Source organism: Bradyrhizobium sp. UFLA06-24 (genome assembly GCF_054967145.1).
In genome coordinates this window covers 1-56847 of the sequence record NZ_JADFUE010000031.1, presented here as the reverse complement: position 1 = coordinate 56847, position 56847 = coordinate 1, and the positions used below count along the sequence as shown (strand labels likewise).

The window sequence follows — 56847 nt, the reverse complement described above, 5'->3', positions numbered from 1 at the left end:
TTCCGTGCCGATCGGGCTGACGAGAACGATGATCGACAGCAGCATCGAAATCCAGGGCCAGCGCGTTCGCATTCGACGTGGTCCTATCAGCGACGGCTTCAGACCATCATCATGACGGGGTTTTCGATCAGCTGCTTGAATGCGCCGATCAGCTCGGCGCCGAGCGCCCCGTCGATGGCGCGGTGATCGCAGGACAAGGTCACGCTCATCATTGTTGCGATCTCGATCTTGCCGTTCCGCACCACTGGCCGCTCCTCGCTGGTGCCCACAGCAAGGATCGTGGCATGCGGCGGATTGATCACCGCCGTGAAGTCCTTGATGCCGAACATGCCGAGGTTAGAGACGGCCGTGGTGCCGCCCTGGTATTCCTCGGGCTTCAGCTTGCGGGAACGCGCGCGCGCGGCAAAATCCTTCATCTCGTTGGAGATGGTCGAAAGCGTCTTTGTCTCCGCCTTGCGGATGATCGGCGTGATCAAGCCGCCGGGCATCGCCACGGCGACGCCGACGTCGGAATGATGATGCTTGACCATGCCGCTTTCGGTCCAGCTGACGTTGCAGTTCGGAATTTTTTGCAGCGCCACCGCCATCGCCTTGATGACGAAGTCGTTGACCGAGATCTTGTAGAGCGGCTTCTTCTCCTTGTCCTTCGGCGCGGCGGCATTGATCTCCTCGCGCGCGGCGAGCAGCTTGCCGATGTCGCAATCGATGGTGAGATAGAAATGCGGGACGTTCTGGATCGACGCGGTCAGGCGCTGCGCGATGGTGCGGCGCATGCCGTCATGCGGGACGATGTCGTAGGAGCCCGGCTCGAACAGCGACAGGATCTGCTTGTCCGACATGGTCGGCGCGATCGAGGGTGCGCCACCGGCAGGTGCTGCGGCGGGTGCCTTGAGGCCCTTGCCCGACTTGGCCTGCTCGACGTCGCGCGCGACGACGCGGCCGTGCGGACCGGTGCCCGACACCATCGAGACATCGATGCCGGCTTCCTTGGCGAGACGCCGCGCCAACGGCGAGGAGAACACGCGGCCGCCATGACCGTTGCTCTGCGCAGCCGGTGCAGCTGCCTGTGGTGCAGGAGCGGCGGCGGGTGCCGCCTTGGGCGCAGGGGCGGCAGCGGGTGCAGCGGCGGGAGCTTCCGCGGCTTTTTCAGCGGCCTTCGGCGGCGCGGCCGAAGCGCTGGGCTTGGCGCTGCCCGCGGCCTTGACGTCTTCGCCCTCGCCGGCGAGCACCGCGATCACGTCGTTGACCGGCACGTCCTGCGTTCCCTCGGGCACCAGGATCTTGGCGATCGTGCCCTCATCGATGGCCTCGACCTCCATGGTGGCCTTGTCGGTCTCGATCTCGGCGATGACATCGCCTGATTTGACCTTGTCGCCTTCCTTCTTCAGCCACTTGGCGAGGTTGCCCTTCTCCATCGTCGGCGAAAGAGCTGGCATCAGGATGTTGATGGGCATGCTGACCTCACGAAGAACTTCTCAAAACGTCGCCTTCGAAAGTGAAGACGAACAGACCAGGTTTAGTTGCCGATGTCGCCTTGCCAGAGGCGCTCATTGGCAGGGATGGAACGCCAATTCTTCATCATGGTGATGGAGCGATCGTCGGCAAGGTCGATCCAGGGAATCCCGAACTTGTCGAGAATGTCCTTGGATCCCTCGAAGGTGACGGACTCGCCGATCACCACGAGCTTGACCTTGAACAGAGCGAGCGCGCCGGCACACATCGAGCATGGCGAGAGCGTGGTGTACATGACGGTGTCGTGGAACGAGATCGCACCGGCTTGGCGCAGGCAGCTCATCTCGCCGTGCAGGATCGGATTGTTCTCCTGCACGCGGTTGTTGTGGCCGCGGGCGATGATCTTGTTGTCGCGCGTCAGCACCGCGCCGATCGGCAGGCCGCCCTGCGCGATCGAGGCCTCCGCCTCGCGGATCGCCTCCAGCATGAGATCGTAATGGTGGGCTTCGATCGCCACGGTCAGTGTCCCTTCCCGCGCGGCGTCGTGGTGCCGGTGTCGGTCGGACGCTCGATCTCCGCCTGGAACATGTCGAGGATCCGGTTCAGCGCGTCTTCCTCGGTGTATTCGCTCTCGCGCGCATAGGCGCGCGCGGCGTGGCGGGCGAGATCGACCAGCAGCAGGCCCCACATGTCGGGCTCCTCGAAGGCCCGCTGGAACGCCATCGACAGCCCGCCATCCAGCACGAACACGCGCAGGATCTCGACCGCGTCGTCGCGGGTCATGACGTCGGGCGGTAATGGCTGCTCCTTCGGGCCCGCCATGGCCTACCTGTAGCAGACGGCTTTGGCGGCCTCGACCACTTCGGCCGCCGACGGCAGCGCGAGCTTCTCCAGGTTCGCCGCATAAGGCATCGGCACGTCCTTGCCGGCGACGCGCGCAACCGGCGCGTCCAGATAGTCGAAGGCGTTCTCCATGATGCGCGCGGCGATCTCGGCGCCGACACCGCTCTGCGCCCAGCCCTCTTCCACCGTGACGGCACGGCCGGTCTTCTTGACCGAGTTGACGATGGTTTCGGTGTCCATCGGCCGCAGCGTGCGCAGGTCGATCACCTCGGCTTCGATGCCGTCCTTGGCAAGCTCGTCGGCCGCTTTCAACGCGTAGGTCATGCCGTTCGACCACGAGATGATGGTGACGTGAGAGCCCGTTCGCACGATGCGCGCCTTGCCGATCGGGATGACGAAATCGTCGAGCTTCGGCACCTCGCCGGTGTGACCGTAGAGCACCTCGTTCTCGAGGAAGATCACCGGATTGGGATCGCGGATCGCGGCCTTGAGCAGGCCCTTGTAATCGGCCGCCGAGAACGGCGCGACGACCTTGAGGCCGGGGACGTTCGAGTACCAGGCCGAATAATCCTGGCTGTGCTGGGCGGCGACACGCGCCGCTGCGCCGTTGGGCCCGCGGAACACGATCGAGCAACCCATCTGGCCGCCGGACATGTAGAGCGTCTTGGCCGCGGAGTTGATGATCTGGTCGATCGCCTGCATGGCGAAGTTGAAGGTCATGAACTCGACGACAGGCTTGAGCCCGGTCATGGCGGCGCCGACGCCGACGCCGGCAAAGCCGTGCTCGGTAATCGGGGTGTCGATCACGCGGCGCGCGCCGAACTCCTGCAGCAGGCCCTGGGTCACCTTGTAGGCGCCCTGATATTCGGCGACCTCTTCGCCCATCACGAACACGTCGGGGTCGCGGCGCATCTCTTCGGCCATGGCATCGCGCAGCGCTTCGCGGATGGTCTGGGTGATCATCTCGGTGCCGGCGGGCACTTCCGGATCCGGTTCGGCGACGGCCTGCGGCGCGGGTGCGGCCTTGGGCGCAGGCGCTTCGGCCTTGGCGGCGGCGGGCGGCGCAGACTCCGCAGCCTTGGCGGCCGGTGCAGGCGCCTTGGCGAGATCGGCGGCGCTCTCGCCATCGGCGAGGATCGTCGCGATCGGCGTGTTCACCGCGACGTCGGCGGTCCCTTCGGGGATCAGGATCTTGCCGAGCGTGCCCTCATCGGTCGCCTCGACCTCCATGGTGGCCTTGTCGGTCTCGATCTCGGCGATCACGTCGCCCGACTTGATCGCCTCGCCCTCTTTTTTAAGCCATTTGGCGAGGTTGCCCTTTTCCATCGTGGGCGACAACGCGGGCATCAGCACTTGAATTGGCATATCGACTCCAAGAAAAAGCTTGCGCGCGTTTAGCGGTAAACGTCGGTCCAGAGCTCGGCAGCATCCGGCTCAGGATCGTGCTGGGCAAAATCGGCGGAGGCGTTGACGATGTCACGCACCTCGGCATCGATCGCCTTGAGGTCGGCCTCGCTGACCTTGGCCGCGAGCAGGCGGTTGCGCACCTGCTCGATCGGATCCTGGTCGTGGCGAACCTTCTCGACCTCCTCACGCGTGCGGTATTTTGCCGGGTCGGACATCGAGTGGCCGCGGTAACGGTAGGTCTGCATTTCAAGGATGTAGGGGCCCTTGCCGGCGCGGCACCAGGCCGCCGCCTCCTCGCCCGCAGCCTTGACGGCGCGGACGTCCATGCCATCGACCTGCTTGCCGGGGATGTTGAAGGACACGCCGCGCTTGGAGAAATCCTGCTGCGCCGACGCGCGCGAGACCGACGTGCCCATGGCGTAGCGGTTGTTCTCGATGACGTAGATCACCGGCAGCTTCCAGAGCTCGGCCATGTTGAAGCTCTCGTAGACCTGGCCCTGGTTGGCCGCGCCGTCGCCGAAATAGGTGACGCTGACATTGCCGTTGCTGCGATAATTGTTGGCAAAGGCGAGGCCCGTGCCGAGCGAGACCTGCGCCCCGACGATGCCATGGCCGCCGTAGAAGTGCTTCTCCTTGCTGAACATATGCATGGAGCCGCCCTTGCCCTTGGAATAGCCGCCGCGGCGTCCCGTGAGCTCGGCCATGACGCCGTTGGCGTCCATGCCGGTAGCGAGCATGTGGCCGTGATCGCGATAGCCGGTGATGACCTGATCGCCCTCTTTCAGGGCCATCTGCATGCCGACCACCACGGCCTCCTGGCCGATATAGAGATGGCAGAAGCCGCCGATCGCACCCATGCCGTAGAGCTGGCCGGCTTTTTCCTCGAATCGGCGGATGAGGAGCATGTCGCGGAGCGCCTTCAGCTCCTGCTCGCGCGTGAATTCCGGGGGCGAAGCGCCGTCGGTTTTGTCGTGTGGGCTGCTTGCGGCGGCTTTCTTGGGTGCGGCCATGAGAATTCCGGGTCAGAGAAAACTAAGCCCTCTCTAACCCAAGTCAAACGCCCTTGGAAAGCACCGCAGCGCCGCGGCACAATTTTCATTATGCCGCACTGCAACCTGCCTGGAAATATTGCAAAATCTTTCGCGCCGATCGGGCAACAACCTAACCGGCGCTGACCTTGTCGTTCATGGCTGCCATCTCACCGGCACAGGGCAGCGCAAAGGGAGGATTGCGCTGCCCTGCCCGGACTGCCCGATCAGAAGAAGCCGAGCTTCTTCGGGCTGTAGCTGACCAGGAGGTTCTTGGTCTGCTGATAGTGATCGAGCATCATCTTGTGGGTCTCGCGGCCGATGCCCGACTGCTTGTAGCCGCCGAACGCCGCATGCGCGGGATAGGCGTGATAGCAGTTGGTCCACACGCGGCCCGCCTGGATGGCCCGGCCGAAGCGGTAGCAGCGGTTGGCGTCACGGCTCCAGATGCCGGCACCGAGACCGTAGAGCGTGTCGTTGGCGATCGACAGCGCCTCCTCGTCGGTCTTGAAGGTCGTGACCGACACGACGGGTCCGAAGATCTCCTCCTGGAAGATCCTCATCTTGTTGTTGCCGTGGAACACCGTCGGCTGGATGTAGAAGCCGCCGGCGAGATCGCCGGACAGGTTCGCACGCGCGCCGCCGGCCAGAACCTTGGCACCTTCTTGCTTTCCGATGTCGATATAGGAAAGAATTTTCTCCAACTGCTCGCTGGAGGCCTGTGCACCGATCATGGTCGCGGCATCGCGCGGGTCGCCCTGGACGATCGCGGCGACACGCTTGAGCGCACGCTCCATGAAGCGGTCGTAGATGGACTCGTGCACCAGCGCCCGGCTCGGACAGGTGCAGACCTCGCCCTGGTTGAGGGCGAACATGACGAAGCCTTCGATCGCCTTGTCCAGGAAATCGTCGTCCTCGGCCATCACGTCCTTGAAGAAGATGTTCGGCGACTTGCCGCCGAGTTCGAGGGTGACCGGGATCAGATTCTGGCTGGCATATTGCATGATCAGCCGGCCGGTCGTGGTCTCGCCGGTGAAGGCGATCTTGGAAATGCGGGGGCTGGAGGCGAGCGGCTTGCCGGCCTCGAGGCCAAAGCCGTTGACGATGTTGATCACGCCCGGCGGCAAGAGGTCGCCGACCAGCTCGGCCCAGACCAGGATCGAAGCCGGCGTCTGCTCGGCGGGCTTGAGCACAACGCAATTGCCGGCGGCGATCGCGGGCGCAAGCTTCCAACAGGCCATCAACAGCGGGAAGTTCCAGGGGATGATCTGACCCACGACGCCGAGCGGCTCATGGAAATGATAGGCGACGGTGTCCTGATCGATCTCGGAGAGATTGCCTTCCTGCCCGCGAATGGCGCCGGCGAAATAGCGGAAATGGTCGATCGCCAGCGGCAGGTCGGCGGCGCGGGTCTCACGGATGGGCTTGCCGTTGTCCCAGGTCTCGGCGATGGCGAGCTGCTCGAGATTCTCTTCCATGCGATCGGCGATCCTGTTGAGGATGATCGCGCGTTCGACGACGCTGGTGCGTCCCCAGGCGTCCTTGGCCGCATGCGCAGCGTCGAGCGCAGCTTCGACGTCCTGCGCGTCGGAGCGGGCGATCTTGCAGACGACCTGCCCGGTCACGGGCGATGCGTTGTCGAAGTACTTGCCCGCGCGCGGCGCCACCCATTTGCCGCCAATGAAGTTGTCATAGCTTGCGGCGAACGGATTCTTCGTGAGATTGAGGAATTCAACCTTGTTCATGTTCACTCCCGATGTTGCTGTTTGCGCAAATTCGTCGCGTGGTCGCGACTTGCGGCAACGATCTCGCGGGAGGTGATTTCTGTCAGCCCGGGCGGACGCGATGGCGGAGCGGACCTGTCGCAGAACTGCGACAGTCGTGAGTGACAGACTCCACTTTCCAAGCCGTCATTGCGAGCCACCGGGCCCGCGCAAAGCGCGGCCCGAAGACAGGCTCCGCGAAGCAATCCAGAATCCCTCCTCGGGGACAGTCTGGATTGCTTCGTCGCCAGTGCAAAATTGCTTCGCAATTTTGTCACGGGCTCCTCGCAATGACGGATGAAGGTCAGTGCTTCAGCTCGAACCGTTTCAGCTTCCGGTGCAGCGTGGCCCGGCTGACGCCGAGAGCCTTGGCGGCGGCCGACACGTTGCCGCCGGCGCGCAGCAGCGCACGCTGCAACACCGCGCGCTGACCGCCATCGAGATGGTCATGCCCGGGTTCGCCGCCAAGCAGGTCGGCTGCGGGCACCGGCTGCATCGGCCGGCCCGGCGCAATCCCGAGACTTGCCCTCGCGGACCGGGTGGCGCCGATCACGAGATCATCCGCATCGACCGCGACGAGACCGATGGACTGGCCGTCCGGCCCTGGCGTGAGCACGATGCGGGCATGAGCATAGGCGCGGCGAAACAGGTCGGCCTCGATGCGCCTGGCGGCTTCTCCGGCCGCCAGCGCGATCAGGCTGGAGAAGGCATCGGTGCGATCGGCGCGGCAGGAGGAGACGTCGAGCACGCCGGCAAAGGCCGCCTCATGGTCGTAGATCGGAACGGCCGTGCAGCTCAGCAGCGTATTACGGGTGAAGAAATGCTGGTCGCGATCAATCGTTAGCGGCCGCTGCTCGACGACGCAGGTGCCGATGCCGTTGGTGCCCTCGTGCTCCTCGCTCCAGAGCGCGCCGGTCCACAGGCCCCAGGACCGAAATGTCGTGTCGTCGGCCGGCGTGCCGCGGCGGTCGACGGGAACCCCCTCGCCGTCGGCAAGCAGCACGCAGCAACCGCTCGCGCCGACCGCCTGATACAGCCGGTCCATCGCACCTTGCGCGGCGGCCAGCAGCGGCGCGATGCGCTCGCGCGCCTGTCGCAGTTCGATGTCGCTCAGCCGCAGCGGCTCGCTGCGGCCGGCGGGATCGAGATGGTGCAGTCGGGAGGAACGGCGCCACGAGGCCACGAGCGCGGACCGAGCCGCCTGGCCTGATGCAATAGCGGCCTCGACACGAGCCGCGTGATGCCGGGGCATTGACCCATCCATCACCGTTTCCTCCGGGAAGCAGTGTAGTTGGCGCTCGCACAACCCGATTGATCCCCGTCAACCTTCGGCGGCATCGCGCTGGGAAAAGCAATGCTCCCCGCGCCGCATAGCCGTCAAGGCGGGATCCGGCCGCGGACCTACGACCTTCGGAATAGGTGGCGGCCTGATCGGGATTGCAACGGCGCGGACGCGCTAGTTCTGCGGGATCATCCGGACGAGATCGTGCGGGTTGACGTAGTCGAGCTGGAACCGGGCCCGCTCGTCGAGCATGTCGGGGTCGATTTTTTCGGTGCGCAGCAGCGAGACGCGCTGCTCACTGCGGGCGCGCTCGCGCTTGAGCTGGGCGAGCTCGCTGGTGAGCGCGATGATCTCCTGGTCGAGCTCCTGGCGGGCGTTGAGGCCGTATTTGCCGGTATAGGCGTTGACGCCGAAATAGCCGACGATGGCGGCCGCCATCGCATAGAGGGCAAGGCCGGTCAGGATCGATTTGAGGCGGGCGCGGGAGACCATTTTGGCAAGATGGGCCAGCTTGGTTAAGGGAGTGCTAACCGCCCATCCAACTCGCTGTCGTTCCGGGGCGCGCGTAGCGCGAACCCGGAATCCATCAGACCACAACCTCCGTCGGGAAATGGATTCCGGGCTCGATGCTTCGCATCGCCCCGGAGTGAGCGGCTCAGCCGTGATGCTTGGCGACGTGCGCCGCAAAGGCGTCAATGTACTGCTGAAGCACCGTCTTCAGCGAGTCCTTGGTCAGGTTGCCCTCGGCATCGAAGGCATCGCCGACCCCGTTCAGGTAGATTTCCGGCTGCTGGAGAAGAGGGCCGGAAATGCCGGGCAGGATATTCTGGAGATGCTTGGCCGCGCTGACGCCGCCGAGCGGCCCCGGCGAGTTGGAGATGATGCCGACCGGTTTGCCCAGAAAAGAGCTCTTGCCGTAAGGGCGCGAAGCGACGTCGATCGCATTCTTAAGGACACCCGGAATCGAGCGGTTGTATTCGGGCGTGACGAACAGGACCCCGTTCGACGCCTGCAGCTTCTCGCGGAACGCCAGCCAGTCGGCGGGCGGCGCACCCTCGAGATCCTGGTTGAAGAAGGAGATCCCCGCCGGTGTGATGACCTCGAGCTTGAGAGAGCTGGGCGCCAGCTTGGCAAGCGCGTTGGCGATCTTCAGTGAGAAGCTGTCCTTGCGCAGGCTGCCGGCGATCACGACGATATTGTAGGCCATGAGATGTCCTTGAAACCTTGAGGGAGAAGTGCCGACGGCACTTAAGCCATCCGGGGCAATGGATGCAAGTGCATGAACCGGCGCGATTTGGAAACGCTGAGTTTCTCCAAAGCAGATGGTCGCCCCAATTAATCAGGCCGCCAAGCGGCGGCCTGATTTTTCACGCAAATCTGCAAACGGATCAGATCGTCGGATTCCAGGCCGACGGGATCAGACGATATTTGGCGCCGTCCTTCTCGACATGGCCGACCGAGGGGAAGGTGAAATGGAAGCCGACCACGGTCGCCTTCTCGGCCGCCGCCATGTCGTAGAATTTGTGGCGGGTCTGCTGCGCGAGCGCGCCATCGGTGTCGAAGGCCACGTGCCAGTCCGGATTGCGCAGGAACAGCTCCGGAATGTTGGTGACGTCGGACTGGATCAGCACCTTCTTGTCGCCCGAGGCGACTGCGAAGGAGGTGTGACCGGGCGTATGGCCTGGTGTCGCGATCGAGGTGATGCCTGACACGACCTCCTTGCCCCATTCGTACTTCGTCACCTTGGACTCGATGCCGGCGAAGGTCTTCTTCACGTTGGCGAAGTAGTTCTTCATCATGTCGCTGGAGGCCTTGCCCGCGTTCTCCTCGCTGGCCCAGAACTCCCAATCCTTCACCGGCACCATGATTTCGGCATTCGGGAACGCCATCGAGCCGTCCGCCAGACGGATGCCGTTGGTGTGGTCCGGATGCAGATGCGACAGCAGCACGACGTCGATGCTCTTCGGGTCGACGCCGGCGGCCTGCAGGTTTTGCAGGGTGCGGCCCACCGCGCCCTTGCTGGGCTCAAGGTTGGCGACGCCGTTGCCGGCGTCGATCAGCACGAGCTTGGAGCCGGTGTTGATCAGCTGCGGATTGAACGGCACCGTGACCATGCCCTTGGGCATGTAGGCGGCGTCAGCGGCGGCGAGCGCCTCCTCTTTCGGAACGTTGACGACGAACTTGTCCGGCATCGGGAAGCTGCGCGCACCGTCATTGATCGAGGTGCACTCGAAGCTGCCGACCTTGTAGCGATAGAAGCCAGGCGCCTGCGCGCCGGCTTGCGGCACTGCGGCATTGATTGCGCTTGGTCGCAATCCGGTAACGGCGGCGGCACCGATGGCGGCGGCGCCTGCAAGCAGGTGACGACGATTGAGATCGGTCATGGAGAGGTCCCCTTCTGAGCGCGTTGCGGTTTTCCGCTTTCGACGGCGGCGGAATAATCGGCCGCTTTGCTCAGAAGGCAAGACCTGTTTTGGCTGACCTGCGCTAGCTGATCACGACAATTTATTTGGATTGATGAGGAATTTTTCGCCGGTGGCACGTTTGGCGTACACCGCGATGTTGGCGGGATCGAGTGCCTCCTGGAGCGATACCACCTTGGTGTAGTGGCTGGCGAAGGTGGTCTTCAATTCGCTCACGACACGCTGACGCAGCCGCCCGATATCGGCAGGTCCGATCTTCTGCAGGAAGGGAGTGAGCAGCCAGCCGCCGACGCCCCAGGCCATGCCGAAGCCGCGTGGCAGTTCGATGGGACGGATATCGAGCGCGCCGTAGACATAGACCTGCTTGTGCACGCTGGAGCCGTAGCGGCTGTATTCCTTCGCGGTCTTGTTGATCGCGATCTCCATGCAGTTGAGGATGTCGCCGGCGAGCTTGCCGCCGCCGATGGCATCGAAGGCGATGGTGGCGCCGGTCTCGACCAGCGCATTGGTGAGATCCTCGAGGAAGCCAGGCGCGCTGGAATCGACGACGTATTTCGCGCCGATCTTCTTCAGGATCTCCGCCTGGTCCTTGCTGCGCACGATGTTGACGAGCGGGATGCCGTCCTTGATGCAGATCTTGTTGAGCATCTGGCCGAGATTGGACGCCGCGGCGGTGTGCACCAGCGCCTTGTGGCCTTCGCGCCGCATCGTCTCGGTCATGCCGAGCGCAGTGAGCGGATTGACGAACCAGGATGCGCCTTCGGCCGCCGTGGTGCCCTCGGGCAAGGGCTGGCAGTCCCGCGCCTTGAGCGTGCGGTACTGCGCATACATGGCACCGCCGATCATCGCGACGGTCTTGCCCATCAGCGCCTTCGCCGCCTCGGACGAGCCGGTCCGGATGACGACGCCCGCGCCCTCGTTACCGACAGGCAGGGACTGGTCGAGCCGCGCCGCCATCGCGCGCATCGCCCCCTCGGGCACCTTCGCGGTGATGACGGGCGCCTCCTTGGTGCCGGATGCCTTGGCCGTGCTCATGTCGGCCGCGCCGACCAGAAGGCCGAGGTCGGACGGGTTGATCGGCGCCGCCTCGATGCGGACGACGACCTCGTCCTCCGCGGGCTCGGGGGTCGGCACGTCGACAAGCGAGATCTCCAGCTCTCCGCTCGTCTTGATCCGCGAACGCAATTGCAGTCCGGTCTTGCCGTCGCTCATGTCGATCCTCCCCTGTGGTCGCGAGGCGCCGGCTTATGCCAGCGCCTTCAGGGCCGCCTTGCCGCCGTAGAGCGCCTGCTTGCCGAGCTGCTGCTCGATGCGCAGGAGCTGGTTGTATTTGGCGGTGCGATCGGACCGCGCAAGGGAGCCGGTCTTGATCTGACCGCAGTTCGTCGCGACCGCAAGGTCGGCGATGGTGGAATCCTCGGTCTCGCCCGAGCGATGCGACATGACGGAAGTGTAGCCGGCCTTGTGGGCCATCTCGACGGCGGCCAGCGTCTCGGTCAGCGTACCGATCTGGTTGACCTTGATCAGGATCGAGTTGGCGCGGCCGGCCTTGATGCCTTCGGCGAGACGCTTGACGTTGGTGACGAAGAGGTCGTCCCCGACCAGCTGACACTTCCTGCCGATCAGGTCGGTGAGCTCCTTCCAGCCGTCCATGTCGTCCTCCGACATGCCGTCTTCGATGGTGACGATCGGATAGCGCGAGACGAGGTCGGCGAGATACTTGGCCTGCTCGGAGATCGAGCGGGTCTTGCCTTCACCTTCATAGACGTACTTGCCGTCTTTGAAGAACTCGGTCGAGGCGCAGTCGAGGCCGAGCACGATGTCGGTCCCGGCCTTGAAGCCGGCCTTGCCGATCGCATTCATGACGAATTCGAGCGCCGCATCCGCCGACGGCAGGTTCGGGGCGAAACCGCCCTCGTCGCCGACATTGGTGTTGTGGCCGGCCTTCTTCAGCTCCGATTTCAGCGTGTGGAACACTTCCGCGCCATAGCGCAGGCCCTCGGCGAAGGACGACGCGCCGACGGGAAGGATCATGAACTCCTGGAAGTCGATCGGATTGTCGGCATGCACGCCGCCATTGATGATGTTCATCATCGGCACCGGCAACAGCCGCGCCGAAGTGCCGCCGACATAGCGATAGAGCGGCATGTCGAGCGAGTTCGCGGCCGCCTTGGCGCAGGCCAGCGACACGCCGAGAATGGCGTTGGCGCCGAGACGGCTCTTGTTCGGCGTGCCGTCGAGGTCGATCATGATCTGGTCGATCTGGGCCTGCTGCTCGACATCGAGGCCGCTCAGCGCCTCGAAGATCTCGCCGTTGACGGCGCCGACCGCCTTGGTGACGCCCTTGCCGAGATAACGGGCCTTGTCGCCGTCGCGCAGCTCGACCGCCTCATGGGCACCGGTGGAGGCGCCAGACGGCACCGCGGCACGGCCAAGCGCACCATCTTCCAGCACGACATCGACCTCGACCGTGGGGTTGCCGCGGCTATCGAGAATTTCGCGTCCGATGATGTCGATGATGGCGGTCATTGGGGGCCTCTTTTCGGAGAACATAAGGTGGGGCAGTTGGCGGTGCTTCTACCGCAATGCATCGAAGCGGAAAAGGCCGGGTGACGGCCGTGACTTGATTGGCTAAGAGGGCCATTCGGAGGCGGCCTCATGTCGAAAAAGTCCAGCAAATCGAATAACTCACCTGCCAACCCGGCGTCCTTGCAGCTCGGCCGTGCCGTGGAATGGCCCGATGCGCCCGAGAAGGCGAAGCTCGACCGGGTGCCGAATCCGCAAGCGGGAACCGATTATCTGGTGCGTTTCACCGTGCCGGAATTCACCTCGCTGTGCCCGGTGACGGGACAACCCGATTTCGCCCATCTGATGATCGACTACGCGCCCGGAGAATGGCTGCTGGAGTCGAAATCGCTCAAGCTTTACATCGCGAGCTTCCGCAACCACGGCGCCTTCCATGAGGACTGCACCGTGATGATCGGCAAGCGCATTGCAGGCGAGATCAAGCCGAAATGGTTGCGCATCGGCGGCTACTGGTATCCACGCGGCGGCATCCCGATCGACGTGTTCTGGCAGACCGGCCGCGTGCCGAAGGGCCTGTGGGTGCCCGAGCAAGCCGTCGCGCCGTATCGCGGGCGCGGGTAGCTAGCTCACGCGCGGTGACGCATCCGCCGGCGCACGCGACCTGAGGAATTGGGCGCAGACGAGGCCCAGCACCGTCATGATCGCCGCGCTCGCGAGCATCGTCGGCACCTTGCCGCCATGCTGGAGGCCAAGGCCATAGGCCAGCGGTCCGACCGTTTGCCCCATGAAGAAGAAGAACGAGTGCAGCGACATCGCCGTCGCCCGCGCCCCGATCGACAGCTCGCTGGCGAACACCTGCAAGCAGCCATGGATCATGTAGAAGCCCCAGCCCATCGCCAGCAGGCTGAGGAATTGCAGCTTCCAGCCCGGACCGAAGGCCAGCAGCGCGAGCTGCAGCGCCACGACGCCGCCGCCGGCGATCATCATGCCCTTGACGCCGAGCCGCGGCAGCATGCGCGACACGGTGAAGGTGTAGAGCAAGCCCCCGACCGCAAAGCCCGCGATCACGATGCCCGCGATCGACAGCGATTTCTCGCCGAGATCGAACAGGAAAGCCGCGATGAAGGGAAACAGGCCGAACACGCAGCAGCCTTCGACGAAGACGGCCGAGTAGCAATAGCGTGTGTTGGGATTGGCGAAGATGGTGCGGTAGCCCTGCCGCAGCGTCTTCAGGTCGGTCTTCGGTGGCGGCGTCAGCGCGGCGCCGCGAAAGCCCGCAGCGACCGCGATCGCCGCGATCAGGCCGAGCGCGCCAAGGATCACGAGCACGCCGCGCCAGCCGATGAAATCGCCGATGATGCCGCTCGCGGACGCGCCAAGCAGATTACCGGTCATCGACCCCGCCATGGTACGGCCGATCGCGACCTGTCGCTTGGCCGGCGCAACGAGGTCAGCGGTGAGACCGAGCGCGACCGGAAACACGCCGCCGGAGGCAATGCCGGCCAGGATGCGGGTCGCGAACAGCCCTGAGAACGTGGTCGCAAGCGCGCCGGTGATGCTGGCGACGCCGAGCAGCGCCAGGCACAGGGTCATCAACCGCGCCTTGCCGAACAGATCGGCGGCCGCGCCGATCGCGGGCTGCACCAGTGCATAGATCAGGGCAAAACCGGCCGCGATGCTCGCAGCTGTAGTGATGCTGATCGAAAAATCCTCGGCGACATGCGGCAGCACGGGATCGAGCGCCCGCGTCGACAACGCCGCCGAGAATCCGGCGAGCGCGATGATGTTGATCGCCGGCGGAAACTTCTGCTCTTGGGACGGTCTGGTCACAGGCTGGTGCATCAGCGCGTGATGCTCTTGGTCACTGTGTCGAACGCCATCAGCGTGCGGATCAGCTCTTCGAATTCGCGCAGCGGCACCATGTTGGGCCCGTCGGACGGCGCGCGATCCGGATCGGGGTGCGTCTCGATGAACACGCCGGCAACGCCGACGGCGACGGCCGCGCGGGCCAGCACCGGCACGAATTCGCGCTCGCCACCGGAGGAAGCGCCCTGCCCGCCCGGCTGCTGCACCGAATGGGTGGCATCGAAGATCACGGGCGCGCCTGTCGTGCGCGCCATGATCGGCAGCGCGCGCATGTCGGAAACCAGCGTGTTGTAGCCGAACGAGACGCCGCGCTCGGTGACGAGCACGTTCGGATTGCCCGCGCTGGTGATCTTGGCAGCGACATTCGCCATGTCCCAGGGGGCGAGGAACTGACCCTTCTTGACGTTGACGACCTTGCCGGTTGCGGCCGCGGCCAGCAGCAGATCGGTCTGCCGGCACAGGAAAGCCGGGATCTGCAGGACGTCGACGGCTTGCGCCACCTCGGCGCATTGCGCGGCATCGTGAACGTCGGTCAGAACAGGCAGGCCCAGCGAGGACCGGATCTCGGCGAAGATCGGCAGCGACTGCGCGAGCCCGAGACCGCGCGCCGCCGACGCGCTGGTGCGGTTGGCCTTGTCGAACGAGGTCTTGTAGACGAGGCCGATCTTCAGCCGCGCGGCGATCTCCTTCAGCGCGGAGGCCACCTCCAGCGCGTGCTGGCGGCTCTCGAGCTGGCATGGCCCGGCGATGATCGAGATCGGCAGATCATTGCCGAACTTGACCGAACCGACCGTGACGATTGGGGCTGCGGATGATGAAGAGCTCAAAGGCCAATTCCCTCGTTTCGCCGCGACCATAGCGGTGATGAGGGGCCGATCAACCCTATTCGGCCTTGACGGCCAGAATATCAGGGTTGCCCGAGATATCCCCGCCGCAACCCATACCGGAATGCTGCTACTTGACCGACGAGAAAGCCGTCGGAGCCAGAATCTGGCTGACGATGTTGGCGACGATCTGGCCGTCGGCCTCACTCTCGGTGCGTGCTTTCGCCCAGTCCGGGTCGGTCACGAACTTGCCCCACTTCGCCTCGCGCTCGGCAAGCGACTCCCAGGCCAGAAAATAGGTCAGCTCCTGGTTCGATTCACCGATCAGCGTGGTGAAGAATCCGGCCTGCTTGATGCCGTGCTTCTCCCAGATCTTCAGCGTGGCGGTCTCGAAGCGCTTCAGCAGCGCCGGCAGACGGCCGGGCACGCAACGATACTGGCGCATTTCGTAGATCATTCTTGTTTCCTCCCTGAACAGGTTCGGCCGTTATAGCGATACCGCCATGATGCTGTCTTGAGCCCTGCCGGCCGCCCCCGGTGGCGTTTCGCGCATGGCTGGAGGGCCCCGGCAACGCGCCGCATCCAGGTTCCCGCAATGCTGCCGCAATGATCGGGCCGCTAGAAAGGTTCAGTTGCGGCTTAGGTGCTGGATCATGCGGATTTTGCTCGTCGAGGATGAAGCGGAGATGGCCGGTGCGCTGGCCTCGGCGCTCAAGCGCTACGACATGGTGGTGGATCACGCCCCCACGCTTGTCGACGCGGAAGAAGCAATCTCCGCCGACGTCCATTCCGCCGTGCTGCTCGACCGTCAGCTTCCCGACGGGGACGGCCTCACGCTGATCCCGAAGTTGCGGGCCCGCGCCGACGGCGTGCCGATCATCGTTCTGACCGCGCGCGGCGAGCTCGCCGACCGTATTGCCGGACTCGATGGCGGCGCCGACGACTATCTGGCCAAGCCTTTCGCGGTCGAGGAGCTGCTGGCACGGCTGCGTGCGGTACTGCGGCGGCCCGCGGGCCTGTCCCCAGACATCGTCCGCGCCGGCCGCATTGCGTTCGACCTCAGTCACCGCGAGGCCAGCATCGATGGCCAGCCGTTCGAGCTGCCGCGTCGCGAACTGCTGGTGCTCGAAGCCCTGATCCGGCGCATGGGCCGTACGGTGCTGCGTTCGGCGCTGGAAGAGGCCGTCTACAATTTCGATGACGAGATCCAGTCCAACGCACTGGACACGCACGTGTCTCGGCTGCGCCGCAAGCTCGCTGATGCCGATGCAGGCGTCGAGATCCACGGTATTCGCGGCGTCGGCTATCTCCTGAAGAAGCTGACATGAGCAAGCACGACGATCCCTATTGCCTGCGCTCGCGATTGAGCTGGCGTCTGCTCGCGCTGCAGGCCGCGCTGCTGGTCGCGCTGGTCGTCGTGGTCGTCGGTGCACTATGCGCCTCAGGCTTCGTGCTGGCGGAGCGGGACGAGGACCGCGTGATCGATGTCGTGCAGCACGCGCTTGCGCGCGACGCAAGAGGCGACCTGACCTTGCGGTCGACGCCCGACCTGAAGCAATTGCGTACCGAGACGCCGGACCTGTGGTTCCTGGTCCGGGACCGCCAAGGGCAGTCGCTCAAAGAGGGCGCCGTGCCGGCCGAATTCGCCGCGATCGGCGGCGGCCTCGACCAGATCAGCCAGGCGCGGCTCGGCTGGCAAATGTTCGAGGACGACCCGCGCAAGCCGCCGGCGCGGCTGAAGCGCGTCGACACCGATGCCGGCAATGTGCAGATCATCACGGCGACGCAGGGGCGGCTCACCGGCGGCAAGGCGCTGCTCATGACCTCGCTGGCGTTTCTCGGCATCGCCCTGCCCGGCCTGCTCGTGATGGCAACGGCGACCTTCATCGCGACGCCGATGATCGTGCGGCGTGCCTTCCGGGGGGTGGATGCGACTGCGGATGAGGCGCGGCGCATCGACATCCATCAGCGCGGCGCGCGGTTGTCCGTAGAGCAAGTTCCGCTGGAAGTCGCGCCGCTGGTCACCGCCGTCAACGACGCGCTGGCGCGGCTCGACCAGGGCTATCTCAGGCACAAGCGTTTCGTCGCGGATGCCGCGCACGAATTGCGCACGCCGATCGCGATCCTGAACACGCGGCTGGAATCACTCGGTCCAGGACCGGACAAGACCCGGCTGCTGGAGGATGCCGCACGGCTGGCGACGCTCGCCGAGCAATTGCTAGACATCCAGCGGCTAGACCGCTGCGGCTCTCCCTTTGCGCGCGTCGACCTCGTCGCGATCGCTCAGAGCGCGGCCGCCGATCTCGCGCCGCTGGCGATTGCCGCCGGTTACGAGCTGGCGCTCGATGCGCCGGCAACGCCGGTCGAGACGAGCGGCGATGCAGCGGCGCTGGAACGCGCGCTGACCAATCTCGTGCAGAACGCGATCCAGCATGGCCCTCGCCGCGGCACGATCGGAATTCGCGTGAGCAAGCCCGCCTGCATCGAGGTCACCGACGAAGGTGCCGGCATTCCCGCCGATCAACGCGAGCAAATCTTCGAGCCGTTCTATCGGCTGTCGCCACTCGATCGCGGCGCCGGCCTCGGTCTCAACATGGTGCGCGAGATCGTGCTCCTGCATGGCGGCCAGGTCGCGGTCACCGACAGCGCCGACGGCGGCACCTGCTTCAGAATGACGCTGCCGGCAATTCGGCAGAATTGATTCAATCCGTTTTCGCCGCTCATTGCGCAATGCCGCCGCAATGCACTCCGGCGACAGTGCATCCGTATCACCTCTGATCCCCGAGAGGTGCAATCGAGATGCCGGAGTGCGCATGCCCAACGATTTCCTATCCTTCTTCGTGTCCTGGATGTCTTCGCCGCGTCGGGTCGGCGCCATCGCCCCATCGGGCGCGGCGCTGGCCGATCTCATCACCCGCGAGATCAGCGAGAAGACCGGTCCGATCCTCGAGCTCGGCCCCGGAACCGGCGCGTTCACCTACAAGCTGCTGAAGCGCGGCGTGAGGCCCCAGGACCTCACGCTGATCGAGTACGGGTCGGATTTCATGAAGCTCCTGCAGATGCGCTTTCCCGGCGCGCGCGTGCTGTGGATGGACGCGGCGCGGCTGGCAACGGAGCGGCTCTATATCGGCGCGCCCGTCGGCGCGGTCGTGAGCGGCTTGCCACTGCTCAACATGTCGACCCGCAAGGTCGTATCGATCCTCAGCGGCGCATTCGGCTACGTTCGGCCCGGCGGCGCCTTCTACCAGTTCACCTATGGCGTGAGCTGCCCGATCCCGCGGCCGGTGCTCGACCGTCTGGGACTGCGCGCCACGCTGGTGGATCGCGCCTTCCTGAACGTGCCGCCGGCCGCCGTCTACAAGCTGACGCGGCGGCCGCAGATGACGCTGATTGCCGGATCACTGGCGCCGGAGACGTCAATGCCGGTTGCAGCGGAAGCGGATTGTTAGACCAGCCGGCTCTGCTTCGCCGCCGCCTCGATGAACGAAGCGAACAACGGGTGCGGTTCGAACGGCCGCGACTTCAGCTCGGGATGGAACTGGACGCCGATGAACCAGGGGTGATCTTCGTATTCGACGATCTCAGGCAGCACGCCGTCGGGCGAGAGGCCGGAGAACTTCAGGCCGTGCTGCTCGAGGAGATCCTTATAGGCGGTGTTGACCTCGTAGCGATGGCGGTGGCGCTCGGAAATCTCGGTCGCGCCGCCATAGACTTCCGAGACGCGGCTGCCGCGCGTCAGCGCCGCAGGATAAGCACCAAGCCGCATTGTGCCGCCGAGATCGCCGGCCTGCGAGCGCTTTTCGAGCTCGTTGCCGCGCAGCCATTCCGTCATCAGGCCGACGAGAGGCTCCTTGGTCGGGCCGAACTCGGTCGAGTTGGCCTCCTCAATCCCGACGAGGTTTCGCGCGGCCTCGATGACCGCCATCTGCATGCCGAAACAAATGCCGAAATACGGCACGTCGCGCTCGCGCGCGAACTGCGCCGCCTTGATCTTGCCTTCAGCACCGCGCTGGCCGAAGCCGCCTGGCACCAGGATGCCGTTGACGTGCTCGAGGAACGGCGCCGGATCTTCCTTCTCGAAGATCTCGCTTTCGATCCAGTCGAGATTGACCTTCACCTTGTTGGCGATGCCGCCATGCGAAAGCGCCTCGATCAGCGACTTGTACGCATCCTTCATGCCGGTGTACTTGCCGACGATGGCGATGGTGACGTTGCCTTCGGGGTTGCGGACGCGCTCGTTGATCTGCTGCCAGCTCTGCAGCGCCGGCGGAATGCGCGAGCCGATGCCGAAGGCGGCAAGCACCTCGTCGTCGAGGCCGGCGTTGTGATAGGCTTCGGGCACCGCGTAGATGTTGTCGACGTCGCGCGCCTCGATCACGGCGCTTTCGCGCACGTTGCAGAACAGCCCCAGCTTGCGCCGCTCCTCCTTCGGAATTTCGCGATCGGTACGGCAGAGCAGGATGTCGGGCTGGATGCCGATCGAGCGCAGCTCCTTGACCGAATGCTGCGTCGGCTTGGTCTTGAGCTCGCCGGCGCTCGGAATGTAGGGCAACAGCGTGAGATGGATGTAGACCGCGTGATCGCGCGGCAGCTCGTTCTTGAGCTGGCGGATCGCCTCGAAGAACGGCAGGCCTTCGATGTCGCCGACGGTGCCGCCGATCTCGACCAGCACGAAGTCGTAATCGTCGTTGCCGGAGAGGACGAATTCCTTGATCGCGTTGGTGACGTGCGGCACCACCTGGATGGTCGCGCCGAGATAATCGCCGCGGCGTTCCTTGGTGATGATGTCCTGGTAGATGCGCCCCGTGGTGATGTTGTCCTGCTTGGTCGCAGGGCGCCCGGTGAAGCGCTCGTAGTGACCGAGATCGAGATCGGTCTCCGCGCCGTCATCGGTCACGAACACTTCGCCGTGCTGATACGGCGACATCGTTCCGGGATCGAGGTTGAGATAGGGGTCGAGCTTGCGGAGGCGGACCTTGTAGCCCCGGGCCTGCAGCAGGGCACCGAGTGCCGCTGAAGCCAGACCCTTGCCGAGCGAAGAAACCACGCCGCCGGTGATGAATATGTACCGCGCCATGGGACTTAACCTCTAATCCCCAAAACCCGATTCGCCAAAGCGATTCGTATTGCGCCCCAAAGAATCTGCGGGCCTGTGGGTGAGCCAAAACAAAGAGTGGTGACAGTGCCTTGATGGGGATTGTTGATGCAGGACGGTAGCCGCCGCCCTGCATGGCCCCCCTGCTTTATTGCGAGCGAGGCACCTGCGGGCCGCTCGGCGCTGCCGGCGCCTGCTGCTGCTGTTCGTCCGCCTTCTTCAGCGTGTCCAGGATACCGCCCGAGGTCGGCGGAGCAATCGGGGCGCCGCCGGCCGGCTGGGTCTGCGACGCCGGCTGGATGATGGAGGACGGCGCGCGGTTGTAGCCGGCGTACCAGGACAGGAACAGGCTGGTCAGGAAGAAACCGGCAGCGAGAACCGCGGTGGTCCGCGACAGAAGATTCGCAGTGCCGCGGCTCGACATGAAGCCGGCGCCTCCGCCCATGCCAAGGCCGCCGCCTTCCGATTTCTGGAGCAGGACGGCACCGATCATGACGGCAACGATCATGAGGTGGATGACGATGACAACGGTCTGCATAGTATCCTTCCGTCACAAGCGGGCGGCGCCTGACGGCGGCCGATCGCGCTTCGCGGGTTTTCCTGAAGTTGCGCGGTGTTACACGATCGGAAGGGGTATTGCCACCCCCGATCGCCCACGGTCCGCGCTTTACGCTTGGCCAAGGGCTGCCCCCTGGTTAGGACAGCCCTTAGTTAGGACAGCCTTGAGCAATGGCAAGGAAATCGGCCGCCTTCAGGCTGGCGCCGCCGACCAGCGCGCCGTTGACGTTCTTCACCGCCATCAGCTCGGCCGCATTCGACGGCTTGACTGAGCCGCCGTAGAGGATCCGCATCCTGGCTCCCTCCGCCTTGAACCTGGAGGTCAGGAGTTCCCGGATAAAGCCATGAATCTGCTCGACATCCTTGGCCGTTGGGGTGAGCCCCGTGCCGATCGCCCAGACCGGCTCATAGGCCACGACCAGATTGGCGGCGGTCGAGCCGTCCGGAAGCGAGCCGCTGAGCTGGCCGCGGACGATGTCCAGGGTCTGGCCGGCATCGCGCTCGGCCTGGGTCTCGCCGACGCAGACGATCGCGATCGCCCCCGCCCGCCAGGCGGCCTCCGCTTTCTGCCGGATCAGGCCATCGCCCTCGCCGTGATCGGCGCGGCGCTCGGAATGGCCGACGATGATGGCGGTCGCGCCCGCGTCAACCAGCATTTCGGCCGCGACATCACCGGTATGGGCGCCGGAGGCCTTGGGATGGCAATCCTGGGCTCCCACCGCGACCTTCTTGCCGCGCGCCTTATCGGCAAAAGCCGCGATCAGGGTCGCCGGCGGGCAGACCAGCAGATCGGCCTTGCCTGATACCCCTGCCGCACCATTGAGCATGGCGTCGAATTCGGCGGCCGCGGCCTTCAGGCCGTTCATTTTCCAGTTGCCGGCGATCAGCGGTCGGAGGGCATCGGTCATGTCAGTTTCCAGCAAATTGAGGTTTGTGCATGCGCTAGCAGAGGTACAGCAGCAGTTCCAGAGACCCGGAGCCCTTTAACGCAGCCTGGAGCAGCGGCCTGAGGCGAGGTTGCGGGGGGAAAGCCGCCACTTTATGATGGCATATCAATTTGGTGACGCGCTTTTGCGGAATCTGCATTAAGACGCGCTCCCGTTCCCTCCTGCCAAACAAGTTGGACCAAATGCTTCGAGGAATGCGCAAGGCCTCATCAAACTGGGTCGGCAAGACCATCATGGCCGTCGTGATGGGCGTGCTGATCATCAGCTTCGGCATTTGGGGCATCGCCGACATTTTCCGGGGCTTCGGGCAGTCCACACTGGCCAAGGTCGGCCACAGCGAGATTTCGCTGAACGAGTTCCGCCAGATCTACACCGACCGTCTCCAGCAGATCGGCCGCCAGTTCGGCCGCCCGCTCACCCCCGACCAGGCGCGTGCCTTCGGCCTCGACCGCCAGGTGCTGCAGCAGACGATCGCGGAAGCTGCGCTGGACGAAAACGCGCGCCAGCTTGGGCTCGGTGAGTCCGACGACCAGATCCGCCAACTCATCATGAACGACCCGAATTTTAGGGGTGTCGACGGCAAGTTCGATGCGAACCGTTTCCAGGGCCTGATCCGCAATTTCGGCTACACCGAGCAGCGTTACGTGGCCGAGCAGCGCAAGGTGGCGCTGCGCCGGCAGATCACCGGCACGATCGGTGCCGGTCTCGAGCCGCCGAAGGTCATGCTCGAAGTGGCGACGCGTTTCCAGAACGAGCAGCGCTCGATCGAGTTCGTCAGACTGGATGCCGCACAGGCAGGCCAGATCGAGGCCCCCTCGCCTGAGGCGCTCGCCGCCTATTTCGAGGACCACAAGGTCCAGTTCCGCGCGCCCGAATACCGCAAGATCGTGTTCGCAATGATCTCGCCGGAGGACATCGCGAAGTGGACCGACGTCTCCGACGAGGAGGCGAAAAAGCTGTTCGACCAGCGCAAGGACCAGCTCGGTACGCCGGAAAAGCGGCAGATCGAGCAGATCGTGTTCCCCAACCTTGCGGAGGCGCAGGCCGCGCGAGAGCGCCTGGTCGGCGGGCTCTCCTTCGAGGACCTCGGCAAGGAACGGGGACTGAGCCCATCGGACGTCAATCTTGGGCTCGTGACCAAATCCTCGCTCGAATCCGCGGTCGGCAATGCCGCCTTCGCGCTTCCCGTTGGCGAAATCAGCCAACCGATCCAGGGCCCGATTGGCGTCTCGATCGTCAAGGTGGACAAGATCGAACCGGGGACCGAAGCGAACTACGCGACGCTGGCCCCTGCCATCAAGCGCGAGATCGCCGCCGGGCGCGCGCGCACCAAGGTCGGCGAGCTCCGCGACAAGATGGAGGACGAGCGCGGCGCCGGCACGAGCGTCGCCGATGCCGCCCAGAAGCTCGGGATCACCGCCGTGACGATCGACGCCGTCGACCGCTCCGGGCGCGCACCGAACGGGCAGCCCGTCGACAACATTCCGCAGGGCCTCGACGTGGTCTCGCAGGCCTTCAACAGCGACGTCGGCGTCGACAACGACCCGATCTCTTACAAGGGCGGCTATGTGTGGTACGACGTGCTCGCCATCACGCCGTCGCGCGACCGCACTCTCGACGAGGTCCGTGACCAGGTCGAGGCTCGCTGGCGCCAGGACCAGATCGCCGCCAAGCTCAAGACCAAGGCGACCGAGATGGTGCAGAAGCTGGAAGCCGGCGGCAAGCTCGCCGATGAAGCCGCTGCGATCAACGCCAAGGTCGAGACTGCCAGCGGCTTCAAGCGCGACGATACCCCGGCCGGCGTGCCCGCGAACATCGTGGCGGCCGCCTTCCGCACCGCCAAGGACGGCGTCGGACAGGCGCCCGTGACCGGCGGCACCGAGGTGATCGTCTACCGCGTCACCGACATCGTCGATCCCACGGTCGATATCGCCTCCGACGCGGTCAAGAAGCTGAAGGAGGGCATCGACCGGTCGCTGATAGACGAGCAGGTCGCCTCCTACGTCAACAAGCTTGAAACCGAGATCGGGACCACCATTAATCAGGCCGCCTTCGCGCAAGTGACCGGCGCGAACCAGTAGGTTGAAAGCACGCGATGGACGACCTGAAATCGATCATTGGAAAAGTCGCGACCGGCGCCAGCCTGTCGCGTGAGGAAGCCGCTTCCGCCTTCGACGCGGTGATGTCCGGCGAGGCCACGCCCTCGCAGATGGGCGGCCTGTTGATGGCGCTGCGCGTGCGCGGCGAGACGGTGGAAGAGATCACCGGCGCGGTGACGGCGATGCGCTCGAAGATGCTCACCGTCGACGCGCCCGCCGATGCCGTCGACATCGTCGGCACCGGCGGCGACGGCTCCGGCTCGGTCAACGTCTCGACCTGCGCCTCGTTCATCGTCTCGGGCGCCGGCCTGCCGGTCGCCAAGCACGGCAACCGCGCGCTGTCATCGCGCTCGGGCGCCGCCGACGTGCTGGCCTCGCTCGGGGTGAAGATCGACCTCAGGCCTGAGCAGGTCGGGCGTTGCGTGCGCGAATGCGGCATCGGCTTCATGTTCGCGCCGGCTCATCATCCCGCGATGAAGAACGTCGGCCCGACCCGGGTCGAGCTCGCCACCCGCACGATCTTCAACCTGCTCGGCCCCCTGTCCAATCCGGCCGGCGTCAAGCGGCAGATGGTCGGCGTGTTCTCGCGGCAATGGGTGCAGCCGCTGGCGCAGGTGCTGAAGAATCTGGCCTCCGAATCCGCCTGGGTGGTGCACGGCTCCGACGGTCTCGACGAGATCACCCTCACCGGCCCGACCTTCGTCTCTGCACTCCACAACGGCGACATCAGGAGTTTCGAGGTGACGCCCGAGGACGCCGGCCTGTCGCGCTGCGAGCCAGGCGCCCTCAAGGGCGGCGATGCAGACGCCAATGCGATCGCCCTGCAAAACGTGCTCGATGGCAAGCCGAGCCCCTATCGCGACGTCGCGCTGCTCAACGCCGCCGCCGCCTTCATTGTCGCCGGCCGCGCCAGGGACCTCAAGGAGGGCGTCGCGATCGGCGCGAAATCGCTGGACAGCGGGGCGGCGAACGCGCGGTTGAAGCATCTGATCGCTGTCTCGAACAGCTGAGCCTGTCATGTCGGATATCCTGAGCAAGATCGAAGCCTACAAGCGCGAGGAGATCGCGGCGGCCAAGCGCGCCCAGCCGCTCTCCGCCGTCGAAGCGACAGCCAAGGCGCAAGGCGCGCCCCGCGGCTTCGTGCGCGCGATCAGGGCCAAGCACGCCAATGGCGACTACGCCCTGATTGCCGAGGTGAAGAAGGCTTCGCCCTCCAAGGGGCTGATCCGCGCCGATTTCGATCCGCCGCTGCTGGCCAAGGCCTACGAAGCCGGCGGAGCGGCCTGCCTGTCGGTGCTGACGGACACGCCCTCGTTCCAGGGCCATCTCGACTTCATGGTGGCGGCGCGCGCGGCGACCTCGCTCCCCGTTCTGCGCAAGGATTTTCTGTTCGACACCTATCAGGTCGTCGAGGCGCGCGCCCATGGCGCCGACTGCATTCTCATCATCATGGCCGCGCTCGATGATGCGACCGCCAAGGACCTCGAAGACGCCGCGATCGCCTATGGCATGGACGTGCTGATCGAGATCCATGATCGCGCCGAGCTCGACCGGGCGCTGAAGCTGCGCTCGCCGATGATCGGGGTCAACAACCGCAATCTGCGTACGTTCGAGACCACGCTTGCGACCAGCGAGATGCTGGCGCCGCTGATCCCGCGGGAACGGCTGATGGTCGGCGAGAGCGGCATCTTCACGCCTGGCGACCTCGCCCGGCTCGAGCGCGTCGGCATGTCGACCTTCCTGGTCGGCGAGAGCCTGATGCGGCAGGCCGACGTGACTGCCGCGACGCGCACGCTGCTCGCGCGCGAGACCAAGCCCCGCGCCACAGGCACGCGCTGACATGGCGCGTAAGCCCGCGAAGTCCAAGCCTTCGAAGAGGGCGAGCCCTGCCCTCACCCATATCGGCGCCTCCGGCGAGGCGCGGATGGTCGACGTCTCGGCCAAAGCCGCGACCGAGCGGCTCGCCGTCGCCGAAGGGCGCGTGGTCATGGAACAGGCGACGCTCGATCTGATCATCTCAGGCAATGCCAAGAAGGGCGACGTGCTCGGCACCGCGCGCATCGCCGGCATCATGGCGGCGAAACGTACCTCGGAGCTGATCCCGCTCTGCCATCCCCTGGCGCTGTCGAAGGTTACTCTGGACATCGCGCCAGATCCGAAGCTGCCGGGTTGCGTCGTCCGCGCCAGCGTCAAGGTGACCGGCCCCACCGGCGTCGAGATGGAGGCGCTGACGGCCGTCTCGGTCGCCTGCCTCACCATCTACGACATGATCAAGGCGGTGGAGCGCGGCGTGCGCATCGAGGGCATCCACCTCGTCGAGAAGCTCGGCGGCAAGTCCGGCCACTACCGCGCCTGATCTCTCACTTCGACGTGCCGGTCGATTCCCTCAGCGCGACCGCTTGCGGGGTCCGTGCGCCATGCGCGTCCAGCGCATTTGCGTGCCGGGGTTCAGGGCGCATTAACCGTACTTCCTAACGTCACCTCCACATCATCCCCGTAAACCGACGGATGTTACAGGGATCGCTTGATGACCCTGACGTGTGCACGGCAACGATTGACATGATGACGGGATACGGCAGTCGCCTGCTTGACCACGCCTTCGTGCGTAGCGGACCGATCCGCTGGCTCGTGGTGGGCGGCACACTCCTGATCGCGGCGATCGCCGTCGGCGCGGTGCTGATGGCGCAGAATTTCCGTGAGCGCGCGCTGCGCAACTCCGGCCGCGAGCTGGAGAACACCGTGCTGCTGCTCGCCCATCATTTCGATCAGCAACTCCAGGACTTCGCTGTCATCCAGAGGGATTTCGTCGATCACGTGCGGGCCATCGGCGTCGCCGATGCAGACGACTATCGCAAACGCCTCGCCGGCCAGGACACCCACCGGATGCTGCGCTCGAAAATCGAAGCGCTGCCTGATATCGGCGGCGTCAACGTCATTGACGACGAAGGCAACGTGATCAATTCGTCCATGACATGGCCGTCTCCGAAAGTGAACGTTGCCGATCGTGCCTATTTTCGTACGTTCAAATACGATCCTCAGGCGCCCGACGTTCTGATCGAGCCGCTTCACAGCCGGATCTCCGGCCAATGGACGATTCTGATCGTGCGCAAGATCGTCGGACCGAACGGCGAATTCCTCGGCGTCGTCGGACGCGGCATCGAGCCTGCCGGGTTCGAGAAGTTCTTCGCCTCCGTCGTGCTCGGCGAAGGCGCGACGATCTCGATGCTGCACCGGGACGGAACGCTGCTCGCCCGTTATCCCCATTCCAGCGAATTGATGGGGCGAAACTTCAAGACCGGCTCGTTCGAGCAGCAGAGGGTTTTCGGCCTGGATCACTTTGCCGGCCGATTTGTCAGTCCCGTCGACGGCGAGGACCGGCTGATCTCCGCGCGTGCCCTGCCCCATTTCCCGATCCTGATGATGGCCACGACGACGCGGGCGGCGGCCCTGACGGACTGGCGCGAGCAGATCGGCATCCTGATCTCCATCGCCGGCGCTTCCGCGCTCGCCATCGCCGGCGTGCTGATCGCGATCGTGCGCAAACTGCTGGAGCAGCACCGCATGTCACGGGAGCGGCTGACGCTGGAGAAGCAGCGCCTCGACCGCGCCGTCAACAACATGACCCAGGGCCTCCTGCTGTTCGACGCCTCGCAGCAGCTCGTGGTGTGCAACCAGCGCTATATCGAAATGTACGGGCTGGCGCCGGAGGTCGTGAAGCCGGGCTGCAGCTTCCGCGACATCATCGCGCACCGCAAGCAAACCGGCTCGTTCATCGGCAACGTGGACCAGTATGTCGCCCTCGTGCTGCGCGACATCCATGTCCGCAACTCCATGGTTTTCGATACCGCCGACGGCCGCTCGATCCAGATCGTCAACGAGCCGCTCGCCGATGGCGGCTGGGTCGCGACCCATGAGGATATCACCGAACGCCGCCGCATAGAGGAACGCATCACCCACCTCGCGCACTACGACGCGCTGACCGATTTGCCGAACCGCACCATATTCCACGAACATCTGCGCGCGGAGCTCGCCGCCATAGCGGACGGCGAAGAGCTCGCGGTGCACTACATCGATATCGACGAGTTCAAGGGCGTCAACGACGCACTCGGCCATCTCGTCGGCGACGAGCTGTTGAAATCGGTAGCCGAGAGCCTCCGCCGCTGCGCAGGCCCGACCGACTTCGTGGCACGGCTCGGGGGCGACGAATTCGCGATCGTGCAGAGCGCGGTGTCCTCGCAGGACCAGGTCAGCGAGCTCGTTGCACGGGTGTTCGCCTCGATCCGTGCGCCGTTCGACTGCATGGGCCATCACCTCACCACCGATGCCAGCATCGGAATCGCGCTGGCGCCGGGACACGGCACCGCGCTGGACCAGCTCCTGAAGAATGCGGACATGGCGATGTACGCCGCCAAATCCGCCGGCCGCCGCACCTATCGCTTCTTCGAGCCGGAGATGGACGCCAAGGTGCGCCAGCGGCGCCAGCTGAAAAACGATCTTCGCCAGGCCATCGCTGTCGGCGGGCTCGAAGTCTTTTACCAGCCCTGCCTGAGCCTCAAGGACGATCGCATCACCGGTTGCGAGGCGCTGGTGCGCTGGCGTCATCCCGAACGCGGCATGGTCTCGCCGGCCGAGTTCATCCCGATCGCGGAGGACACCGGGCTGATCAACGAGATCGGCGAATGGGTGCTGGCGACCGCCTGCCGCGACGCGGCCGGCTGGCCCGACGACATCCGCCTCGCTGTCAACGTCTCCCCGGTGCAGTTCAAGAGCGGCACCCTGGCGCTGAAGATCATGGCGGCGCTGGCCGCCTCCAACCTGCCGGCGAGCCGGCTCGAGCTCGAGATCACCGAGGCCGTGCTGATCCGCGACGACGACACCGCGCTTGCGATCCTGCACCAGCTTCGCGCCATCGGTGTCCGCATCGCGCTCGACGATTTCGGCACCGGCTACTCCTCCCTGAGCTATCTGCATCGCTTCCCGTTTGACAAGATCAAGATCGATCGCTGCTTCGTCAGCGACATCGCCGGCCCCGACGGCTCCGCCAGCATCGTGCAGGCCGTGGTGAATCTCGCCAGCGCTCGCCGCATGGCGACCACGGCCGAAGGCGTCGAGACCGAGGAGCAGCAGCGGCTGTTGCGCGCGCTCGGCTGCACCGAAATGCAGGGCTATCTGTTCAGCGCCGCAAAGCCGGCCGACAAGGTGCTGGAGCTGTTCGCGCTCCACCGCAGCCGCCTCGCGCAGCGTGGCGGCAGTGAAGGTAGGCGCCGCGAGGCGGGCTAGACTTCACAAGAGAGCGCGTCCGGCGCAGCTCGGCTGAAACGAATTCACCCGGGAGTGGACATCCACTCCCGGGCGATCTCTTAAGCGCGCAAGGGCCACTAAGCCTAGTTCGGCACCGTCGTCTTCGGGGCCGGCTTCGCGGCCGCTGCATTGACGGTGACGCCGTGCAGGAAGTCGAAGGCAGCGTGCAGCGCCTTGTCGTCCTTCTCCTCCGGCGGAACGTAGGATTGGGAGCCCGTCTGCTCCTTGCCGTCGGCGGCCTGCAGATGGCCGCGCATCTGCGACTCCGCCATGGTGTCCATCCGGCCCTTCAGCTCGGGCGGGACGTCCTGGAGAATCTCGATGTCGGGCGCAATGCCCTGGGCCTGGATCGAGCGGCCCGACGGCGTGTAGTAGCGCGCGGTGGTCAGCGCCAGCGCGCCGTTGCCGGCGCCGAGCGGGATGATGGTCTGCACCGAGCCCTTGCCGAACGAGCGCGTGCCGATCAGGGTCGCACGCTTGTGGTCATGCAGCGCGCCGGACACGATCTCGGAGGCCGAGGCCGAGCCGCCGTTGATCAGGACCACCAGCGGCTTGCCCTTGATGAGATCGCCGCCATGGGCGGTGAAGCGCTGGGTCTCCTCGGGATTGCGGCCGCGGGTCGAGACGACCTCGCCGCGCTGCAAGAACGCGCTCGACACCGACACGGCCTGGTCGAGCAGGCCGCCCGGATTGTTGCGCAGGTCCACGACGTAGCCGACGAGCTTGTCCTGCGGGACATCCTTGGAGATCGAGGCGATCGCCTTCTTCAGGCCATCGGTGGTCTGCTCGTTGAAGGAGGTGATGCGGATGTAGCCGATGTCGCCGTTCTCGACGTGGAAGCGCACCGGGCGCACATGGATGATCTCGCGCTTGATCGCGACATCGAGCGGGGCGTCGGCGCCCTTGCGCAAGATGGTGAGCTTGGTCTGGGTATCGACCGGTCCCTTCATCTTGTTGACGGCCTGCTCGAGCGTCATGCCCTGCACCGCGTCGCCGTCGATCTTGCTGATGAGATCGCCGGACATGATGCCGGCCTTGGACGCCGGCGTGTCGTCGATCGGCGAGACGACCTTGACCAGGCCCTCCTCCATCGTGACCTCGATGCCGAGCCCGCCGAATTCGCCGGAGGTGGTCTCCTGCATCTCGGTCCAGGCCTTGGCGTTCATGTAGCGTGAATGCGGGTCGAGCGAAGTTACCATGCCCGTGATCGCGCCTTCGATCAGCTTGGCATTGTCGGGCTTCTCGACATAGCTCGCCTTCACCCGCTCGAACACTTCCCCGAACAGGTTGAGCTGGGAATAGGCATCATCCGTACCCGCCGCCGCCCGTGCCGCCCACAGCCCGCCCTGCGGACCGGATACGAGGAGGGTCAGGCAAGCTCCGGTGAGCGCGCCCAGGGGGAACAGCAGGGTTTTCCGCATGGAATGGGTGGCCTTTTCGCTTAGCGGTTCTTTTTGAGGCTTGGCAGCCGCCATGCAAATGGCGATCCAAGCCGGTTCTCACAATATCATTCTGGTTTCTTCAAGGCCGGCCTGCCACGCCGGCGGGTACGCGGTAAAAATCCCTTCGCCCTGAACCTAAACATTTGGCAACGTTCGGAAGACCGGCCCCGGGAGAGCGGGAATCGGCCGCCGAGCCACGCCTCGCAGCTATGCGATTTTAGGATGGTTTTGGAGGGCCGAACCGGATAGGCGATGGCATAAGGCTTCAAATTCTCGGGAGGACAACAATGAACGAAGCGCTCCGGCCGGAACGGAACGTCGAACTCGGCGCCAGCAACGAGCCGTTCCAGAACCTGCACGAGTTCATCCGAAAGGCCCGCGCCAATCTCAACCAGAATGCCTGGGACTACATCGTCGGCGCGGCCGAGACCGAAACCACGATGCGCCGCAACCGGATGGCATTGGACGAGATCGCCTTCCGCCCGCGCGTGCTGCGCGACGTGCGGAAGGTCGACGGCTCGGTCGAGCAGTTCGGCCGCAGGATGCGCCTGCCCGTGGTGCTCGCGCCCGTCGGCGCGCTGGAGATCTTCGATCCGCACGGTGCGGCGAGCGTTGCACGCGCCGCCGGCAGCTTCGGGGCGTCGCACATGCTCAGCTCCGTCTCCGAGCCAGGCCTGGAAAAGACCGCCGAAGCCGCTCCCGATGCGCTGCGCATGTATCAGCTCTATGTCCGCGGCGATGACGCGTTCGTTGCCGACGTCGTCAGCCGCGCCGAGAAGGCCAATTATGCGGCCTTCTGCCTGACCGTCGACACCGCCCATTACAGCCGACGCGAGCGCGACATTGCCAAGCGCTATGTACGCGAGAGCCGCCTGCGCGCCACCGGCGGCGATTTCCAGAAGGGACTGGAATGGCGGACCGTGAAGATGATCAAGGACAAGTTCAGGATTCCGCTGATACTCAAGGGTATCGCCACGGCCGAGGACGCGCAGATCGCGGTCGATCACGGCGTCGAGTGGATCTACGTCTCCAACCACGGCGGACGCCAGCTCGATCACGGCCGCGGCGCCATGCATGTGCTGCCCGAGATCGTCGATGCCGTGAAGGGTCGCGCCCGGATCATGGTCGACGGCGGCATCTGCCGCGGCACCGACATCGTCAAGGCGATCGCCGCCGGCGCCGACCTCGTCGGCATCGGCCGGCTGCAATGCTGGGCGCTGGCCGCCGCCGGCGAAACTGGTGTGGCGCGCATGCTGGAACTACTGGAGGACGAGGTGCTGCGCTGCCTCGGTCTGCTGGGCGCCACCTCGTTCGCCGAGGTCAACAAATCCTGCCTGCACCCGGCCACAGCAACCAACGCGCCGAGCGTGTTCAGCGCGTTCCCGCTGTTCGACCACGAGCCTTACCGGTACTGACGCAATGACTTCGCTTTCTCCCGGCAGCGCGGATGCGCTTCTGTTCGACCTCGGGCGCGTGGTGCTCGACATCGATTTCTCCAAGGCGATCGCCTGCTGGGCACAACACGCGGGGTGCAAGCCCGAAGCCATCGTCGCGCGCTATGTGCGCGACAGCGAGGCCTATCGGCTGCACGAGGTCGGCAAGCTCAGCGACGAGGACTATTTCGCCTCGTTGCGCGCCTCGCTCGGCATCGGCATTTCGGATGCGCAATTCCTCGAGGGATGGAATGCGATCTTCGCCGGCGAGATGCCCGAGATCGCGGAGCTGCTGCCGCGCGCGGCGAAACGGATGCCGCTCTATGCGTTCTCGAACACCAATCGGCCCCATGTGGACCATTTCTCGAAGGAATATGCCGACCTGCTTGGCCATTTCCGCGAGATGTATCTGTCCTCCAGCATCGGCCTGCGCAAGCCGGACGCCGAAGCCTTCGACCATGTCGTCGCCGCAATGGGCATACCGGCAAACCGGATCGTGTTCTTCGATGACCTTGCCGAGAACATCGAAGGCGCGCGGGCCCGCGGATTGCAGGCCGTGCACGTGACGTCGCCCCTCGACGTCGGGCATGCACTGAAGGAGCTGGGGATCTGATCTGGCGGCTCCGATCTTTCAGGGCGGCGGCTGCAGGAACTATTTCGCCCAAAGATGTGGAACCAACTCACTTTGTGCATTTTTATACAGAGTTCCGGGAACGAATGCCTGCTTCCGGGACTCATGAGTCCGTTGGGAATTCTACATCGGACGGACGTATCGACGTGTTGGGCAAAACCTATCTCACCAGGCAGGCCTCCCTGCTGATGAAATTCGCCAGAACCACCTCGGATTCTGAGCTTTCCGCCAAGCTGATCAGCAAGGCTGCCGATCTGAAGGCCCAGGCCGATCCGATGCCCGACAGGGATCAAGGGCTCCAAGCACCGGACGTGACGTCGAACGTGGATCCGACGAGGTCGTGATCCGCACGGGCGTGACGGCCAAAGGCATGCGGCTCCGCGGCAACAACGCCTGATTGCCGCCTTTCTCTGCTTGTTCCCGCTCTGAAACTGCGCTCCTATGCTGCATTGCAACTCGTGGAGGTTGAAATGCGCGCCGGCGTGCTTTCGAAGGACGCCGTATTGGACCTCGTGGGGGCGATCTACGACGCTGCGGTCGAACAGGGGCGCTGGTCGAGCGTGATGGAGCGCATCGATGAGCCGTAGGCGGTCGCGTACTGTTTGGCATCTACGCCCCGGCAACGGTCTTTCGAGCCTGCTGTCGCCGCGCATCGATCCCGCCCGCGTGCACGATCTGCTTGGCTGGGCGCCGCGCAATCCTTTGTTGCCGCTCAGCGTCGGCAGGACGCCGGGCGCGCAGTCATCTGTCGAAGATTTTTGACAAGACCGGCGTCAGCCGGCAGGCCGAGCTGGTGCGGCTGTTGATGCAGAAGTAGCTCACGTCAGCGCCCGCTTACCATTTTGCCTCGCGGCGCGCTCTCGGCTAGAACGCTTGCCGCAACGTGATCATTGCCTCGCCCAAGCAGGAGCTTTCACCCGTGGCCCTCATGCCGGTTTCCGACGCGCTCGCCGCGGTGCTTGGCGGCGCGGAGCCGCTGCCGGAAGAAATGATTGCCCTCGATGAGGCCTTCCATCGCGTGCTTGCGCGCGATGTCGCGGCGCGGCGCACGCAACCGCCGCAAGCGATGTCAGCGATGGATGGCTATGCCGTCCGCGCGGCAGACGCGGCAAGGGTGGACGCGCAGCTCACCGTCATTGGAGAGGTCGCGGCCGGACGGCCCTTCGCGGGAGCTGTCGGCGCTGGTGAAGCGGTACGAATCTTCACCGGCGGCGTCGTTCCCGATGGCGCGGACGCCGTCGTCATCCAGGAGGACACGGTCACAGACGGCAAGCGCGTCACGATCAAAGAGGCTGCGACTCGCGGCCGGCACATCCGCCCCGCAGGCATCGACTTTCACGAAGGCGACGTGCTGCTCCGTCAGGGGACCCGATTGACCGATCGCGGGCTCGCGCTCGCAGCCGGCATGAACCACCCGCAGCTTCCCGTTCGCCGCCGTCCGAAGGTCGCGATCCTCGCCACCGGCGACGAGCTGGTGATGCCGGGCACCACCCCCGGTCATGGCCAGATCGTCTATTCCAACGGCTATGCCCTGCACGCGCTCGCCCGCAGCGAGGGCGCCGACACAATCGACCTTGGCGTCGCCGCCGATACGCTCGAAGCCACCACCGCGGGCATCCGCCGCGCGCGCCAGTCCGGCGCCGACATCCTGATCACGACCGGCGGCGCCTCGGTCGGCGACCACGATCTGGTGCAGCAGGCGCTCCAGGACGAAGGCACCTCGATGGCGTTCTGGAAGATCGCGATGCGGCCGGGAAAGCCGATGATGCACGGGCGGCTCGGGGCCATGCGCGTGATCGGCCTGCCTGGCAATCCCGTGTCATCCTACGTGTGCGGTTTCCTGTTCATGGTGCCGCTGATTCGCGCGCTCTCAGGCCATTCGCTGGTTCATCACTGCCGTGAACGCGCGGTGCTCGGGCGCGATGTCCGCGCCAACGACCAGCGCGAGGATTACCTCCGCGCGCGTCTCGAAGTACGCGACGATGGCACGCTCATCGCCGTTCCCGTCGATCATCAAGACTCCTCGCTGCTTGCGAATCTCGCTGCGGCACAGGCACTTCTCGTGCGCCCGCCGTTCGCGCCCAAGGCCGAAGCGGGAGCGCCTTGCGAGGTGCTGCGACTGCCTGTTTGAACACAGAGTTCGCAACCGTTCCGCGAACTTTGTCGCGTTCACGGTAAATTAAGCAGTTGCGGAACATGTATCGAACATATAGTGTCCGTTCATGATTTGTTTCGAGCATGTAACGGCTTGTCGCTGACTTCAGCGTCTCGGAATCGAACGACATCGTCAGGGGGATTTTGGTCGAGATGTTAACGCGCAAACAATACGAGCTCCTGCGGTTCATCAGCGAGCGGCTGAAGGAAAGCGGCGTGCCGCCCTCCTTCGACGAGATGAAGGACGCGCTCGATCTGCGTTCGAAGTCGGGCATCCACCGCCTGATCACCGCGCTCGAGGAGCGTGGCTTCATCCGCCGCCTGCCGAACCGCGCCCGCGCGATCGAAGTGATCAAGCTGCCCGAGCTCCAGGCCGCCGCCGGCAACCGCCGCGGCTTCACCCCGAGCGTGATCGAGGGCAATCTCGGCAAGGTGCGCACGACATCGAGCCCGCCCGCCGACGAGGGCGAGCGCCCCGTCGCAGTGCCGGTGATGGGCCGCATCGCGGCTGGTACGCCGATCGAGGCGCTGCAGACCCGCAGCCACACCATCAGCGTCCCGCCGGACATGCTCGGCGCAGGCGAGCACTACGCACTCGAAGTGCGCGGCGATTCGATGGTCGATGCCGGCATTCTCGACGGCGACATGGCGCTGATCCAACGCAACGAGAGTTGCGACACCGGCGATATCGTGGTCGCGCTGATCGACGACGAGGAAGCCACCCTGAAGCGCTTCCGCCGCCGCGGCGCCTCCATTGCGCTCGAGCCGGCGAATGCCGCCTATGAAGTCCGGATCCTCCCGCCCAACCGGGTGAAGATCCAGGGCAAGTTGATCGGGCTGTACCGGAAGTACTAAGCGCTCTCGCGCGAGCAAACGATGGAGCGGACGATTGTCCGCTCCGGCTGTATAGTCTTTCTGGTTTTGCACAGATTATCCGGCCATCTCTCCAGCGCTAAATCCTCGGCAGGCTGCAACGAAGCGAAGCCTTCATTGCTTCAAAGGCCTTGAGACCGAGGAGACCACCATGCGCAAGATCATCCTGAGCACCGTCACGACCGCGCTGATCGCCGCGTCAGCGCCGAATGCCTTCGCCGCGCAACCGCAGCATCACCTCCGCAAGGCGCAGCAAGCGACAAGCCAGCAATCCCGCAACGCCCTCAACTCCGTCCAGCAGTCGGCCTGGCCATATTCGGGCTGGTCGGCACCGGCCGGACATTGATGCTGCGGATATTGATGCAGAAGGTCCGCCGAATGCACCGGAGCAGGCTTTGTTCCTAGGCGTTCGGGAAAGATATTGTGATTATCGCCAGCGGACCCAAGCCGCAGATTTGCCTACAACCAAGCAGAGCCTCGCAGACTTACACTCTGATAGAGGCCTGTGCCTCCAGGACAGAGGCGCGGGTTGCTATCCTGATAGAGGAGCACCCGATGTGTGACTATAGCCTGCATGCCGTCGCAACGCGTCCCGCAGAAGTCGGCGAGACGATCGTCACGACAACATTCCGCGGCACCTCGACACGCGGCTTCGCCTCCGAAGCCGACATGTCCGTCGCGGTCTGCCTGCTGCCGGGAACGGAGCTCGCCTTCGCCGATAACGTCCGCTACGACAACAGGTGGATCTGGACGCGCACCGTCAACTCGCGCGTCGGCAAGTTCGGCAAGATCGATCCGCACGTTCCCGATCGTCATCACGACGCGATCGAATTCCCCGATGGCAAATATGTCTTGGTGACCCAGCTCGTCGAAGGCCAGCGCGCCACCGTTCTGCAACTGCCCGTGACCCAGCCGCTCGGCGAGCGCGAGCACAAGCCGCAGATCATCGCCGACAGTCGTCCGACACCGCCGCGTCTGCCGATCGGCTGAAAGACCGGTTTTAGTCCTCGGCCTGGAAGTCGGCCTCCGACGGAGTTGCGTCCCGAGCGCGTGGCGCCGCCGACCGTGGCATGAGGGTCAGTTCGAAATCTCCTTCGCCGGCTGCCGCCGGCGACCAGGGGCGGTTTGCGCCCCTCGCCCTTACCGACTGGACCGCGAAACCGTCGCCGCGCTGCGTCAGCGCCAACGCGCCTTGTCGCGCAAGACGCGGCCGATCGACCACCATCGCGGCGCAATCCGGCGGTGCCGGCCTTGATGTCACCACCAGCGCGGCCCGAGTGCAATCATCGGCCAGCGCATCGCTGTGCAGCGCCAGCGCGATCATGCGACCATCGGCGAGTGGCGCCACGCAACCGGACTCGTCGCACGACACCCCGTCACCGAGCGCGGCACTGCCGGCATCGCGCGGGTCAGCGTCGGCCGCGAGCCACTCCTTGAGCAGAAAAGCGTCCTTGTTCGTCCTGATCAGATGCAGCTGCCCGTCCCTGCCCCGCACCGCGACGTTCTGGCCGTTACCGGCAACGAGAATGTCGGGCTGCCGAACCGACAGGGCCCAGATCGTTGCCGCCACGAGCACGAGCGCACCCGACCAGCGCAGCGGCGTGCGCAGCAGGCCCATCAGGACGAGGCCGAGGCTCGCAGCAACCAGCGGCGCAGTACCGAAGGCGGCGACATGGCCGACCGCGCCTGGCAATGCCGCCACCCAGCGCGTGACCACAATCATCCAGTCGATGCCAATCCCCATCAGCCACCAGAACACACCGTCCAGTCCGAATGGTGCTGCGAGCAATCCCAACAGCCCGGCCGGCATCACCAGCGCGGAGACCACCGGCATCGCAGCGAGATTGGCGAGCACGCCGTAGGGCGTGACGCGATGAAAGTGAAAGGCGGCGTAAGGCGTAGTGGCGAGCCCCGCGATCATCGAGGCCATGAACAACATCGCGATCTCGCGGCCGCCCCACAGCGCGATCCGCGCAGTCGTCGAATGATCGGGAGATGCAAACAGGTTCGGCATGCCGATCTGCACCAGCGCCACCAAGCCGAGCGTCGCGGCGAACGACATCTGGAAGCTCGGATGCACCAGCGCTTCCGGTGCGGCCGCGAGCACGATCAGCGCAGCCACCGCCAGCGTGCGGAACGTGATGGCGCGGCGATCCACCATCACCGCGATCAGCACCACCGCGGTCATGAAGAACGATCTCTGGGTTGCGACCTCCGCGCCCGAGAGCAGCAGATAGAATGCGGACGCGGCCAGCGCGGCTGCGGCCGACCATTTCTTGATGGGAAAACCGGCCGCAAGGCCCGGGATCAGCGCCAGCAGCGCACGAACGGTGAAGAACACGACACCGGCGACGACGGCCATGTGGTAACCGGAAATCGAGAGGACGTGGCCCAGCCCGGAGATGAACATCGCGTCGTTGACGGGCGTGGTGATCGCATCGCGGCGACCGGTCAGGAGCGCGGTCGCGATCGCCCTGTTGTCGCCATCGAGCGTGGCACGAATGCGTGCGTCGATCGCATCGCGCAGGCCCTGCATGAAAGCGGAATAACGCAAGCCCCAGCCGCCGACATCGGCAGGGGCGGACACCGTGATTGCGCCCATCGCAAAGCCGGACGCGCCGATGCCCTGGAAGAACATGTCGCGCGAAAAGTCGTAGCTGCCGGGCCGCAGCGGCGCGAGCGGCGGCATCAGCCGCGCCTTCAACTGCACGAAGCTGCCGACATCGGGCGCCGTCCCCTTGCGCACGGAGAGGCGGACGCGATCGAGCGTAACGTCGCTGCGCTGGGCCTCCATCGCGGTGACGCGCAGCACGAAGAGGTCGGTGCGTTCGCGGATGTCGCGGGTCTCGACGAAGCCCGACAGCGACACCGAATAGAGCGGCTTTGCGAGCACGGTGTGGGCGATGCGTGCTGTCTTCCAGGTCGCCAGGGCAAAGCCGGCCGCGACGGCTGCGATCAGAATCGTGGGTGCAAACAGCCGGCTCCGCCGCAACAGGATCGCACCAAGCGTCAGCGCCAGAGCCGTGGTCGCGGCGACCCACAGCACCGGTTCGTGATCGGCGGCAAAGTAGAGCGCGATACCGCAGCCGAAAGCGATGGGCACCCACGGGAACAGCCGCCCGGCGCCGGCTTCCGCCTTAGCCCATTCCCGCAGCGTCCCGACGATTGCGGGCCAGGCGCCAAAGCCCGCCGGCACGAAGCCGCCGGCCGATGCGATCCGGCCTGCCGGCCAGGTCCCGGCCAGACCCTGAGAGCGTACGGACCGGCCCTGCTCCGCCATTCCCCGGCAACCCCTGCGATATTAGATGGGCGCAGAGACTACCGGAACGTGCAGGCCGCCGAATAGCGGTACGGATCAGGAACGAAGGCGCTGGGTTTCTACTTTTCCTCTTCCATCGTCACGGCCACCTCGGCGTTGGCCGACAACCGAACCTTGTTGCCCTCGACCCCAGCGACGAGGCCCTTGTCGATGAAATGGTGATGCCCCTTGTGGCTGCCCTCGCCGCTGTCCTTCCTGGTCAGCTTGATGCGGTTGCCCTCGACGCGATCGACGGTGCCGACGTGAACGCCGTCGGCGCCGATGACGTCCATATGCTCTGCGATGTTCTGCATGGGTGGTGTCCTTGTTGGGATCCACGCCCAACGCAGCGGAGGCAGGTTCGTTCGCTCACGGGAATGACGATACCGTGTGCCGCCCCCGCGTCAGATCAGCGGTTCCTTCGCCGAGGCGTGGTGATTGACGATCTTCCAGTCGCCATCCTCGCGCATGATGACCCAGCTCATCTTGACGGCGAGACCGGAACGCTCGCCGGCGAAGCCGAACGTGATGTTGGCGCCCATGTTGATGAGGTCCGGCCCCGCCTGCGCCGCCTCCACCTCGGAGAACGCGCGCTCGGCTTGCGCCAGCGCGGCAGGCCGTTGAAATAGTCTGCGACGCCGTCCCTTCCCCGATAGAGTCTTGGATTGGAGCCGAAGAAGAATGCGTTCTTCGCATAAAGCGACGACAGTGCGGCCGCATCGAGCGTCGCGAAGCCGGCACACCATTTCGCGATGATCGCGGAAACGATGGCGTCAGCCTCACTGCTCATGCTCGCCTCTCAACCCTTGGCGACTTCCTTGGCGAACGTATCGCGCAAGCCGATGGTGCGCGAGAACACCGGTCTGGCGGGCGTCGAGTCCTTGTCGCGCACGAAGTAGCCCTGGCGCTCGAACTGCATCGGCTCGGTCGAATTGCTCTCGGCAACCGAGACCTCGACCCGCGCGTCGGAGAGGATCTCCAGCGAGCTCGGATTGAGGTCGGCCGTGAAATTCGAGGCGTCCGGGCTTGGATTGGCGAACAGCTGGTTGTAGACGCGGATCTCGGCGGGCACGGAGGTTGCTGCCGGCAGCCAATGCATGGTCGCCTTGACCTTGCGACCGTCAGGCGCGTTGCCGCCCTTGGTCGCGGGATCATAGGTGCAGCGCAGCTCCACCACCTCGCCCTTGTCGTTCTTGATCACGCCGGTGCATTTGACGAAATAGGCGTAGCGCAGCCGCACCTCGTTACCCGGCGACAGGCGGAAGAACTTCTTGGGCGGGTTCTCCATGAAGTCGTCCTGCTCGATATAGAGCTCGCGGCCGAAATTGATCTTGCGCGTGCCGGCGCTGGGATCGTCGGGATGGTTGATCGCCTCGAGCTCCTCGCTCTGCCCTTCCGGATAGTTCTCGATCACGACCTTGAGCGGCTTCAGGACCGCCATGCGGCGCTGCGCCGTGCGGTTCAGCTCCTCGCGGATGCAGAACTCCAGCATGCCGACATCGACGACGCTGTTCGCCTTGGCGACGCCGATGCGCTTGACGAATTCGCGCAAGGCCGCCGGCGGCACGCCGCGGCGGCGCATGCCCGCGATGGTCGGCATGCGCGGATCGTCCCAGCCCGCGACATGGCCGTCGCGAACGAGCTGGGTCAGCACGCGCTTGGACAGCAGCGTGTAAGTCAAATTGAGCCGCGCCATCTCGTACTGATGCGGCGTGGACGGCACCGGCAGCTTCTCGATGAACCAGTCGTAGAGCGGGCGGTGATCCTCGAACTCCAGCGTGCAGATCGAATGCGTGATGCCCTCGATCGCGTCCGACTGGCCGTGGGCGTAATCGTAGCTGGGATAGATGCTCCACTTGGTGCCGGTGCGCGGATGGTGCGCATGCAGGATGCGGTACAGCACGGGGTCCCGCAGATTGATGTTGCCCGCGGACATGTCGATCTTGGCCCGCAGCACGCGCGCGCCGTTCGGGAATTCGCCCGCCTTCATGCGCCGGAACAGGTCGAGATTCTCATCCACGCTGCGGTCGCGGAACGGCGAGTTCTTGCCGGGCTCGGTCAGCGTGCCGCGCGAGGTGCGGATCTCCTCCTGGGACTGGTCGTCGACGTAAGCCAGCCCGTCGCGGATCAGCTTCTCCGCCCATTCATACAAGCGATCGAAATAGTCCGAGGCGTAGAACAGGTTCTTGCCCCAATCGTAGCCGAGCCAGTGCACGTCGGCCTGGATGGAATCGATATATTCCTGCTCTTCCTTGACCGGGTTGGTGTCGTCGAAGCGCAGATGGCAGCGGCCGGGAAATTCCTGGGCGATGCCGAAATTGAGCGCGATCGACTTGGCATGGCCGATATGCAGGTAGCCGTTCGGCTCCGGCGGGAACCGGGTCACGATCTCCTTGTATTTGCCCTGATCGAGATCGGCCTGGATGATGTCACGAATGAAATCGCGCCCACCCTCACTCGCCACCGGTTCTGTGCTCATCCTAAAATCCTGTAGGGAAATCAGCGGTCCTTCTGCCAAATTCGCGTGGCCCCGCCAAGGGCTAAGCAAGGCCTCAAGCCGTCCGCCGCCGGGCTTTAGTTATGTCCCGTACCTGCTATACACCACCGCTTCCAATGCATAGGCCCTGCCAAGAATGACCGATTCCGTTGTCACGCGCTTTGCGCCCTCTCCGACCGGCTTCCTCCATATCGGGGGCGCCCGCACGGCGCTGTTCAACTGGCTCTATGCGAAGAAGCACGGCGGCAAGATGCTGCTGCGGATCGAGGACACCGACCGTGAGCGCTCCACCGAGGCCGCGATCGGCGCCATCCTCGACGGGCTGAAGTGGCTGGAGCTCGGCTGGGACGGCGAGGTCATCTACCAGTTCAGCCGCGCCGCCCGCCACCGGGAGGTGGCCGAGCAGCTGCTCGCCGACGGCAAGGCCTATCGCTGCTACGCCACCGCCGAGGAGCTTGCCGCCATGCGCGAGAAGGCGCGCGCGGAAGGGCGCACCCGGCTCTATGACGGGATGTGGCGCGACCGCGATCCGGCGACGGCTCCATCCGACGTCAAGCCGACCATCCGCCTGCGCGCGCCGCAGACCGGAGAGACCGTGATCGAGGACCAGGTGCAGGGCCGCGTGGTCTGGCAGAACGAGAACCTCGACGATCTCGTGCTGTTGCGCGGCGACGGCAATCCGACCTACATGCTCGCGGTGGTCGTCGACGACCACGACATGGGCGTCACCCACGTGATCCGCGGCGACGACCATCTGATCAACGCCGCGCGCCAGAAGCAGATCTATGATGCCATGGGCTGGGCGTTGCCGAGCATGTCGCACATCCCCCTGATCCACGGACCTGACGGCTCCAAGCTCTCCAAGCGGCACGGCGCGCTCGGCGTGGACGCCTACCGTGCCATGGGATACCTCCCGGCCGCGCTGCGCAACTACCTCGTCCGGCTCGGCTGGAGCCATGGCGACCAGGAGATCTTCTCGACCGAGGAGATGATCGCCGCGTTCGACCTCGCCAGCGTCGGCCGCGCTGCTGCCCGGTTCGACTTCGCCAAGCTGGAAAACCTCAACGGCCACTACATCCGCCACGCCGACGATCAATCGCTCGTGAAGATGTTCGAGGACGTGCTGGATCATGTCGTGCCCGCCCGCGACGAGATTAAGGCCAAGTTAAACGACACCACGCGGGCCCAGCTTCTCAAGGCCATGCCGGCCCTGAAAGAGCGCGCCAAGACGCTGCTCGAGCTGATCGACGGCGCCTATTTCATCTTCGCCGACCGTCCGCTGCAGCTCGACGCCAAGGCGGCGGCGCTGCTGACGCCTGAGAACCGCAAGCTGATCGGCCAGCTGCATTCCGCGCTGGAGAATGTCGAGACCTGGAGTGGCGCCTCGACGGAGGCCGCGCTCCGCACCTTTGCCGAGGAAAACAGTCTTAAGCTCGGCGCAGTTGCCCAGCCCTTGCGCGCGGCGCTGACCGGGCGCACGACGTCACCCGGTATATTTGAGGTTTTGGACGTCCTGGGACGCCAGGAAAGCCTCGCCCGGCTTAACGACCAGGCTACGACGTAAGTAGGCTATGCAAGCGGCCATCTTGCAGCGCACACAGCAATAATATACCCATCTTGCCGCACATTCTGGAACATCCGGCCTGCCCCATAATCTCCCTTGGGGGACTCCGGCTCCGGCCCGTTTCACCATACATCGGGGACCTCTGATGGACGCAAAAGAAAGCCCAAAGACCGCGACGCTGACGGTTGGAAATAAGAACTACGATCTCCCGATCCTCAGCGGCAGCGTCGGGCCCGATGTCGTCGATATCGGCAAGCTTTACGGCCAGTCCGGCCTGTTCACCTACGATCCCGGCTTCACTTCGACGGCGAGCTGCCAGTCCAAGATCACCTACATCGATGGTGACGCGGGCGTGCTGGAATACCGCGGCTATCCGATCGAGCAGCTCGCCGAGCACGGCGACTTCCTGGAGACCTGCTATCTGCTGCTCTACGGGAATCTGCCGACCGCCGCCCAGAAGAAGGATTTCGACTACCGCGTGACCCATCACACGATGGTGCACGAGCAGATGGCCCGGTTCTTCCAGGGCTTCCGCCGCGACGCCCATCCGATGGCGATCATGGTGGCCGCCGTCGGCGCGCTCGCCGCGTTCTATCACGACTCCACCGACATCAACGATCCCAAGCAGCGCATGATCGCCTCCATGCGCATGATCGCGAAGATCCCGACGCTGGCGGCGATGGCCTACAAGTACACGGTCGGCCAGCCCTTCGTGTATCCGAAGAACTCGCTCGGCTTTGCCGAGAACTTCCTCAACATGTGCTTCGCGGTGCCTTGCGAGGACTACAAGGTCAGCCCGGTGCTGGCCGACGCGCTGGAGAAGATCTTCATCCTGCACGCCGACCACGAGCAGAACGCCTCGACCTCGACGGTACGCATCGCCGGCTCCTCGGGCGCCAATCCGTTCGCGTGCATCGCAGCCGGCATCGCCTGCCTCTGGGGCCCGGCGCATGGCGGCGCCAACGAGGCCGCGCTGAACATGCTCTATCAGATCGGCACGGTCGACAAGATCCCCGAGTTCATCGCCAAGGTGAAGGACAAGAACTCTGAAGTCCGCCTGATGGGCTTCGGTCACCGCGTCTACAAGAACTACGATCCGCGCGCCAAGATCATGCAGAAGATGTGTCACGCCGTGCTCAAGGAGATGGGCCATGGCGACGATCCGATGCTGAAGGTGGCGCTGGAGCTCGAGAAGATCGCGCTCAGCGACCAGTACTTCATCGACCGCAAGCTCTACCCGAACGTCGACTTCTACTCGGGCATCACGCTGAAGGCGATGGGCTTCCCGGTCTCGATGTTCACCGTGCTGTTCGCGGTCGCCCGCACCGTCGGCTGGATCAGCCAGTGGAGCGAGATGATCGAGGATCCGCAGCAGAAGATCGGCCGTCCGCGCCAGCTCTACACCGGCGTCGCCCGCCGCGACTACGTCGCGATCAACGATCGCAAGTAAGTCTTCAGCCGACACGGCTCTCGAGACGGCGCCATCTTACGATGGCGCCGTTTTCGTTTGGCAAGACCACAGGAAGATAAGCAAAGCACGGGGCGAGCGGATGCGGATCACCAACCCGGTCGATGGATGGTTAGAGGTCGTGGCCTGCTCGCCCTTCCCTGATGCGGGCGGCGAGATGGTTCTTTACCCCCGGTGCGAGATGGACGGGGTCATCACCGCCGAACGTCTCGCGGCGACAGCCGTACATTACAGCGGCTATGACGTCCCCAAGACGAAATGGCCGCGCCACGGGATGATGCTCCCCGTGACCGTGGATCTCGCCGATCCCACGCGTTTCAGGATCGAATGGGACTTGGTGCCGACCGGGCCCGAAGCCGCCGACAAGCTTGCGGCGCAATTGCGCGGCGAGCCAGAGGCGGCCGCCGGCGGCCGTCGCCCGTTCCCTCGCGTCTGGCGCGAGACGGTGCATGCCGCAGCATCGCCGTCGCTGGTCAACGGCCTGACGCCACAGCAGACGGAGATCGCGCTGGCAGGCGGTGCCGCAGCCCTCGGCCTGGTCCCCACCATCGCAACGGTCTTGACCGCGTGTGAGGCTGGGCCGAGCAGTGCGCCCGGCGGGACGTGGGACATCACGGTCCGCGTGAGCGATCCCGACGGCGGACCAGGCTGGGAAGCGGTCACGCGCATGTCATTCAGCAGCCCGGACCGCCGGAAACGCCGCACGGCTCCCGGACGCGAGTTGCCCGTCCTGGTCGACCCGGCCAACCGCAAGCGGATCCTCGTCGACGTCGCGCGCCTCTCCTGACCTTGCTGCTACGCACAACAACAAGTCGACGCGTTGCACCCGCAAGCGCTTGACAGGCGAAAGGCTCCGCGCGCAAATTCTTACACTAAGTAAGAATGACGTCAGGGACGGAAATGTCGGAGCAGCCGAGAAGTCGGCGGCAGACGCGCGCTGCCATTTTGACTCACCTGCTTCAGTCGGGAGGCTCGTTCCGGCCGCCGCTGGCCAAGGCCGTGCGCCTGTCGGAAGCGAGCCTGTCGCGCATCCTGTTTGACCTGAAAGCCGAAGGCCTGATCGAGGAAATCAGGCGCCCTGCCCCTTATGTCGGCGGCCCGACCGGCCTCGTCTCGCTGGATGGGACCGTCGCGCTCGCGGGCCTCGAGCTCACCAGCCAGCACCTCAGCGTCGGCGTCGGCGGCCTTGCGGGCGAGCTGCATTACAGCGAGCGAGTGCCGTTGCCGAAAAGAATGACATCCGAGTCCGTTGGCCGGGTGTTTCGCGAAGCGCTGACGTTGCTGCGCGAGTGGACGCGGCGGCGGCGCATCAGCCTCGCACAGATCGGCGTCACCATTCCGGGCCTCGGCCGGCTGAGCGTATCGGGCAACCCGATCATTCCCTGTGACGTCGAACGCATCGGCCAGATGTTCGGCGAATTGTTCACGGACGTCCCGGTCGCCTTCGCCAATTCGGTGGTGGCGCACGCGACCTTTCATCGTTGTCGCACGCACAATTATCCATTCAGCGATGCGCATCTGTTCGTATTTGTCGGCCAGGGCGTCGCGGGGACGTGGATGGATGATCCGAACGAGGGCGATGCGCTCGAGCCGGTCGAGCTTGGCCACATGGTGTTCGAACCCGGCGGCCCGCGTTGCCGCTGCGGTCACCACGGCTGCGTCGAGGCCTATACGTCGCTGCCGGCCCTGGCCGCGCTTCTGGGGACCACCGAAGCCGAGCTGCTCCAGCTCGGCAGTGAATGGATGACCACAATCCCGCTCACATCGCGCACGCGTCGGGAATTGCGCCAGCGGCTGTTCAGGCTTGGCCTTGCCATCGGCAACACGCTGAACGTGAAGCCCTGCCGCGGCGTCGTCATCAGCGGCTGGCCATCCCTTCTCGCAGAAGACGATCGAAAGGCCATCATCGACGGGATCGATGCCTGTCTTCTGGGTGGCCGGACACTGGCGCGGGTGTCGCTCGCCTTCGTGCCGCCCTCGAATGGCAACGATCCGCAGGCCGCGCTCGCCTTCGCCGCGTTCTGCCTGACCAGAAGCGGCGGCATGCCGGCCGCATCGACGGAGGCCGCCTGAAAGAATCCGAATGCGCGGCTCTCGCGCCAGAACTTTCACACCCGGGAGGAACTTGCCATGCCGATCACGACAACAAGGCGCCGTCTGCTCGCTGGATCTGCTGCTGCGCTCGCGCTGCCGGCCTTTGTCCGCGCGCAAGGCGCGGTCAAGCCGCGCCTGACCGTGATTTCGCAATGGTCGGCGGGCAGCGATGGGGCGGCGATCACGGCGCTCGGCAAGAAGTTCGAGGAGAAGGGCGGCGTCTGGCAGCACTCGCCCGTCCCCGGCTTCACCACCGAGATGATGAACAAGCTGCGGGCGCAGATCATCGCGGGCGATCCGCCGGCCTGCTCGCAGCTCAAGGGCCCCGAGATCGCGGCCTGGTCGAAGATTGCGCCGACCGTCGATCTTGACGCCCTCGTCTCGGCGGCCGGTTACGAAAAGGTCGTCGCGCCGGACCTTGCGAGACTGCACAAGCCCGCAGGCAAGTGGATCGCGCTGCCGCTGCAGATCTACAGCACCAACATGCTGTTTCTCTCCAAACGCGCGATGGACAAGGCCAAGGCTGACAAGATCCCCGTCACCTGGGCCGACTTCAACGAGCTCGCCGAGAAGATGAAAGCGGGAGGCGTGCCATATCCGGTCGCCAACGGCGGAACGCGCCCCGATGACGGGCAGAAGTTCGAGGCCGCTTTGGCCGGCATCAGCCCCGCCGTCTACCGCGCGGCCATCATGAATCTCGACGAGAAGGCGCTGCAGGCTCCCGAGATCAAGGCTGCGTTCGCGCAGGTCCGCAAGATCGCCGATTGGATGGATCCCAATGTCGGCGCCCAGCACTTTTCGACCAATTTGAAGCGCTTCGTCGAGGCCGACATGGGCATGATGATCATGGGCGGCTGGGCGCAGGGCGTCTTGCGCAATGCCGGTTTCAAGTTCGAAGACTTCACCATCGTCCCGGGCCCCAGCGACAACGGCAAGCCGGTCTTTCTGTTGAATGCCGATGCCTTCATCTTCTGGCAGCGCAAGGAGGCGGACCTGCAGGCCGGCCAGACGTTGATGGCCCAGCTCGTCATGGATCCGGCGATCCAGACGATGTATTCCCAGATCACCGGGTCGATCCCCGTCCGCACCGACGTCGATCTCTCGGGCGAAGGCTGGTCGGACGGTCAACGGACGACCGCAGCAGCCCTGAAAGACGCGATCGCCAGCAACCAGGCCGTCCTCAGTCTTGCGCACAACATGGCGCAGGAAAACGGCATGACGGCAGCCATGATCGATGTGATCACGGAGTTTGTGAAGAACAAGACCATCAAGCCGGAGCAAGCGGCCACCCGCCTCGCCGAGGCCGTCGAGAGCGCACGTTGAGCTTCGCCGTCTCGACAAGACCCGGACGGCCGGCGGCCACTGACATGGTGCGCCGGCTGCCCGAAGTTCTGATGATCTGGGTGCCGCTGCTGCTTTCGGCAGCGCACCTGGTTGCGTTCTCGATCTGGACGATCTGGATTTCGTTCACACCCTCGACGCTTGTCCCCGTCACGGGCTGGGTGGGCTTGCGCAACTACAACGCCGTCCTGGCGTCGCGGAACTGGCAGATTGCGTTCGATAACCTGCTGCTATTCGGCGTCGCCTTCGTGCTGCTCAGCCTGGTCACGGGCCTCCTGCTCGCGATCCTGCTCGATCAGCGCATTCGCGGCGAGAACGTGCTGCGATCCATTTTCCTCTACCCTTTGGCGGTGTCCTTCGTGGTCACCGGCACGGTCTGGAGCTGGCTGCTCAATCCTGGCCTTGGAATCCAGAAGCTGGTCCACGATCTCGGCTGGACCACGTTCCGGTTCGACTGGCTGATCGACCGTGACATGGCCATCTGGACCATCGTCATCGCAGCAATCTGGCAATCCTCCGGCTTTGCCATGGCGCTCTTCCTCGCCGGCCTGCGCTCCGTCGATGCCGACTTGGTCAAGGCCGCGCAGATCGACGGCGCCGGACCTCTCAGGATTTACCGGCGCGTCATCCTGCCGACGCTTTGGCCGATCACCATTACCGTCATCGTGATTCAGCTGCAGTTCGCGATCTCGACGTTTGACCTCGTCCGCGCGCTCACCAATGGCGGTCCCGGCATAGCGACCCAGCTGCCGGCCCTCGTTGTCTATGACCTGATGTTCCAGCGCAGCCTGCTCGGACGGGGCGCCGCGGCCGCAGTGCTCATGCTGCTGATCCTTCTCGCGGTGTTGCTGCCCTATGCGGCGTGGCGCTACATCCAGCGGCGGCGGACGAACCATGCGTGAGCGAACCTTCGCCCCAAGCCGGGTTGTGATCTACCTCGTCGTTTCGCTGATCGCCGCAGCATGGCTTGCGCCATTGGCCGTTGTGGTTCTGAACTCGCTCCGCACCAACGAGGAGATCGCTCAGGGCTCGATGATCGGCTGGCCTCAGCACTTGGCCTGGAGCAACTACGCCGCCGCCTGGAGCGGATTCTGCGTCGCCGAGACCTGCGCCGGCATCCGGCCGTATATGCTGAACTCCGCGCTCGTGACCATCCCCGCGACGATCTTCTCCACCCTGCTTGGCGCCGTGGCCGGCTACGCGGTGTCACTCTGGCGTTTTCGCGGCGACAGCTGGATCTACGGCATCGTCACGCTCGGCATCTTCCTTCCGCAGCAGATGCGTCTGCTGCCATGGACCATCGTGCTGCGCGACACGGGCCTGATGAATTCGCTGACGGGGCTGGTGGTGATCCACACGATCCAGGGGCTCTCCTTCACGACGCTGTTCTGCCGAAACTACTATGTCGCCATTCCCCATGAATTGATCCGGGCCGCGCGCATCGATGGCGCGGGATTCTTTCGCATTTTCTGGCGCATCATCCTGCCGCTTTCGCCGCCGATCCTGGTCGTCACCGTGATCTGGCAGTTCACGCATATCTGGAACGAGTTTCTCTATGGCGTGACATTCACGACCGGTCAGCAACAGCCGGTCACCGCCGCGCTGATCGCGCTGTCCGCCGCCGTCGCCGATATCCCGCAGCATGGCGTGCAGAGCGCTGCGGTGATCATCGCAGCACTGCCTACGCTGCTGATCTATCTGTTCGGCGGCAGGTATTTCGTACGCGGCCTCACTGCCGGGGCCGTGAAATGATGGATGTGTCATGGCAGCTCTGAGCATTCGCGCCCTGTCAAAGCGCTACGCCAATCTGGAGGTGCTGAAAGGCATCGATCTCGACATCGAGAGCGGCGAATTCACCGTGCTGGTCGGGCCGTCCGGCTGCGGCAAGTCCACGTTGCTCAACATCGTCGCCGGGCTCGATCACCCCAGCGCAGGCAGCGTGGAAATCGGCGGACGTGTCGTCAACGACGTCCCACCCAAGGACCGCGACATCGCCATGGTGTTCCAGTCCTATGCGCTCTATCCGTCGATGACGGTGCGCCAGAACATCACCTTCGGCATGGAATGCCGCCACGTCCCCAAAGCGGAGCAGGACAAGGCGGTGGCGAGTGTCGCCAAATTGCTGCAGATCGAGCCCCTGCTTGGCCGCAAGCCGGCGCAACTGTCCGGCGGTCAGCGCCAGCGCGTGGCGATGGGCCGGGCGCTGGTGCGCGATCCCCTGCTCTTCCTGTTCGACGAGCCGCTCTCCAATCTCGACGCCAAGCTGCGCGTCGAGATGCGCATGGAGATCAAGCGGCTGCACCAACGCATCGGTGCCACCATCATCTACGTCACGCACGACCAGATCGAGGCGATGACGATGGCGACCCGTATCGCCGTAATGCACCGGGGCGTGGTGCAGCAATTCGCCGACCCTGACACGGTCTACCGCTATCCGGCCAATCTGTTCGTCGCCCGCTTCATGGGCTCGCCGCCCATGAACACGATGTCGGCTCGGCTCGAGGCAGATAGCAGCGGCCCAGTGGCGGTGATCGGCGCAGGCCGGCCGGACGAAGTGCGTTTGCGCCTGCAAGGCTATGAGGCTGCCGCGTCCTATGTCGGCCGCGAGGTGGTGCTCGGGATCAGGCCGGAATGCATTGCCGAGGGCGACCGTGTGTTCTCGGGTGCTGCGGAGGCGCCCGTCATCGTCACTGCGCCGGTCGAGTTGGTCGAGCCCACCGGCGCCGAGACCATCGTCCTGCTGCGGCTTGGCGGCGAGCCGGCGCAGGCGCGCATCTCGCCGGACATCCGGCCCGCATCGGGCTCCAGCGCCGCCTTCGCGCTGGACACCCGACGCATCTGCCTGTTCGACCCCGAGACGGAGCGACTGATCGCATGACCCAGACGAGCTATGCCGGCCTCAGAGATCGCGTCGTGGTGATCACCGGAGGCGCCAGCGGCATCGGCGCCGCTTTCGTGCGGGCATTCGCCGCTCAGGGCTCGCGCGTCGCTTTCCTCGACATCGATACGGGGGCCGGCGAAGCGCTGGCGCAGGAGGTGACGAAAACCTCCGGCACGGCACCGCTGTTCGTGCGCTGCGACCTCCTGGACATCGACGCCCTGCGCGTCGCGCTGACAGAGGTGCGCGCATCGCTCGGCGATGCCGCGGTCCTCGTCAACAACGCCGCCAATGACCAGCGCCAGGTGCTTGCAGACGTGACGCCGGAGGATTTCGACTGGATGATCGGCGTCAACCTCAAGCACGTTTTCTTTGCGGCGCAAGCCGTGGTGCCGCAGATGCAGGCGCGCGGCGGCGGTTCGATCATCAACATGTCCTCGGTGGCCTGGATGCGCGGCGCGCCGGCGCTGCCGGTCTACGCCGCGGCGAAGGCGGCGATCGTCGGCTTCACCAACTCGCTGGGGCGCAAGTTCGGGGCCGACCGGATCCGCGTCAACGCGATCGCGCCGGGGATGGTAATCACCGAGCGGCAGCGAAAGCTGTGGTATCCGGACGAGCGGCAGATTGCCGAGATGCGCACCCGCCAGGCCATTCCCGATGCGGTGACGCCGGAGGACATCGCCGACATGGCGCTGTACCTCGCCTCAGATGCGAGCCGGCGCGTCACGTGCCAGTGCTTCAGGGTGGACGGCGGGTTGGCCTGACGGCACGGGAAGTGCCGAAGGGTGGGCAAAGGCGCCCTTGCGCCGTGCCCACCATCTCTCTCGATCGCGAAAATGCGTGGGCACGCTTTCGCTTCGCCCACCCTACAGGACCGTCCCCTTCCGTATCGTCGCGAGCACGATGTCGGCGGCGAGCACGCTCGGCGATTTGTTGCCGGTCGACATGATGGTGTCGAGCTGCGCGAAGGCTTCGACCTGTCGCCGGCGCATCGGGGTGTCCGCCAACACCTCGGACAGGGCGCCGGCGAGCTTCTCCGGCGTGCAATCCTCCTGCAAAAATTCAGGGATCACGTCCTTGCCGATCACGAGATTGGCCAGGATCACCGAGGGCACCTGGATCGCGCGGCGCAGGATGAACGCCTCCATCGCGCCGACGCGATAGGCCGTCACCATCGGGATGCCTGAGAGCGCGAGCTCCAGCGTCACGGTGCCGGACTTCGCCAGCGCCGCGCGCGCGATCCGGAAGGCGGCGCGCTTCTCGGCTTCGCCCACCACGATCTGCGGCTTGACCGGCCAGCTCGCCACGCCCTCGCGGACGGTGGCCTCCAGATGCGACATGGTCGGCAGCATCAATTCGAATGCGCAGCCCTCGGCTTGCAACCGCCCGAGCGCCGCGCCGAACAAGCCGAGATGATGCCGGATTTCGCTGCGACGGCTGCCCGGCAGCACCAAGAGAACCAGCGGCTCGCTGTCGCGGCGCTTCTGCTCGTTCGCATCGGGCCGCAGCGAGGATAATTGCTCGATCAGGGGATGGCCGACATAGCTGCAAGGCGGCCCTTTCAGCTTGCGGTATTCCTCCGGCTCGAACGGCAGCAGACCGAGCACGTGATCGACATAGCCGAGCATCGCGCGCGCCCGGCCCGGCCGCCAGGCCCAGACCGAGGGCGAGACGTAGTCGATGATGGGGATGTCAGGATTCTTCGCGCGCACACGGCGGGCGACGCGATGGGTGAAATCGGGGCTGTCGATGATGACGAGCGCATCGGGCGCGGCGTCGGTCACGGCATCCGCGGTCTCGCGGATCAATCGCAGGATCTTCGGCAGCTGCTGCAGCACCGCGGCAAAGCCGACGATCGACAGCTCCTCGATCGGAAACAACGTCTCGAGCCCCTCGCGCGCCATGGTGCGGCCGCCGACGCCTTCGAACTGCACGCCCTCGCCGAGGCGTTGGCGCAGCACCTTCATCAGCGCGGCGCCGAGCCGATCGCCGGATTCCTCCGTCGCGATCAGGAAGATCTTTCTGATGGGATCGCGGGTCTGCATCACGCGGGCAAACCGACGACGAAGAGATATTTGGCGTCGGCCAGCGCGATCATCGCCTGCGGCTCGGCGGCAATGGTGTTGCCGGCGATCACGGCGACGCCGGCAAGACCGGCCCTGGCGACCCCCTCGATGGTGCGCGGGCCGATCGTCGGCAGGTCGAAGCGCAGATCCTGGCCGCTCTTCGGCGCCTTCACCAGCACGCCGCGTCCCGTGGCGGCGCGGATACGCCCTTCCTCGCGCAGCCGTGCGACCCGCGCCAGCAGCGCATCGGTGCCCTCGATGTCCTCGACCGCCACCACGTGGCCGTCGATCACCACCGCGGCCTGACCGATGTCGAACGGCCCGAGCGCGGCGAGCACCGCGCGCCCGCGTTCGATGTCGCCCTTGGCCTTGTCGGCTGGCCAGGCCCGGCTGATGCAGCCCTCCGGCATCAGCAGGTCGGGCGCGACGTCCTTGATGCCGACCATGCGAAAGCCGTCCTGCTCGAGGAGCCGCCCGACGCCGGACAACAGATGATCATCGCCGCCGCGAAAGGCGCGGATGACGTTGCCGAGCAGCCGCAGCGTCTTGATGTCGAAGCGGATCTCGGTAAGCGAAGGCCGCACCAGGGTGCCGATGAAGATCAGGTCGCGGCAGCCCTCCTCGCGGAACAGCCGCATGGCGCGGCCGAGCTGGCCGACCGAGATCCAGCGGTGGCGGAATTTCTCGACCTGTAGGGGATCGCAGGCGCCGCGCAGCGGGAATAGCACCGGCGTGATGCCGCGCGCGGCGAGCGACTCGGCGACTGCGAACGGCATCGCGCCGCCGCCCGCGACCACGCCGACCGGTGATGAAATCGCAGGAGCCGCCGATGTCATTTCCGCGGCCATTGCAGCATCACTTCTCGACGGTGGGAAGACACAGCGGGCGCTTGCCCTTGCCGATGAAGCCGAGGATTTCGGCGATCGCGGGATCTTCGCTCGCAAGCGGCCGCACCGCCTCCAGCCGTTCGGCGAACGTGCCGGGGCCGTGGAAGAGCTTCTGGTAGAAACCGCGCACGGTCGCGAGCCGCTGCTTGGTGAACTTGCGCCGTTTCATGCCGATCAGGTTGAGGCTCTCCAGCACGGCATACTGGCCGTTGGCAAGCCCGTACGGAATGATGTCGTCGCGCACGCCCGAGAGGCCGCCGACCATCACGTAGGAGCCGATCCGGGTGAACTGGTGCACCGCGGACAGCCCGCCGATGTAGACGGCGTCGCCGATCTCGCAATGGCCGCCGAGCGTCGCCGAGGTGGCGAAGATCGCGTTGTTGCCGACCATGCAGTCGTGGCCGACATGGCTGTTGTTCATGAAATAGCCGTCGTTGCCGACGCGCGTCTTGCCGCCGCCCTTGACGGTGCCGACATTCATGGTCGCGCCTTCGCGGATGACGTTGCCGGAACCGATCTCGAGCGTGGTCGGCTCGCCCTTGTAGCTGAGATCCTGCGGCGCGCCGCCGAGCACCGCGAATGGCGAGATCACGCAGCCATCGCCGACCGCGGTGTGGCCGATGATTGTGACCTGCCCGATCAGCTTGCAATTGGCCCCGATCCGGGCGTTGCGACCGATGACGCAGAAGGGCCCGATCTCGGTGCCCTCGCCGATCACGGCGCCGTCTTCCACCCGCGCGGTGGGGTCGATCTTACTCATCAAGCGATCTTACTTATCAAGAAGGTCTGACTATGTGTTGAACTTGCTCAGCTTTCCGCTGGTTAGCGCGACTGCGCCCGATCTGTCCAGTGACGTATGATCTCGGCGTATTTCAGAAGCCGCCTGAACCAGCCATGCCGCTGGATCAACCATCTCATCCAACGCTTGAACTGTGGCCGCGCTCGGCAAGCCGCCTCAGTCGGTCAGCATCGCCCCGACATCGGCTTCGGCGACGACCGTGCCGTTGACCTTGGCGTCGCCGTGAAACCACCACATCGTCTTGCGGCGGCCGAGCGAGCGCATGTGATACTCGATGGTATCCCCGGGCAGCACGGGTTTGCGGAACTTGCACTTGTCGATGGTGAGGAAATACACCGCCCGCGGCTTCTCGGTGCCCTCGACCGACTTGATGCCGATCACGCCGGCGGTCTGCGCCATCGCCTCGATCATCATGACGCCGGGATAGACCGGACGCTCAGGGAAATGGCCCTGGAACGCCGGCTCGTTGAAGGTGACATTCTTGATGCCGATGCCGCTGTAGTCGGCCCGGATGTTGATCACCCGGTCGATCAGCAACATCGGGAAACGGTGCGGCAGCGTCTGGAGGATCGCATTGATGTCCACCAGCTCGAATTTCACAGGTGATTCCGCCGTCATTCCCGTCCCTCGTCCTTCGGATCGGCCTTGCTGTCGCGTACCAGGCGCTCCACCGCGATGATTTCCTTGAACCATTGTTTGGTCGGCTTGGCAAAAAAACCGCCCCAGCGTCCATTTGGCGGGATGTCGTCCTTGACGCCGCTCATCGCGGTGACCTGGGCCCCGTCGCCGATCTTGAGGTGATTGTTGATGCCAACCTTCGCTCCCAGCGCCACGTTGTCGCCGATGGTCAGGCTGCCCGCGAGCCCGATCTGGGCTGCCAACAGGCAGTTCCGGCCAATCGTCACATTGTGGCCGATCTGGACCTGATTGTCGATTTTGGTGCCCTCGCCGATCACGGTGTCGCGCAGGGAGCCGCGGTCGATGGTGGTGCCGGCGCCGACCTCCACATTGTTCTGGATCAGCACGCGGCCGGTCTGGGGCACCTTCAGATGGCCCTCGGGGCCAAAGAAAATGAAGCCGTAGCCGTCCTGGCCGATCGAGCAACCGGGATGGATCAGCACATTGTTGCCGATCAGCGCGCACTGAATGGCGCTGCGGGCGCCGACATTGCAGTCCCGGCCGATCTTGACGCCGGGACCAAGCACCGCGCCGGCCCCGATCACGGTGCCGCTGCCGATTTCGACCTCGGGACCGATGACGGCCAGCGGCTCGACGATCACGTCGTCCTCCAGCCGCGCCGAGGGATCGATGATGGCCGACGGCGCGATGCCGTCGTTGCCGAACCAGGACTGCGGGCGCAGTGCATCGGCGTGCCATTCCCGCGCAAGCCCGACGAAGGCACGGAACGGTTGCGCCGCCCGCAGCACCGTCACATGCGGCGGGACCTGGGCCTCGAAGCGGGGGCTGACCAGGCAGGCGCCGGCCTTGGTCGCTTTCAGCTCATCGACATATTTGAGATTGTCGAAGAACGCCAAATGCATCGGGCCGGCTTCGTCGAGTGAAGCGATGCCCGTGATGACGTGGCTGCCCCTGCTGGGATCGACCAGTTGCGCCTTGGTCAGCGCAGCGATGTCAGCCAGCGTTGCGGCCGGCGGTTTCTTGAAGAAGGTCGGCTGCGCCATTCCACCTCGTCGCGGTCCGGCTTCGACATGAAGCGGCCAAGCCGCATCATGCCTTATCTCACGGATTGAGCACGATCTTTTTGGCGCCGGCCGCAAGGTTTTCCCAAAGCGGCCGGATCATGCCCTGCTGATCGAATTAGAACGTCGTGCCGCCGCCGAACCGGAATTCCTGCGTGCGGTCATACTTGCCCTTGGTCAGCGGCACCGCGTAGTCGAAGCGCAGCGGACCGAACGGCGAGGCCCAGATCAGGCCGACACCGACTGACGACCGGACGACCTTGCTGTCGTCGTAGATCAGGCCGGTACAGGTGCCGGGCGTCGCCGGA

General features: G+C 65.1%; 55 protein-coding genes and 1 pseudogene (1 of these 56 only partly in view). 26 read left to right on the top strand and 30 right to left on the bottom strand.

Annotation, left to right across the window (positions count from 1 at the left end; genetic code table 11):
• From IF809_RS23580 to eno, 13 genes are all read right to left on the bottom strand, one after another.
• Positions 1-72 carry the 5' end (the start) of a hypothetical protein gene (locus tag IF809_RS23580; RefSeq protein WP_194461905.1) on the bottom strand. 159 nt of this gene lie to the left of the window's left edge, so 72 of the gene's 231 nt are visible here — the first part of the coding sequence; the start codon lies at positions 70-72; its stop codon lies off the left edge, out of view.
• 26 nt (positions 73-98) lie between these two features.
• Positions 99-1454 (bottom strand): pyruvate dehydrogenase complex dihydrolipoamide acetyltransferase, encoded by a 1356-nt coding sequence (locus tag IF809_RS23575; protein ID WP_462838707.1) that lies wholly within the window; start codon positions 1452-1454, stop codon positions 99-101.
• A gap of 62 nt (positions 1455-1516) precedes the next feature.
• The gene (locus tag IF809_RS23570; protein WP_453978747.1) at positions 1517-1969 is read right to left on the bottom strand and encodes a nucleoside deaminase; all 453 of its coding nucleotides are present in this window, start codon (positions 1967-1969) and stop codon (positions 1517-1519) included.
• 2 nt (positions 1970-1971) lie between these two features.
• Entirely contained in the window at positions 1972-2274 is a 303-nt protein-coding gene (locus IF809_RS23565) for a DUF5076 domain-containing protein (RefSeq protein WP_008547332.1), read from the bottom strand.
• A gap of 3 nt (positions 2275-2277) precedes the next feature.
• The gene (locus IF809_RS23560; RefSeq protein WP_453978746.1) at positions 2278-3660 is read right to left on the bottom strand and encodes a pyruvate dehydrogenase complex E1 component subunit beta; all 1383 of its coding nucleotides are present in this window, start codon (positions 3658-3660) and stop codon (positions 2278-2280) included.
• Between the two features lie 29 nt (positions 3661-3689).
• The gene (pdhA, locus tag IF809_RS23555) at positions 3690-4712 is read right to left on the bottom strand and encodes a pyruvate dehydrogenase (acetyl-transferring) E1 component subunit alpha (protein ID WP_128966442.1); all 1023 of its coding nucleotides are present in this window, start codon (positions 4710-4712) and stop codon (positions 3690-3692) included.
• Between the two features lie 245 nt (positions 4713-4957).
• Positions 4958-6475, bottom strand: a complete 1518-nt coding sequence (gene adh / locus IF809_RS23550; protein ID WP_128966444.1) for an aldehyde dehydrogenase — start codon at positions 6473-6475, stop codon at positions 4958-4960.
• Between the two features lie 322 nt (positions 6476-6797).
• A complete protein-coding gene (locus IF809_RS23545) occupies positions 6798-7757 on the bottom strand; it encodes a GAF domain-containing protein (protein WP_462838706.1) in 960 nt (319 codons plus the stop codon).
• A gap of 192 nt (positions 7758-7949) precedes the next feature.
• Positions 7950-8267: an FtsB family cell division protein gene (locus IF809_RS23540; RefSeq protein WP_027529774.1), complete on the bottom strand. Its 318-nt coding sequence runs from the start codon at positions 8265-8267 to the stop codon at positions 7950-7952.
• Positions 8268-8430: 163 nt separating this feature from the next.
• Positions 8431-8982, bottom strand: coding sequence for an NADPH-dependent FMN reductase (locus IF809_RS23535; RefSeq protein ID WP_128966446.1), 552 nt, complete (start codon positions 8980-8982; stop codon positions 8431-8433).
• 181 nt (positions 8983-9163) lie between these two features.
• Entirely contained in the window at positions 9164-10159 is a 996-nt protein-coding gene (locus tag IF809_RS23530) for an MBL fold metallo-hydrolase (RefSeq protein ID WP_453978744.1), read from the bottom strand.
• A 111-nt stretch (positions 10160-10270) separates the two neighbouring features.
• The gene (locus IF809_RS23525; protein WP_462838705.1) at positions 10271-11410 is read right to left on the bottom strand and encodes a zinc-binding dehydrogenase; all 1140 of its coding nucleotides are present in this window, start codon (positions 11408-11410) and stop codon (positions 10271-10273) included.
• 33 nt (positions 11411-11443) lie between these two features.
• Positions 11444-12727: a phosphopyruvate hydratase gene (gene eno, locus IF809_RS23520; protein ID WP_128966449.1), complete on the bottom strand. Its 1284-nt coding sequence runs from the start codon at positions 12725-12727 to the stop codon at positions 11444-11446.
• A 129-nt stretch (positions 12728-12856) separates the two neighbouring features.
• Here eno and queF point away from each other — a divergent pair, with 129 nt between their 5' ends.
• A complete protein-coding gene (queF, locus tag IF809_RS23515; RefSeq protein WP_462838704.1) occupies positions 12857-13345 on the top strand; it encodes a preQ(1) synthase in 489 nt (162 codons plus the stop codon).
• On the opposite strand, the gene IF809_RS23510 is transcribed toward queF, so the two are convergent.
• The 3 genes from IF809_RS23510 to IF809_RS23500 form a co-directional block, all read right to left on the bottom strand.
• Entirely contained in the window at positions 13346-14566 is a 1221-nt protein-coding gene (locus tag IF809_RS23510; RefSeq protein WP_462838703.1) for an MFS transporter, read from the bottom strand.
• Positions 14566-15417 carry a 3-deoxy-8-phosphooctulonate synthase gene (kdsA, locus tag IF809_RS23505; protein ID WP_462838702.1) on the bottom strand — a complete coding sequence of 284 codons (852 nt, stop codon included), beginning with the start codon at positions 15415-15417 and terminating at the stop codon, positions 14566-14568. Before kdsA ends, IF809_RS23510 begins: the two co-directional genes overlap by 1 nt.
• Before the next feature lie 127 nt (positions 15418-15544).
• Positions 15545-15871, bottom strand: a complete 327-nt coding sequence (locus IF809_RS23500; protein WP_462838701.1) for an NIPSNAP family protein — start codon at positions 15869-15871, stop codon at positions 15545-15547.
• Between the two features lie 196 nt (positions 15872-16067).
• Here IF809_RS23500 and IF809_RS23495 point away from each other — a divergent pair, with 196 nt between their 5' ends.
• From IF809_RS23495 to IF809_RS23485, 3 genes are all read left to right on the top strand, one after another.
• The gene (locus IF809_RS23495) at positions 16068-16742 is read left to right on the top strand and encodes a response regulator (protein ID WP_128966454.1); all 675 of its coding nucleotides are present in this window, start codon (positions 16068-16070) and stop codon (positions 16740-16742) included.
• Positions 16739-18115, top strand: a complete 1377-nt coding sequence (locus tag IF809_RS23490; RefSeq protein ID WP_462838700.1) for a sensor histidine kinase — start codon at positions 16739-16741, stop codon at positions 18113-18115. Before IF809_RS23495 ends, IF809_RS23490 begins: the two co-directional genes overlap by 4 nt.
• A gap of 112 nt (positions 18116-18227) precedes the next feature.
• Positions 18228-18863: a class I SAM-dependent methyltransferase gene (locus tag IF809_RS23485; RefSeq protein ID WP_453978736.1), complete on the top strand. Its 636-nt coding sequence runs from the start codon at positions 18228-18230 to the stop codon at positions 18861-18863.
• Here IF809_RS23485 and IF809_RS23480 read toward each other — a convergent pair.
• The 3 genes from IF809_RS23480 to tpiA all read right to left on the bottom strand — a co-directional run bounded on the left by IF809_RS23480 (position 18860) and on the right by tpiA (position 21975).
• On the bottom strand, positions 18860-20491 hold the full coding sequence (locus IF809_RS23480) for a CTP synthase (protein WP_462838699.1): 1632 nt from the start codon (positions 20489-20491) through the stop codon (positions 18860-18862). The two genes, IF809_RS23485 and IF809_RS23480, sit on opposite strands and share 4 nt — an antisense overlap.
• Positions 20492-20657: 166 nt before the next feature.
• Positions 20658-21047: a preprotein translocase subunit SecG gene (gene secG, locus IF809_RS23475; RefSeq protein ID WP_128966458.1), complete on the bottom strand. Its 390-nt coding sequence runs from the start codon at positions 21045-21047 to the stop codon at positions 20658-20660.
• A 169-nt stretch (positions 21048-21216) separates the two neighbouring features.
• A complete protein-coding gene (gene tpiA, locus IF809_RS23470) occupies positions 21217-21975 on the bottom strand; it encodes a triose-phosphate isomerase (RefSeq protein WP_462838698.1) in 759 nt (252 codons plus the stop codon).
• 221 nt (positions 21976-22196) lie between these two features.
• Between tpiA and IF809_RS23465 the strand changes: the two genes are divergently transcribed.
• The 5 genes from IF809_RS23465 (at position 22197) to IF809_RS23445 (ending at position 29393) form a co-directional block, all read left to right on the top strand.
• Positions 22197-24095, top strand: a complete 1899-nt coding sequence (locus IF809_RS23465; RefSeq protein WP_462838697.1) for a SurA N-terminal domain-containing protein — start codon at positions 22197-22199, stop codon at positions 24093-24095.
• 14 nt (positions 24096-24109) lie between these two features.
• Entirely contained in the window at positions 24110-25123 is a 1014-nt protein-coding gene (gene trpD, locus IF809_RS23460; RefSeq protein ID WP_462838696.1) for an anthranilate phosphoribosyltransferase, read from the top strand.
• Positions 25124-25130: 7 nt separating this feature from the next.
• Complete coding sequence (gene trpC / locus IF809_RS23455; protein ID WP_453990748.1) at positions 25131-25952, top strand: indole-3-glycerol phosphate synthase TrpC; 822 nt, start codon at positions 25131-25133, stop codon at positions 25950-25952.
• A 1-nt stretch (position 25953) separates the two neighbouring features.
• Positions 25954-26469, top strand: coding sequence for a cyclic pyranopterin monophosphate synthase MoaC (moaC, locus tag IF809_RS23450; RefSeq protein ID WP_462838695.1), 516 nt, complete (start codon positions 25954-25956; stop codon positions 26467-26469).
• 203 nt (positions 26470-26672) lie between these two features.
• On the top strand, positions 26673-29393 hold the full coding sequence (locus tag IF809_RS23445; RefSeq protein ID WP_462838694.1) for a bifunctional diguanylate cyclase/phosphodiesterase: 2721 nt from the start codon (positions 26673-26675) through the stop codon (positions 29391-29393).
• A gap of 104 nt (positions 29394-29497) precedes the next feature.
• On the opposite strand, the gene IF809_RS23440 is transcribed toward IF809_RS23445, so the two are convergent.
• A complete protein-coding gene (locus IF809_RS23440) occupies positions 29498-30835 on the bottom strand; it encodes a S41 family peptidase (RefSeq protein WP_128966465.1) in 1338 nt (445 codons plus the stop codon).
• Positions 30836-31143: 308 nt separating this feature from the next.
• Here IF809_RS23440 and IF809_RS23435 point away from each other — a divergent pair, with 308 nt between their 5' ends.
• The 8 genes from IF809_RS23435 to IF809_RS23400 all read left to right on the top strand — a co-directional run bounded on the left by IF809_RS23435 (position 31144) and on the right by IF809_RS23400 (position 36937).
• Positions 31144-32271, top strand: coding sequence for an alpha-hydroxy acid oxidase (locus tag IF809_RS23435; RefSeq protein ID WP_462838693.1), 1128 nt, complete (start codon positions 31144-31146; stop codon positions 32269-32271).
• 4 nt (positions 32272-32275) lie between these two features.
• The gene (locus tag IF809_RS23430; protein ID WP_462838692.1) at positions 32276-32902 is read left to right on the top strand and encodes an HAD family hydrolase; all 627 of its coding nucleotides are present in this window, start codon (positions 32276-32278) and stop codon (positions 32900-32902) included.
• 164 nt (positions 32903-33066) lie between these two features.
• The gene (locus IF809_RS23425) at positions 33067-33264 is read left to right on the top strand and encodes a hypothetical protein (RefSeq protein ID WP_462838691.1); all 198 of its coding nucleotides are present in this window, start codon (positions 33067-33069) and stop codon (positions 33262-33264) included.
• Positions 33265-33496: 232 nt separating this feature from the next.
• Positions 33497-33682, top strand: a complete 186-nt coding sequence (locus tag IF809_RS23420; RefSeq protein WP_462838690.1) for a hypothetical protein — start codon at positions 33497-33499, stop codon at positions 33680-33682.
• A 157-nt stretch (positions 33683-33839) separates the two neighbouring features.
• The gene (locus tag IF809_RS23415) at positions 33840-35051 is read left to right on the top strand and encodes a molybdopterin molybdotransferase MoeA (RefSeq protein WP_453978727.1); all 1212 of its coding nucleotides are present in this window, start codon (positions 33840-33842) and stop codon (positions 35049-35051) included.
• A gap of 176 nt (positions 35052-35227) precedes the next feature.
• The gene (lexA, locus tag IF809_RS23410; RefSeq protein ID WP_128966471.1) at positions 35228-35929 is read left to right on the top strand and encodes a transcriptional repressor LexA; all 702 of its coding nucleotides are present in this window, start codon (positions 35228-35230) and stop codon (positions 35927-35929) included.
• 169 nt (positions 35930-36098) lie between these two features.
• Positions 36099-36293, top strand: a complete 195-nt coding sequence (locus tag IF809_RS23405; RefSeq protein ID WP_453990740.1) for a hypothetical protein — start codon at positions 36099-36101, stop codon at positions 36291-36293.
• Positions 36294-36502: 209 nt separating this feature from the next.
• On the top strand, positions 36503-36937 hold the full coding sequence (locus tag IF809_RS23400) for a hypothetical protein (RefSeq protein WP_128966473.1): 435 nt from the start codon (positions 36503-36505) through the stop codon (positions 36935-36937).
• A gap of 10 nt (positions 36938-36947) precedes the next feature.
• On the opposite strand, the gene IF809_RS23395 is transcribed toward IF809_RS23400, so the two are convergent.
• The 4 genes and pseudogenes from IF809_RS23395 to IF809_RS23380 form a co-directional block, all read right to left on the bottom strand.
• Positions 36948-39227: a ComEC/Rec2 family competence protein gene (locus tag IF809_RS23395; RefSeq protein ID WP_462838689.1), complete on the bottom strand. Its 2280-nt coding sequence runs from the start codon at positions 39225-39227 to the stop codon at positions 36948-36950.
• Positions 39228-39325: 98 nt separating this feature from the next.
• Entirely contained in the window at positions 39326-39559 is a 234-nt protein-coding gene (locus tag IF809_RS23390) for a DUF2171 domain-containing protein (RefSeq protein ID WP_453978725.1), read from the bottom strand.
• 90 nt (positions 39560-39649) lie between these two features.
• Positions 39650-40035, bottom strand: a pseudogene (locus tag IF809_RS23385) (nuclear transport factor 2 family protein).
• 9 nt (positions 40036-40044) lie between these two features.
• Complete coding sequence (locus IF809_RS23380) at positions 40045-41724, bottom strand: glutamine--tRNA ligase/YqeY domain fusion protein (RefSeq protein ID WP_462838688.1); 1680 nt, start codon at positions 41722-41724, stop codon at positions 40045-40047.
• A 154-nt stretch (positions 41725-41878) separates the two neighbouring features.
• Here IF809_RS23380 and gltX point away from each other — a divergent pair, with 154 nt between their 5' ends.
• The 9 genes from gltX (at position 41879) to IF809_RS23335 (ending at position 51851) form a co-directional block, all read left to right on the top strand.
• Positions 41879-43306: a glutamate--tRNA ligase gene (gltX, locus tag IF809_RS23375; protein ID WP_453978722.1), complete on the top strand. Its 1428-nt coding sequence runs from the start codon at positions 41879-41881 to the stop codon at positions 43304-43306.
• Between the two features lie 145 nt (positions 43307-43451).
• Positions 43452-44756 (top strand): citrate synthase, encoded by a 1305-nt coding sequence (gene gltA, locus IF809_RS23370; RefSeq protein ID WP_453978721.1) that lies wholly within the window; start codon positions 43452-43454, stop codon positions 44754-44756.
• Positions 44757-44856: 100 nt separating this feature from the next.
• Positions 44857-45561, top strand: coding sequence for a hypothetical protein (locus tag IF809_RS23365; RefSeq protein ID WP_462838687.1), 705 nt, complete (start codon positions 44857-44859; stop codon positions 45559-45561).
• 113 nt (positions 45562-45674) lie between these two features.
• Entirely contained in the window at positions 45675-46847 is a 1173-nt protein-coding gene (locus IF809_RS23360; RefSeq protein ID WP_453978719.1) for an ROK family transcriptional regulator, read from the top strand.
• Between the two features lie 57 nt (positions 46848-46904).
• Complete coding sequence (locus tag IF809_RS23355; protein WP_462838686.1) at positions 46905-48191, top strand: ABC transporter substrate-binding protein; 1287 nt, start codon at positions 46905-46907, stop codon at positions 48189-48191.
• A complete protein-coding gene (locus tag IF809_RS23350) occupies positions 48188-49111 on the top strand; it encodes a carbohydrate ABC transporter permease (protein WP_462838685.1) in 924 nt (307 codons plus the stop codon). Before IF809_RS23355 ends, IF809_RS23350 begins: the two co-directional genes overlap by 4 nt.
• A complete protein-coding gene (locus tag IF809_RS23345; RefSeq protein ID WP_453990726.1) occupies positions 49104-49961 on the top strand; it encodes a carbohydrate ABC transporter permease in 858 nt (285 codons plus the stop codon). The genes IF809_RS23350 and IF809_RS23345 overlap by 8 nt, the downstream gene beginning before the upstream one ends.
• Positions 49962-49971: 10 nt before the next feature.
• Positions 49972-51087: an ABC transporter ATP-binding protein gene (locus IF809_RS23340; RefSeq protein WP_453978715.1), complete on the top strand. Its 1116-nt coding sequence runs from the start codon at positions 49972-49974 to the stop codon at positions 51085-51087.
• Positions 51084-51851 (top strand): SDR family NAD(P)-dependent oxidoreductase, encoded by a 768-nt coding sequence (locus tag IF809_RS23335; protein WP_453978714.1) that lies wholly within the window; start codon positions 51084-51086, stop codon positions 51849-51851. Before IF809_RS23340 ends, IF809_RS23335 begins: the two co-directional genes overlap by 4 nt.
• Positions 51852-51953: 102 nt before the next feature.
• Here the strand turns inward: IF809_RS23335 and lpxB are convergent, their stop codons facing one another.
• The 6 genes from lpxB to IF809_RS23305 form a co-directional block, all read right to left on the bottom strand.
• Positions 51954-53135: a lipid-A-disaccharide synthase gene (gene lpxB / locus IF809_RS23330; protein ID WP_462838684.1), complete on the bottom strand. Its 1182-nt coding sequence runs from the start codon at positions 53133-53135 to the stop codon at positions 51954-51956.
• Positions 53132-53989 carry an LpxI family protein gene (locus IF809_RS23325; RefSeq protein ID WP_164939024.1) on the bottom strand — a complete coding sequence of 286 codons (858 nt, stop codon included), beginning with the start codon at positions 53987-53989 and terminating at the stop codon, positions 53132-53134. Before IF809_RS23325 ends, lpxB begins: the two co-directional genes overlap by 4 nt.
• Before the next feature lie 19 nt (positions 53990-54008).
• Complete coding sequence (lpxA, locus tag IF809_RS23320) at positions 54009-54800, bottom strand: acyl-ACP--UDP-N-acetylglucosamine O-acyltransferase (RefSeq protein WP_462838683.1); 792 nt, start codon at positions 54798-54800, stop codon at positions 54009-54011.
• Between the two features lie 195 nt (positions 54801-54995).
• Positions 54996-55457 (bottom strand): 3-hydroxyacyl-ACP dehydratase FabZ, encoded by a 462-nt coding sequence (gene fabZ, locus IF809_RS23315; protein WP_128966488.1) that lies wholly within the window; start codon positions 55455-55457, stop codon positions 54996-54998.
• Positions 55454-56521 carry a UDP-3-O-(3-hydroxymyristoyl)glucosamine N-acyltransferase gene (lpxD, locus tag IF809_RS23310; RefSeq protein WP_453978711.1) on the bottom strand — a complete coding sequence of 356 codons (1068 nt, stop codon included), beginning with the start codon at positions 56519-56521 and terminating at the stop codon, positions 55454-55456. Before lpxD ends, fabZ begins: the two co-directional genes overlap by 4 nt.
• A 136-nt stretch (positions 56522-56657) precedes the next feature.
• Positions 56658-56847, bottom strand: a 190-nt coding sequence (locus IF809_RS23305; RefSeq protein ID WP_462838682.1) for a BamA/TamA family outer membrane protein, incomplete at its 5' end; no start/stop codon positions are given.

Bases quoted from the DNA above. Each gene is read 5' to 3' on its own strand.
- IF809_RS23575 (WP_462838707.1), bottom strand. From the start codon at position 1,454: ATGCCCATCAACATCCTGATGCCAGCTCTTTCGCCGACGATGGAGAAG.
- IF809_RS23565 (WP_008547332.1), bottom strand. From the start codon at position 2,274: ATGGCGGGCCCGAAGGAGCAGCCATTACCGCCCGACGTCATGACCCGC.
- IF809_RS23560 (WP_453978746.1), bottom strand. From the start codon at position 3,660: ATGCCAATTCAAGTGCTGATGCCCGCGTTGTCGCCCACGATGGAAAAG.
- pdhA (WP_128966442.1), bottom strand. From the start codon at position 4,712: ATGGCCGCACCCAAGAAAGCCGCCGCAAGCAGCCCACACGACAAAACC.
- adh (WP_128966444.1), bottom strand. From the start codon at position 6,475: ATGAACAAGGTTGAATTCCTCAATCTCACGAAGAATCCGTTCGCCGCA.
- IF809_RS23545 (WP_462838706.1), bottom strand. From the start codon at position 7,757: ATGGATGGGTCAATGCCCCGGCATCACGCGGCTCGTGTCGAGGCCGCT.
- IF809_RS23540 (WP_027529774.1), bottom strand. From the start codon at position 8,267: ATGGTCTCCCGCGCCCGCCTCAAATCGATCCTGACCGGCCTTGCCCTC.
- IF809_RS23535 (WP_128966446.1), bottom strand. From the start codon at position 8,982: ATGGCCTACAATATCGTCGTGATCGCCGGCAGCCTGCGCAAGGACAGC.
- IF809_RS23530 (WP_453978744.1), bottom strand. From the start codon at position 10,159: ATGACCGATCTCAATCGTCGTCACCTGCTTGCAGGCGCCGCCGCCATC.
- IF809_RS23525 (WP_462838705.1), bottom strand. From the start codon at position 11,410: ATGAGCGACGGCAAGACCGGACTGCAATTGCGTTCGCGGATCAAGACG.
- eno (WP_128966449.1), bottom strand. From the start codon at position 12,727: ATGACCGCCATCATCGACATCATCGGACGCGAAATTCTCGATAGCCGC.
- queF (WP_462838704.1), top strand. From the start codon at position 12,857: ATGTCGAAAAAGTCCAGCAAATCGAATAACTCACCTGCCAACCCGGCG.
- IF809_RS23510 (WP_462838703.1), bottom strand. From the start codon at position 14,566: ATGCACCAGCCTGTGACCAGACCGTCCCAAGAGCAGAAGTTTCCGCCG.
- IF809_RS23500 (WP_462838701.1), bottom strand. From the start codon at position 15,871: ATGATCTACGAAATGCGCCAGTATCGTTGCGTGCCCGGCCGTCTGCCG.
- IF809_RS23495 (WP_128966454.1), top strand. From the start codon at position 16,068: ATGCGGATTTTGCTCGTCGAGGATGAAGCGGAGATGGCCGGTGCGCTG.
- IF809_RS23490 (WP_462838700.1), top strand. From the start codon at position 16,739: ATGAGCAAGCACGACGATCCCTATTGCCTGCGCTCGCGATTGAGCTGG.
- IF809_RS23485 (WP_453978736.1), top strand. From the start codon at position 18,228: ATGCCCAACGATTTCCTATCCTTCTTCGTGTCCTGGATGTCTTCGCCG.
- IF809_RS23480 (WP_462838699.1), bottom strand. From the start codon at position 20,491: ATGGCGCGGTACATATTCATCACCGGCGGCGTGGTTTCTTCGCTCGGC.
- secG (WP_128966458.1), bottom strand. From the start codon at position 21,047: ATGCAGACCGTTGTCATCGTCATCCACCTCATGATCGTTGCCGTCATG.
- tpiA (WP_462838698.1), bottom strand. From the start codon at position 21,975: ATGACCGATGCCCTCCGACCGCTGATCGCCGGCAACTGGAAAATGAAC.
- IF809_RS23465 (WP_462838697.1), top strand. From the start codon at position 22,197: ATGCTTCGAGGAATGCGCAAGGCCTCATCAAACTGGGTCGGCAAGACC.
- trpD (WP_462838696.1), top strand. From the start codon at position 24,110: ATGGACGACCTGAAATCGATCATTGGAAAAGTCGCGACCGGCGCCAGC.
- trpC (WP_453990748.1), top strand. From the start codon at position 25,131: ATGTCGGATATCCTGAGCAAGATCGAAGCCTACAAGCGCGAGGAGATC.
- moaC (WP_462838695.1), top strand. From the start codon at position 25,954: ATGGCGCGTAAGCCCGCGAAGTCCAAGCCTTCGAAGAGGGCGAGCCCT.
- IF809_RS23445 (WP_462838694.1), top strand. From the start codon at position 26,673: ATGATGACGGGATACGGCAGTCGCCTGCTTGACCACGCCTTCGTGCGT.
- IF809_RS23440 (WP_128966465.1), bottom strand. From the start codon at position 30,835: ATGCGGAAAACCCTGCTGTTCCCCCTGGGCGCGCTCACCGGAGCTTGC.
- IF809_RS23435 (WP_462838693.1), top strand. From the start codon at position 31,144: ATGAACGAAGCGCTCCGGCCGGAACGGAACGTCGAACTCGGCGCCAGC.
- IF809_RS23430 (WP_462838692.1), top strand. From the start codon at position 32,276: ATGACTTCGCTTTCTCCCGGCAGCGCGGATGCGCTTCTGTTCGACCTC.
- IF809_RS23420 (WP_462838690.1), top strand. From the start codon at position 33,497: ATGAGCCGTAGGCGGTCGCGTACTGTTTGGCATCTACGCCCCGGCAAC.
- lexA (WP_128966471.1), top strand. From the start codon at position 35,228: ATGTTAACGCGCAAACAATACGAGCTCCTGCGGTTCATCAGCGAGCGG.
- IF809_RS23405 (WP_453990740.1), top strand. From the start codon at position 36,099: ATGCGCAAGATCATCCTGAGCACCGTCACGACCGCGCTGATCGCCGCG.
- IF809_RS23400 (WP_128966473.1), top strand. From the start codon at position 36,503: ATGTGTGACTATAGCCTGCATGCCGTCGCAACGCGTCCCGCAGAAGTC.
- IF809_RS23395 (WP_462838689.1), bottom strand. From the start codon at position 39,227: ATGGCGGAGCAGGGCCGGTCCGTACGCTCTCAGGGTCTGGCCGGGACC.
- IF809_RS23390 (WP_453978725.1), bottom strand. From the start codon at position 39,559: ATGCAGAACATCGCAGAGCATATGGACGTCATCGGCGCCGACGGCGTT.
- IF809_RS23380 (WP_462838688.1), bottom strand. From the start codon at position 41,724: ATGAGCACAGAACCGGTGGCGAGTGAGGGTGGGCGCGATTTCATTCGT.
- gltX (WP_453978722.1), top strand. From the start codon at position 41,879: ATGACCGATTCCGTTGTCACGCGCTTTGCGCCCTCTCCGACCGGCTTC.
- gltA (WP_453978721.1), top strand. From the start codon at position 43,452: ATGGACGCAAAAGAAAGCCCAAAGACCGCGACGCTGACGGTTGGAAAT.
- IF809_RS23365 (WP_462838687.1), top strand. From the start codon at position 44,857: ATGCGGATCACCAACCCGGTCGATGGATGGTTAGAGGTCGTGGCCTGC.
- IF809_RS23360 (WP_453978719.1), top strand. From the start codon at position 45,675: ATGTCGGAGCAGCCGAGAAGTCGGCGGCAGACGCGCGCTGCCATTTTG.
- IF809_RS23355 (WP_462838686.1), top strand. From the start codon at position 46,905: ATGCCGATCACGACAACAAGGCGCCGTCTGCTCGCTGGATCTGCTGCT.
- IF809_RS23345 (WP_453990726.1), top strand. From the start codon at position 49,104: ATGCGTGAGCGAACCTTCGCCCCAAGCCGGGTTGTGATCTACCTCGTC.
- IF809_RS23340 (WP_453978715.1), top strand. From the start codon at position 49,972: ATGGCAGCTCTGAGCATTCGCGCCCTGTCAAAGCGCTACGCCAATCTG.
- IF809_RS23335 (WP_453978714.1), top strand. From the start codon at position 51,084: ATGACCCAGACGAGCTATGCCGGCCTCAGAGATCGCGTCGTGGTGATC.
- IF809_RS23325 (WP_164939024.1), bottom strand. From the start codon at position 53,989: ATGACATCGGCGGCTCCTGCGATTTCATCACCGGTCGGCGTGGTCGCG.
- lpxA (WP_462838683.1), bottom strand. From the start codon at position 54,800: ATGAGTAAGATCGACCCCACCGCGCGGGTGGAAGACGGCGCCGTGATC.
- fabZ (WP_128966488.1), bottom strand. From the start codon at position 55,457: ATGACGGCGGAATCACCTGTGAAATTCGAGCTGGTGGACATCAATGCG.
- lpxD (WP_453978711.1), bottom strand. From the start codon at position 56,521: ATGGCGCAGCCGACCTTCTTCAAGAAACCGCCGGCCGCAACGCTGGCT.